The following is a 57,671-nucleotide window of genomic DNA, read 5'->3' on the forward strand; positions in this document are numbered from 1 at the left end:
TGCCTGAGACACGGATGCAAAGACGATATATACTGCTCACGGCGTTTCTTCTCCCTGTGCTTGCGATGCTGTTGATCTTCGCTCAGAGGGGCATATATCCCTTCGGGGAGGAGAGCTTTTTACGGACGGATCTCTATCATCAGTACGCCCCCTTCTTCTCTGAGTTTCAGCATAAGCTCTGGAGCGGCGAGAGCCTCTTCTACAGCTGGGATGTGGGGCTCGGCGTGAATTTCTCTGCAATTTACGCCTATTATCTCGCGAGTCCCCTGAACTGGCTCATTGTTCTCTGCCCGAAGCGCCACATCATAGAATTTATCACCGCCATGGTGGTGCTGAAGACAGGGCTCTGCGGACTCACTATGACAAGCTATCTCCTGCACCACAGCAGGGAGAAGCGATATTTTGCGGCGCTCTTCGGATCAGCCTATGCGCTTTCTGCCTACATGGCGGCATACAGCTGGAACGTGATGTGGCTTGACTGTATACTTCTCTTTCCGCTGATCTGTCTCGCGATGGAGCGGCTCATGGAAGGGCAGAGCTGTATTCCGTATACGCTGCTGCTGGCGCTCTGCATCGGATCCAATTACTATATTTCCATCATGATATGTCTCTTTCTGCTGCTCTACGCCGCCGCGTGGGCAGTTCTGAAGGATATCTCCGGAATGCGGCTTGTAAGGGCGGCGGGGCGCTTTGCTCTCTGCTCCATCATCGCGGGCGGACTGGCAGCTGTGATATTGCTGCCTGAGGTCTTTGCACTGCAGAGTACCGCGTCGGGGAGCTTTCATTTTCCGAAGAGCTTTGAGAGCTACTTCTCCATACTGGATATGCTCGCGCGCCATATGGGGAATATCGACACGGAGATAGGGCTGGACCACTGGCCGAATCTCTATTGCGGCGTTGCGGTATATCAGCTGGTGCTGCTCTATATCGCAAATCGCCGGATATCACTGAAGGAGAAGGCGGTCTACGGACTGCTGCTCATGTTCTTTCTTGCGAGCTTTTCCATCAATGTGCTGAACTACATCTGGCATGGGTTTCACTACCCGAACTCGCTGCCGGCGCGCCAGAGCTTTATCTACATCTTCCTCGTGCTCTTTATTTCCTATCGTGCGGCAGAGCAGTGGCGGGGAAATACGCGGAGAGATATGGCGCTTGCATTTCTCCTGAGCAGCGGATTTATTCTGCTGTGTCAGGAGTTTGTGGATCAGAAGCATTTTTATTTCTGGAGCTATTATGCCGCACTGGGGCTCACGGCGCTCTATGCGCTCCTGTTTCGGCTCATCCGGATGCGTCACTTTGAGAGGGGGCTGATGCGCAGAGTGCTCACAGCTCTGGTCGGACTGGAGCTCTGCCTGAACTTTGCAATCAGCAGTGTGCCGACCACAAGCCGGACGGAGTATACCGCGGATAATGCTGATATCATAAGCCTGCGTGACAGCGCGCCGAGGGGAGAGTTCGTCCGCTTTGAGAAGATACGGCGGAAGAGCAAGGACGACGGCGCGTGGCTGAACTTCCCATCGGTCTCGCTCTTTTCCTCTACGGCAGATAAGGCGCTCTCGGATTTTCTGAGAGATCTCGGCTGTGAGTCCTCGGTGAATGCCTACAGCATTACGGGCTCCACGCCGCTTGTGGACGCGCTGCTGGACGTGAAATATGCGTTCTATCCGGAAGAAAGCTATAACCGGGAGCTGAAGCTGATTTCGCAGTCCGGGACGAGCTGCCTCTACGAATACCCCTCGACCTTTCCTCTCGGGTTTCTAGTAAATGCAGATTTTACGGATTGCTGGGTGCGGACGCTGGAGAATCCGGCGGATGTGCAGAACGATCTCTGTGCGCTGATGAATTGCGGCGGCGTGCTGGATGAGGTTGCCGGGACAGAGGAGGGACGCATCAGTTCCTTTACGGCGGACACAGAGGGAGAGTACTATGTGTTTGTCGGAAATGCGAGAGTGGATGCGATACAGGCGGAGCTGCCCGGTATCACACGAAGCTTTGACAATCTGAAGCGGAGATACTTTGCTGAGCTCGGAACTCTGCATCCGGGAGACAGGGTCACACTTGAAAACAAGGATGAGAATTCCTCGGAGCATCTGGATGCAAGGATCTATCGCTTTAATTACAATTCTCTCAGAGAGCTGAGGGAGAAGCTGGTGACCGCGCCGCTTACACTGACGGAATTTTCAGATGGCTATCTGAAGGGGACTGTCACGGCGGAGCGCTCCGGTCTCCTGTTCTGTTCCATTCCCTTTGATGAGGGCTGGCAGATCACGGTGGACGGCGTTTCGACGAAGGCAGAGCGCTGCATGGATGCTTTTCTCTCTGTGAGGCTTCCGGCGGGGACACATGAACTGGAGTTTCGATATGTGCCGCGCGGACTGAAGTACGGGGCGCTGCTGTCGCTGCTGATGCTGCTGTGCTTCGCGGGCCTGCTGGTTTATGAAAGAAAGCGGCGCAGCGCGGAGCCTGGAGAGGACGTGCATGAAGAGGATTCACAGGAGTCCGGACTCTTTTCGGAGGAGGCACTTTCAGTCGCGGAGCAGCAGCTTCTGGAGGGACTGAATATTCCCGTCAGATCGCGCAGCATAAGCCCTGATGGCACAGAGATGGCGCAGGGGAGTGACAGAATGGAGGAGGTGTTCATAGAGCTTACGCTCTACGAAGATGAAAGGAAGGATGAGCTATGAAGCTTTGGGGCGGCAGATTCAAAAAACAGACAGACAGACTGGTTCAGGAATTCAATGAATCCCTGTCCTTTGACAGACGCTTTGCGGAACAGGATATTCGCGGAAGCATTGCGCATGCGACCATGCTTGCGGACTGCGGAATTATCAGCAGGGAGGATGGAACGCGCATCACAGAGGGACTGCGGGAGATCGCAGAGGATCTTCGCAGCGGAAAGCTGAATTTTCAGAGCAGTGCGGACTATGAAGATATTCACTCCTTTGTCGAGGGGACACTGACGGAGCGCATCGGAGATGCCGGGAAGAGGCTTCACACAGGAAGAAGCAGAAACGATCAGGTGGCGCTCGACATGAAGCTCTATATACGGGATGAGCTCACAGAGACGGAGAGGAGACTCTCTCAGCTGCTTGCAGAGATTTTGCACATCATGGAGGAGCACACAGACACGGTGATGCCGGGCTTTACACATCTCCAGAAAGCACAGCCGACGACACTGTCACATCACTTCGGAGCTTATTTTGAGATGTTTCTGCGTGACCGGGAGCGCATGCGGGACTGCAGAAGACGCATGAATCTCTGCCCTCTGGGGGCGGGAGCCTTTGCCGGGACGACCTACCCGCTGGATCGCGCTGAGACCGCGAAGCTTCTGGATTTTGACGGAGCGACGAGAAACAGCATGGACTCGGTGAGTGACAGAGATTATCTGATTGAATATCTCTCTGCTCTCTCTGTGGTGCAGATGCATCTGTCCAGGCTCTCAGAGGAGATCATCATCTGGAATACGAATGAATACCGCTTCGTGGAACTGGACGACAGCTACTCGACGGGCTCCAGTATTATGCCCCAGAAGAAGAATCCGGATATTGCGGAGCTGATACGCGGAAAGACCGGACGGGTCTACGGGCATCTCATGGGGCTGCTCACGACTATGAAGGGACTGCCGCTCGCCTACAACAAGGACATGCAGGAGGACAAGGAGGGGGCCTTTGATGCAATTGACACCGTGCTTGACAGCCTTCAGCTGATGGCAGGGATGCTCGCTGCGATGAAGTTTAACCGTGTGCGCATGGAGAGAAGTGCAAGCGGCGGCTTCACCAATGCGACGGATGCCGCGGACTATCTGGTCGGAAAGGGCGTGCCCTTCCGGGACGCGCACGGGATTGTGGGGCAGCTGGTGCTCCGTTGCCTAGATGAGGGAAAGTCGCTCGATGAGCTGAGTCTTGAGGAACTGAAGCAGTATTCGCCGGTGTTTGAGACGGACGTGTATGAGGCGATCTCGATGAAGAGCTGTATTGAGAAGAGGAATACGAAGGGTGGCCCCGGTGTTGCGGCTATGCGGGAGGAGATAGAGGAAAGCAGAGCACTCTTGTGAGTGCTCTGCTTTCCTCTATCTTACAATTATTTATTCTCCCGCCATCTCTTCCGGATGGAACACCTCATCAAAGCGCTCTGCACTTAAAAAGCCGAGTGCGACGCAGGCCTCTCTGAGGGAGATATTCTCATGAAAGGCCTTCTTTGCAGTTTTTGCGGCGTTCTCGTAGCCGATATAGGGATTTAAGCAGGTCACGAGCATGAGGGAGCGGTGCAGGTTTTCGTGCATCTTCTCGCGATTTGGCGTGATGCCGACACAGCAGTTGTCATTGAAGGAGCGCATCGCATCGGAGAGGAGGCGCACAGACTGTAAAAAGTTATAGATGAGCACCGGCATGAAGACATTCAGCTCAAAATTGCCCTGGCTTGCCGCAAGGCCGACAGCGCAGTCATTTGCCATGACCTGCACGGCGACCATGGTCACTGCCTCGCACTGCGTCGGATTCACCTTGCCCGGCATGATGGAGCTGCCGGGCTCGTTTGCGGGAATTGTGATCTCTCCGAGGCCGCAGCGGGGGCCGCTCGCAAGCCATCGTATATCATTTGCGATCTTCATGAGGTCCGCGGCGAGCGCCTTCAGCGCGCCGTGTGCTTGCACAAGCTCAGATTTCGAGCTGAGTGCGTGGTACTTATTTTTTGCGGTGGAGAACTGCTTTCCGCTGAGCTCCGAGACTGCTCTTGCCGCTTCGAGGTCAAAGCCTTCCGGGGCATTCAGCCCCGTGCCGACGGCAGTGCCGCCGAGCGCGAGCTCTGAGAGCGGCGGGATGGTGGCGCGGATCAGTTCCGCGTCACGCTGAAGAGAGCTGCGCCATCCGCTGATCTCCTGGGAAAAGGAGATCGGCACGGCGTCCTGTAAGTGTGTGCGTCCGGACTTTACGATGCCGCGGTACTTCTGCTCCAGCCTCTCGAAGGTCTGCGTGAGAAGTGCGAGCGAGGGCAGGAGATGGTCCTCCAGCTCACAGACTGCCGCGATATGCATGGCGGTCGGGAAGGTATCGTTGGAGCTCTGCGACATATTGCAGCTGTCGTTCGGGTGCAGCAGTTTCTCTCCGGCGAGGGTATTCCCGCGGTTTGCGATGACCTCATTTACATTCATATTGGACTGTGTGCCGCTTCCGGTCTGCCAGACTGCCAGCGGGAATTCTTCGCTGAGCGTTCCCTCCCGTATCTCTTCGCATACCGTGGAGATCAGCTTCATACGCCGCTCATCCAGCCTTCCGAGCCGGAAATTTGCGAGTGCAGCGGCCTGCTTTAAGTAGGAGAAGGCCCGGATGATCTCCTCCGGGATCTTCTCTGTGCCGATGCGGAAATTTTCCAGGCTGCGCTCCGTCTGCGCGCCCCAGCAGCGCTCCGCGGGGACCCGAACCTCCCCCATGGAGTCATGCTCTATACGATAGTGCTGTTCCATTTCGGTCTCCTGTCTTATCTCACTCTGCTTTTTCGCTCTGCTTCTTTGCCGCCTTTTTCTTTTTGCTCTTTGCGACTGCCTTTGCAGCGGCTTTCTTTATTTCGGAGGTCTTCACGCGACTCACGGTCGTCTCCACCGCCGTGCCCGTCTCCGCCATGAGCTTCTTCTCCTTTGCAGCGAGCTGCTGCTGCATCAGCGCGCGCACCTTTAGCGGAAGACCGAAGAGGGTGATGAAGCCGTCCGCATCGTGGTGGTCGTAGAGCTCTCCTGTGGTGAAGGAGGCGAGGGACTCAGAGTAGAGAGAGTAGGGGGAGCTCTCGCCGGCCTTGATGATATTTCCCTTGTAGAGCTTGAATTTCACCTCGCCGGTCACGACCTCCTGTGTCACGTCCATGAAGGCCTGTATCGCTTCGCGGAGCGGTGTGAACCACTTGCCCTCGTAGACGATCTGTGCAAATTTATTTCCGAGATCCTTTTTCGTCTCCATGGTGGCGCGATCCAGCACCAGTTCCTCCAGCTGCTCGTGCGCAGCCATCAGTATGGTTCCGCCGGGAGTCTCATAGACGCCGCGGGATTTCATGCCGACCACGCGGTTTTCGACGATATCGATGATGCCAATACCGTTTGCCCCGCCGAGCGCATTCAGCTCGCGGATAATGTCGGCAACCTTCATGCGTTTTTCGTTGATGCTGACCGGAACACCCTTTTCAAAGCACATGCTGACCTCAGTCGCCTCATCCGGCGCCTTCTGCGGCGTCACGCCCAGCACAAGGAGCTCGTCATAGTTCGGCTCATTCTCCGGCAGCTCCAGCTCCAGCCCCTCGTGGGAGATGTGCCAGAGATTGCGGTCGCGGCTGTAGCTGTGGGAGGCGTCAAAGGGAAGATCAATTCCTTTCGACTGGCAGTATGCGATCTCGTCCTCACGGGACTGGAAGGGCCAGATGTCCGTCATGCGCCACGGCGCAATGATCTTCAGCTCAGGTGCGAGCGCCTTGATGCCGAGCTCAAAGCGGATCTGATCATTGCCCTTACCTGTGGCGCCGTGGCAGATGGCGACGGCCTTCTCCTTGCGGGCGATCTCGACGAGCTTTTTTGCGATCAGTGGGCGGGCCATGCTTGTGCCCAGCAGATATTTATTTTCATAGACAGCGCCGGCCTTTACACAGGGCATGATATAGTCCTCTGCAAATTCATCATTCACGTCGAGGACATAGAGCTTTGCCGCACCGGAGAGCTTCGCCCTCTCATCGAGACCCGTGAGCTCGCTTTCCTGGCCGCAGTCAATGCAGCAGCAGACGACATCATAGTCAAAATGCTCCTTGAGCCAGGGAATAATTGCGGTGGTATCGAGGCCTCCCGAATAGGCGAGTATTACTTTCTCTTTTTTCATAATAACAGTACCCCTTTCATTTAGAGTGGAAGACTCTGTAGAAACGCAGTTGAAATATTAATAAATATACATCTTTCATATGAGGCGTGCAAGCGCTTTGGCAAAAAAAACAGCGGGATAAATTTCTAAAAAATATCAGAGGATTCAGTGATGAGTTTGTGCATATTTTTACATATTTAAGAATTAATATTGATTTCCGTTTCGTTTGATAATTGAAGCAATAGTGGGGTAGGCGTGCAGACGCTGTGACAGCAAACAGCGCATCGGAATACGCAGCTGACTTCGGTGCATAATACAGCGGTGCAGCTGAAGCTGAGTGAAATAAGCTGTATTTACAGCGGAATATCTGCCCGGTCTGTGGTAAAATGATACTGATTTTAAGAGAGGAGCTGCAATGGAACGTTTACTGGGAAAGAAGGTCTCCGCCTCGATTCGTGCGGAGGCAGAGAAACTGCTCGCCGAGCTTTCCGGCTATGTGCCGACACTTGCGATCGTGCGGGTCGGTGAGCGCGGAGACCAGATTGCCTATGAGAGGGGCGCAGAGCATCGCATGGAACGCTTTGGTCTCAAGACCAGAAAATTTATCTTCCCCGAAGATGTTTCGGAGGAGGTTTTTTTTCAGGCGTTCCGGGAAATTAATAAAAATCCGGAGATCGACGGCATACTCCTCCTGAAGCCGCTTCCGGAGCAGCTCAGTACAAAGCGAGCGGAGGAGGAGATAGACCCGGAGAAGGACCTTGACGGCATCTCTCCGGTGAATATCGCGCGGGTGTTTGCGGGCGAGGCGGCGGGATTTGCCCCCTGCACCGCGGAGGCAGCGATTGAGACGCTGAAGACCTATGATATTCCGATCAAGGGGCGGCGGGCTGTCGTCGTGGGCAGAAGTCTGGTGGTCGGACGCACTCTTGCGATGCTTTTTCTGAAGGAAAATGCGACGGTTACCATCTGTCACACGCAGACGGCGCAGCTCCCGGAGGAGTGCCGGAAGGCACAGATACTCGCGGTCGCCGCCGGAAGGGCGGGGCTCATCGGCGCAGACTGCGTGTCAGAGGGCTGCACTGTGATTGATATTGGCATCAACGCGCGCGCGGACGGCTCACTCTGCGGGGACGTGGACATGGCTGCAATTGAAGACAGGGCAGCGGGCGTGACACCGGTTCCGGGCGGGATCGGGGCAGTCACGACGGCGGTGCTCGCGAAGCACCTGCTCGTTGCGGCGCTTCGCAGGCGGCAGCTCCTGCAAAAAACGGAAATACGGTTGTAAAGCACAGCTGATTTCGATAGAATAAAGAGGCAGGCCCGGCAGCGTTCCGAAAGGAAGGCTGCTTTGAAAGCTATCATAAAGAAACTACCATGGAAGGCGCTGTTGCTGCTTCTGTTCTTCTCTGCGCTGGGCTTAAGCTACAGCCTTAGCTGCGGGGAGAGCACAAAGAGCGCAGCACTGATCGAGGAGGGAGCAGGGCTCCGGACGGAGGCCCCTGTTTCTGTTTCAGAGGCGAAAGCGCTGAAAGACACGGGAGATGCAGGCGGCGCCGCTTCTTCAGGAGCGTCCACGATTTCGGAAAAGCAACAAGAAGTTTTCACGGAGATGACGTCGCGCGGGGGCAGCGCCTGTACAGAAGGCACACAGCGCGCAGGGAGTACGGGTTCCGGAGGACAGAGCGCCGGAAGCGAGGCTGCGGAAGCGGAGAAAAGCGGAGCCGAAAGTGTTCTGTCCGCTGAGGCGGGGAGCGCTTCGGAACAAGAGACGCTCTGCGTCTATGTCTGCGGCGCGGTGGCTCATCCGGATGTCTATCACCTTCGGCAGGGAGCGCGTGCGGCGGATGCCCTGCAGCGGGCCGGAGGCTTTACGGAGGAAGCGGCGAGAGAGGCGATCAATCTCGCGAGGCCGCTTGCGGACGGTGAGATGCTGAAATTCCCCACGGAGGAGGAGCTGCTCTCCGGCGCGTGGACGGCGGCGGAGGCAGAGAGCTTCGGACAAACTATGCAGGCAGAGGAAAGGCGGGAGGAGGGCATCACCCGCGTCAATTTAAACAGCGCGGACCGGGCGCAGCTCTGTACGCTTCCGGGCATAGGACAGCAGAAGGCGGAGCGCATCATTGCCTATCGCGAGCAGCACGGGCCATTTCGAAGTACAGAGGAGATCAAGAATATTCCGGGCATCAAGGACAAGGCTTACGAGAAGCTTCGAGACCGGATCTCGGTGCAGTAAACGAAGCAGGGGGAGAGACAGGTTATGACAAAGGTGCTGGTGGTTGATGACGAAAAGCTCATTGTGAAGGGGATACGCTTCAGTCTGGAGCAGGACGGCATGGAGGTGGACTGTGCCTACGACGGCGAGGAGGCGCTTCAGAAGGCAAAGCAGAACAGCTACGATATGGTGCTGCTCGATGTGATGCTTCCGAAGTTGGATGGCATGGAGGTGTGTCAGGCAATACGGGAGTTCTCCGAGGTGCCGATCATCATGCTGACCGCAAAGGGCAGCGATATGGACAAGATACTCGGACTGGAGTACGGTGCGGACGATTACATCACAAAGCCCTTTAATATTCTGGAGGTAAAGGCGAGAATCAAGGCCATACTCCGGAGAGATCAGAAGAATCAGGCAAAGAATAAGGAGGAGCATATCATCACGGAGGGGGCGCTGCGGCTCGATACGGACAGTCGCCGCGTGAGCCTTGGGGAGAAGGAGATCAACCTCACCGCGAAGGAGTTTGATATACTGGAGCTGCTCGTAAACAATCCGAACAAGGTGTTCAGCCGCGAGAAGCTCCTCTCCATGGTCTGGGGGAGCAGAGCACAGGAGGCGGGTGATGTGCGCACGGTGGATGTCCATGTGCGGCGACTCAGGGAGAAGCTTGAGCCCTCGCCGAGTGATCCGCACTATGTACACACGAAGTGGGGGGTCGGTTATTACTTCCGGGCGACGGAATGAAGCTGTCACTGATCTGTGTCGGGAGCCTGAAGGAGCGCCACTGGAGGGAGGCTGTGCAGGAGTATGCGAAGCGCCTCTCCGCCTACTGCCAGCTGACGATCATCGAGGTGAAGGACGAGAAGACCCCGGAGGGGGCCTCCGCCGCACAGGAGGAGCAGATACGGGCGAAGGAGGGCCGCCGTATTCTGGAAAAGATACGCGACAGAAGCTGCGTGGTGATACTGGATATTCAGGGACAGCGCATGAGCTCAGAGCTTTTTTCAGCGGAGCATGAGCGCTGGGAGACCGAGGGCAGGGGAGAACTCTGTCTGGTGATCGGCGGCTCGCTGGGTCTCTCCGAGGAGCTGCGCGCGAGAGCAAATCACAGGGTCAGCTTTTCAGATATGACCTTTCCGCACCAGCTGATGCGGGTGATACTTCTGGAGCAGCTGTATCGGAGCTATCGCATCCGGAGGCACGAGCCCTACCACAAGTAGGAAGGATACGCGCGCATGCAAAATATGACTTTGCGTGGTGAAATGCCGGAAGCTGTGATATACTGAAGCTGTTATTTTATCATCTCGCTACCGGCGCGGAGGAGATACATTCGCTGCATGGAAAGGAGCACAGAATGGAGAACAAAGAGAAGATTGCGGTGGAGGCTCCCGACAGGCTCGGTGAGGTGTGCATCGCGGATGATGTTGTCGCTGTAATTGCAGGTCTCGCTGCCACGGAGGTAGAGGGTGTTGATTCCATGGCGGATAATATCACCAATGACCTGGTTTGGAAGCTGGGCATGAAGAATCTGTCCCGCGGTGTCAAGGTAGATGTCACGGAGGAGCATGTCTCGGTGGATCTCTCGCTGAATATCAAGTACAGCTACAGCATTCCTGAGGTGAGCCGAAAGGTGCAGGAGAGAGTGACAGCCGCCATAGAGAATATGACCGGGCTGAAGGTTCTTGAGGTCAATGTAAAAATCGCCGGGGTGAATATTGAATAGTAAGAGGAAGCCTGACGGGCGCAGCTCCTATGGGGCTGTGCCCGCTTTGTTTGGAATGTATGTGGCGCTGGCGCTCATCATGAGCTATGTGGAGACACTGATTCCGATCTCGCTCGGCGTGCCCGGCGTGAAGCTGGGACTTGCGAATCTGGTCTCGATGATATGTCTCTATTCTCTTGGAGCCGAGGTGGCGCTGGCGGTAACTGTCTCGCGCATCGTACTGATCGGCTTCAGCTTCGGCAGCATGTCTGCGATACTCTATTCACTTGCGGGGGGGCTCTTAAGTCTTGTGTGCATGATGCTTGCAAAGAACTCAGGACTCTTTGACAGGACGGCGGTGAGCATCATCGGCGGAGTCAGCCACAACATAGGGCAGCTCTGTGTGGCGGCGCTGGTCGTGGAGACAGGAGCTGTATTCTGGTATCTTCCGGTGCTGCTGCTTGCCGGGACACTCACGGGAACGCTGATCGGTCTCCTCTCGGGAGAGGTGCTGAGGCGACTTCCGAAGCGTCTGCTATGACAAAAAAAGCTTTACAAGCCGGTGTAGCCGGTGTAGAACAGTTAGGAGCATATAATTAATTTTTATCGGGACGCATACTCCCGCAGAAAGGAAAGCACTATGGCGAAGACCAAGGTAGATATCATTTCAGGCTTCCTGGGAGCAGGAAAGACGAGCTTTATCAAGAAGCTGCTGGAGGAGGCGATCAGCGAGGAGAAGGTCGTGCTGATCGAGAATGAATTTGGAGAGATCGGGATAGACGGCGGTTTTTTAAAGGATGCAGGGATCGAGATACGTGAGATGAATTCCGGCTGCATCTGCTGCTCGCTGGTCGGAGATTTTGCAAGCTCCTTAAAGGAGATACTCACGAAGTATGCACCGGACCGCGTCATCATTGAGCCGAGCGGCGTCGGCAAGCTCTCCGATGTCATGCAGGCAGTTGTGGATGTGGAGTCGGAGCTTTCGGTGGAGAGCAATTCTGCCGTGACTGTGGTGGATGTCAAGAAATGCCGTCTCTATATGAAGAATTTCGGAGAATTCTTTAACAATCAGGTTCAGTTTGCGAGCACGATTGTGCTGTCCAGAACGGATGTCGCGGAGCAGAAGGTCATAGATCAGGCAGTGGAGCGGATCCGCAGTGTGAATCCGGGCGCGACGATTATCACAACTCCAGTGAGCCTGCTCTCCGGAGAGAAGCTGCTTGAGATACTGGAGCAGCCGGTAGATCTCAAGGCAGAGCTTCTGAAGCAGATCGCAGAGGAGGGGCATGAGCATCACGACGATCATGAGGAGGGGCATGAGCATCACCACGATCATGAGGAGGGGCATGAACACCACCACCACGATCATGAGGAAGGGCATGAGCACCACCACCACGATCATGAGGAAGGGCATGAACACCACCATCACGACGATCATGAGGAGGGGCATGAGCATCATCATCACGATCATGAGGAGGAACACGCACATCATGAGCATCATCATGACGGGGCGTGCTCCTGTGGCTGCCACCACCATCATGGGCATGATGCGGACGAGATCTTTGACAGCTGGGGGCTTGAGCAGCTGCCGCCTATGAGCCGGGAGAAGCTCAGTGCGGTTCTGGATCAGCTCGCAGACAGCGAGGACTACGGCGTGGTGGTCCGCTGCAAGGGGATGGTATCCAGTGAGGATCCGAAGACCTGGTATTACTTTGATCTGGTTCCGGGCGAGACCGAGATCCGTGAGGGCGCGCCGGACTACACGGGCAAGGTATGCGTCATAGGGACAGGACTCAGGACAGATGCACTCGAAAAGGAGTTTAGAATCTAAGTATGGCTGAAAATTTTGACGAGAACGACAAGCGAACACCGGTATTCCTGATCAATGGTTTTCTGGAGGCGGGCAAGACGCAGTTTTTAAAGTTTACGCTGGAGCAGCCCTATTTTCAGACGGAGGGGAAGACTCTTCTCATTGTCTGTGAGGAGGGGGAGCTGGAGTACGACGATGCCTTTCTTCAGAAGTATAAGACTGCGGGCATCTTTATGGAGAGCATAGATGAGGTCACAGTTGAGACTCTGCAGAAGCTGGAGGAGGAGTTTCACCCGGAGCGCGTGCTGATCGAGTGGAACGGAACCTGGATGCAGGATCAGCTGAAGCTCCCGGATTGCTGGTTTCTGAACCAGCAGATCTCTGTCTTTGACACCTCTACGCTGGATCTGTATCTGAAGAATATGCGCGCATTCATGGGGCCAATGCTCAAAAATACGGAACTTATCATCTGCAATCGTGCAGATGATATTCCGGAGGAGAAGCTGGGAAATTATCACCTCTCCCTGAAGGCCATGGCGCCCGGTGCGGAGCTGGTATTTGAGGGAAAGGACGGAGAAGTTCGCGGAGATTTCAGCATAGAGCTGCCCTATGATCTTGAGCAAAGTGAGATAGAGATATATCCCAATATGTTTGCCACCTTCTATGTAGATGCCATGGACAGGCCGGAGCGCTATGACGGAAAGACAGTCAGCTTCACGGCACAGATCATGCGCCCCAGGAATGCCCCTGAGAACATCATGGTTCCGGGCAGAAGGGTGATGACCTGCTGCGAGGCGGATATTCAGTTCTGTGGTTTTCTGTGCCGCTACAGAGGGGCGTCGGCCTTCCAGAGCGGAAGTTGGGTAAAGCTTCGCGCAAAAATAAAGAGCGAGAATACGAAGGAGTACGGCGGCGTCGGGCCTGTGCTCTATGCGGAGGAGGCCGTCCTCACCGGGCCGATCCGGGAAATTGCGAGCTTCTCATGATAAAGGCGGCAGTGTTCGATATGGACGGAACCATACTTGACACCATAGACGATATGACAGACTCGCTGAACTACAGCCTGCGGCTCTGCGGGCATCGCGGAGACTTTCAGGCTTCCCTGGTCAGGTATTTCTTTGGAAGTGCGGCCTTGGTTGCGGTGGAGCGGGCTCTGGCATCGGAGGCAGGTGCACCACAGGAGCTGCTGCCGGAAATAGGAGAAGCTGTCTCCGCAGAGCGCTGGGGCGTCAGCAGGGCGGAGGCGGAGCGTGTGCTTGAGGTTTACAGGCCGCATTACGCGGCGCACTGCAACATTCGGACTGGGCCTTATCCGGGAATAGCTAAGCTGCTTCAGAGACTCCGGAGCAGTGGGATCCAGACGGCAGTTGTCTCCAATAAACCGGATGAAGCGGTGCAGACGCTGGTCAGAGAGCAGTTTCCGGGACTCTTCGACTGTGCGCTGGGTGAGAGAGCGGGACTCCGCAGAAAGCCTGCGCCGGACATGGTGAGCGAGGCGCTGCGGCTCATGGACATGGATGCGGAGGGAGCAATTTATATCGGTGACACAGAGGTGGATGTCAGGACTGCGGAGAACAGCCGTATCCCCTGCGTGGCAGTGAGCTGGGGCTTTCGCTCTGAGGCATATCTGCGGGAAGTCGGAGCGCAGTGCATTGCGGGAAGTGCAGAGGAGCTCGGAGAGCTGCTCTTAGGGTCTTAATTCATGGATATCATCAGTAAAAGAGCAGGTGCACTGGAATCAGCGCACCTGCTCTTTTGTAAATCTGCTTTTACTTGTTTTACTTTCCGGCGGATCTTCAGCCGCCGTTGTAGTCCGGCACGGGTGTGGGACGATCCGGATCAAAGATATCCGCCGCATTGAAGAGGTCACTTGTGTGATTCTTCACAGTCATATCCTGCCACATGCGGTAGCCGTCCAGATTGCGGCGTCCCATGCGCATGAAGTCATTTCCCTTCTGGACGAAATAGGGAGAGGAGTCAACATTGCAGAAATAGCGGAAGCCGCTCGCCCAGAGAAGGTTGAAGCGCTCATTGTCGTTGGTGTAGGGATGCCAATCCGCGATATCCGCACCGAAGGGATAGATCAGGATATCCGTTCCGCCGATGAGCGGAGCGACGCGCTCCTGCCACTTGCGGTTATCCTCCCGCAGATCCTCCATGCTGATGGAGCCGTAGTTTCTGTGTCCCCAGCTGTGAGAGGCAATCTCCCAGCCGTCGTCCCGGAGGCACTGTGCGACCTCGCGCACCTTTTGGCGATCTGCCTCGATGTTTGGGTTGGTCTCCTCGTAGGAGTTGTCCGTGCGGTAACCGAAGACGCCGTTGTAGCCGGTCACGGCCACGATGCCCTTCGCTCCGCGGTAGGAGAAGTCCGGATGCTCCTCTACAAAGTCATCAAGCAGCGGAACGACATCGTATGACCCGACTGAGATGGAGCCGTCGTCCATGATCATCTCGTTCTTCGGTTTTCCGTCCTCCCCGACTATCAGGCACTTTGCAAAGCCGTCGCCGTCCATGTACTCATAGTAGTTGACATCGTCCTGCGAGAGCACAAAGGCATGCTTGCCCTCAGGAAGCATGATATCTCCGGCAACCATCTTCTTGCCGCCCTTCTCCGTGTCGTCCACCTCATAGCAGATGTCGTGGATGGAGACCAGTACATAGCCGCGCTCGTACATGGACTGCATCATCTTTAGGAACTCACTCTTTGTGGTCATGACATCGTTGTAGCCGTCCTGACGGTTGTCCCCGTCGAAGGCCTTCTTATTGTCCATGATGAGAGTGTGAAAGAAGACATGCGTGATCTCGGAGATGTTCTGCCGCACCAGCGTGGATTTTGTCGCCTCGTAGCCCTGAATGGCAGCCTGACCCTGTTCACTCGCGGCAAGCGCGCTGTCCTCGGTGATGAGCGCGATCGCGGCGTCATAGTCATACTGGGCAGCGAGCCGCTCTGCGCGCGCAAGTGTTGTTTCCGCAGCGGGGATGGTCTCTGCGGAGCTGTCGGCATGATCTGCGTCCGGAGCTTCCGAAGCTGCGCTCTGGTCAGCCTCGGAGACAGTAGCCTCGGTTTCAGCTGGCACAGTGGATTTGGCGATGCGATCCCGCACCTTGCCGAACATAAAAGCAGCTCCGATCAGGAGCAGCAGCACGATGCAGATGATGAGCGGAAGCGGGGAGCGCGGTCTGCGCCTTCTTCTGGAGCGCTGGCCCGAGCCTCTGTAGTACCCGCCGTAGTTCTGATAGGACATAAGCTTTCCTCCTGTAAGTCTTGACATACCTTATAATAATAGTCCAAGCTTCCGGGCAAATCAAGCAATATAAGTGATCAGCTTCTTTACTTTAAAATTTTACTGTGCTACAATTGATAAGAAATAAACTACTATTACTGGCGGCTAGGCCATGAGCGGAGGATGTTATGAACAATAAGCTCCATTCTGAAGCGGTAGATCATCTCTTTCGTGCGATTCTGACTCTCAAGACGGAGGAGGAGTGCTATCGCTTTTTTGAGGACGTGTGCACGATCAATGAGCTGCTGTCTTTTTCTCAGCGCTACGAGGTCGCAAAGATGCTGCGTGAGAAGAAGACCTATCTGGAGATCGCAGAGAAGACAGGAGCCTCCACGGCGACGATCAGCCGTGTGAACCGCTCTCTGAACTTCGGAAATGACGGCTATGACCTGACCTTTGCCCGGCTCGGGGATATGGAACAGTCGAAGGCGTGAGCACAGAAGATTTTAAATCACAACAGTTATTCTGATGTCCGCAGTGCAGTGAGGCTGCGGACCTTACTTTTGTATCGGGAGGCAGCATGGCGCTTTATGACAATATGAATGACAGACAGAGGGAGGCGATGCTCTGTACGGAGGGGCCTCTGCTCATTCTCGCCGGAGCGGGTTCGGGGAAAACCAGAGTGCTGACACACAGAATTGCTTATCTGATTGCCGGGAAGCAGGTGGAGCCATGGCATATTATGGCGATCACGTTCACGAACAAGGCCGCCGGAGAGATGCGCGCGCGCATCGATGCTCTGGTAGAGCAGGGCGCGGAGCAGGTCTGGGTCGCAACCTTTCACGCGAGCTGTGTGCGTATTCTGCGCAGATATATTGATCGCATCGGATTTGAAAACAGCTTTACAATCTACGATGCGGACGATCAGAAGACCCTGATGAAGCAGGTGTTCCGGGAGCTGAATATAGATACCCGGAGCTTTAAGGAGCGAACGGTGCTCTCTGCGATCTCCGCCGCTAAGAATGAGCTCAGGACACCGGAGGAGCTTTTAAAGGAGGCCGGTGGCTATGTGGAGCAGAAGATCGCGGAGTGCTATCTCCGCTATCAGGATGATCTTCGCAGAAACAACGCATTGGATTTTGATGATCTCATCATGAAGACGGTGCAGCTCTTTCAGTACAGCCCCGAGGTGCTCGTGCAGTATCAGGAGCGCTTTCGCTATATTATGGTCGATGAGTATCAGGACACGAATACGGCGCAGTTCAGGCTCATCTCGCTGCTTGCAGGAAAGTATAAAAATCTCTGTGTGGTGGGGGATGATGACCAGTCTATCTATAAATTTCGCGGGGCCAATATCTATAATATCCTGAACTTTGAGACGGAGTTTCCGGGGGCGAAGATGGTGAAGCTTGAGCAGAACTACCGCTCGAAGGGAAATATTCTCTGCGCAGCCAATGAGGTGATACGGAATAATCTGGGCAGAAAGCAGAAGCGTCTCTGGACAGAGCAGGGGGACGGAGAGCCGGTCTATGTGCGTCGCTTTGAGTCCGCGCAGGACGAGGCGGAGGCCGTCGTCTCGGAGATACAGAAGCGGGGGATGGACCGGCACTACAATCGCTTTGCGGTGCTCTACCGCACCAATGCCCAGTCCCGCCTGCTTGAGGAGCGTATGGTCGCTGCAGGGCTGCCCTATCAGCTGGTCGGCGGTGTGAATTTCTACCAGAGGCGTGAGATCAAGGATGTTCTGGCTTATCTGAAGACGGTCGCCAACGGAAGGGACGATCTCGCCGCGCGCCGCATTTTAAATGTCCCGAAGCGCGGGATTGGTGCGGTGACGGAGGAAAGAATTGCAGTCTTTGCCACAGCGAATGAGCTCTCTTTTTTTGAGGCGCTTCGGGCGGCGGGCCCGGCCGGGATCGCCGGGCGCGCGGGAGAGAAGCTTCGGGGCTTTGTACAGCTCATTGAGGGACTTCGGGAAAGGAGTGAGAGCCTTTCTCTGGGAGCACTTATTGAAGCAGTGCTGGAGGATTCCGGATATCTGGACTTTCTGAAATCAGAGGGGGAGATTGAGGCGGAGTCCCGCAGGGAGAATATCGACGAGCTGATCTCGAAGGCGGTCTCCTTTGAACAGGAGCAGGAGGACAGTGCTGAGATTGAGGCAGAACAGCAGGAGTCGGATCCGCGCAGGCGGGCTTCCCTTCTGAGTCGTTTCCTCGAGGAGGTTGCTCTGGTTGCGGATATCGACCGCATGGATGAGAACAGCGAGAAGGTGACACTCATGACGCTGCATGCCGCCAAGGGACTGGAATTTGATGAGGTGTACATGACGGGAATGGAGGATGGTCTTTTTCCCGGAAATCGCAGCATCGACGATCCGAAGGAGCTTGAGGAGGAGCGGCGCCTCTGCTATGTCGGCATCACCCGCGCGCGTGAGCGCCTCACACTCTGCTCTGCAAGAAGCCGCATGATCAATGGAGAGACACACCTGTCCAGAGAGTCCATGTTTGTGCGGGAGATTCCGGATGAGTACACAGAGAGGAGTGACAGCAGCCGTCCTCCCAGACCCTCCAGCTATCACTTCGGCGGTCGCGAGAGCGGCTGGGACGGCAGAGGCCTGCCCTGGGACAGCGGATACCGCGACAGCTACGGCAGTGGCTTTGCGGGAGGCGGTACAGGAGCGGGAGAGGGCACTTGCACTGTTTCAGCTGTGACGGGTTCAGAGGACCGTAATGCAGCGTGGGCGGATTCTTCCGGCAGAAGAAAGCCCCTCGCGTTTGGAAAGAGCTTTCAGGTTGTGAAGGCAGATCACCTGGATTATGAAGTTGGAGACCGGGTGCAGCACCAGCGCTTTGGTGAGGGGGTGGTGAAAAATATCCAGGACGGAAGCAGGGATTATGAGGTGACAGTGGATTTTGACCGGCACGGGACAAAAAAGATGTTTGCGGGCTTTGCCAACTTGAAAAAGCTCTGAGCTTATGCGATAATGTGATTACAGTGTCAGAAGCTTTCTCCTACAGAGAGCTTATCGTTATGTATCATCAGGCGCTGTCACAGCGCTGTGATCCTGAGGCTGTTAAAATATAAAAATCTGGCAGGAGGAGTAGTATGGAGAATCTTGGAGCACTGGTGAAGCTTGAAGAATTGGTGGATACGCTGAAGAGAAGAGATGACAAGGGCGGCAGACGCGATACGATCATCATGATTCTTGCGATCCTTGGGGTGATTGCGGCTGTGGCGGGAATTGCCTACGCTGTGTATCGCTTTATGACACCGGATTATCTGGACGATTTCGATGATGATTTCGACGATGATTTTGACGACGATGAGGAGCCTCTCAGAAAGGCTGAGGAGCCCCTCGCCGAGAAAGAGGAAGAAAAGGAATAAGCTTATCGTACAGCGGGCTTGTAAATATCGAAATAAGGGAAGCAGAGGCGCGTCGTTTTACGACGCGCCTTGCCTGTGAATGAGGAGTATGTGCGCATGAAAAAAGGGGAGATCGGACAGGGTGTGATCGGAGACACATCATTTCCGGATCGCGGTTATATAGAGCGGGAGGATGGAAAGGTGCTCATCAAGCATGCCATCCCGGGCAGAGAGGTGGAGTATCGCATATTGAAGCGGCGAGGGGAGCGCGGCGAGGGGAGGGTGCTGCGGCTGATCAAGCCCTCCCCGCTGGAGACGGCGGCTCATCCCTGCCTGCACAGCGGTATCTGTGGGGGCTGTCTCTATCAGACCCTGCCCTATCCAGAGCAGCTGAAGCTGAAGGAGCGGCAGCTTGTGGAGCTGCTCCATACTGCCGCCGGACAGACATTTCAGTGGGACGGAATGCTCGGAAGTCCGGAGCCGGAGCACTATCGGCTGAAGATGGAGTATTCATTCGGTGATGCCTACCGGGATGGTCCCCTTGCGCTCGGAATGCACAGGCGGGAGAGCCACTACGACATTGTGACGACGGACCGCTGTCAGCTGGTTCATGAGGACTTCAATCTGATACTGCGGGAGACCCTGCGCATCTTCACAGAGGCGCAGATTCCCTTTTTTCATAAGCTTCGCCACAGCGGTTATCTGCGGCATCTTCTGGTGAGGCGTGGGACGCACAGCGGGGAGATGCTGGTGGATCTTGTGACGGTGTCAGAGGGCGCGTACACTGCGCCGGAGGGGCAGGAGGGCAGAGCGATCAACTTTTCTCTGCTGCTTACCCAGTGGAAAGATGCAATATTAAAGCTTCCGCTGCAGTCAGAGCTGAAGGGAATCCTTCATACTGTGAACGATTCTCCGGCGGATGCCGTGATTAACCAGGGGACAGAGGTTCTGTATGGTCAGGAGTATTTTGAGGAGACACTCTCCGGACTGCGCTTCAAGATCACACCCTTTTCCTTCTTCCAGAACAACGCGGACGGCGCAGAGCTCTTGTACCGGAAGGTCGCGGATTATGTCGGAGACACCGGCGGGAAGACGGTCTTCGATCTCTACAGCGGCACAGGAACCATAGCCCAGCTTGTCGCGAAAACCGCATCGCACACGGTGGGAGTTGAGCTGATTGAGGAGGCTGTGATTGCGGCGCGGGAGAATGCAGAGCGAAATGGTATCACAAATTGCAGCTTCATTGCAGGTGATGTTCTGAAGGTGCTGGATGAGCTGAGAGAGAAGCCGGATGTAATCATTCTCGATCCGCCGCGAGAAGGAGTGAATCCGAAGGCGCTCTCAAAGCTGGTGCGCTACCGGGTTCCGCGCATGATCTATGTCTCCTGCAAGCCCTCGAGTCTGCTCCGGGATCTTGAAATCTTGCGGGAGGGCGGGTATCAGCCGACACGTGCGGTCGGCGTTGATATGTTCCCCCAGACCCCGAATGTTGAGGCAGTCTGTTTGATGTCAAAAGTGCAGGACTAAAATCACCCAAACCGTTAAAAAAACAAGCTATCTGGTATAATATTTATTGGATTATTGCTTACACATTTTCGTAAGTGAGGAGAACCCAAATGAGCGAAAACGTAAAAGAAGAAAAATTGATGGATTTAAATAGACGTTTTAATAGAGAAAAAATAAAGAAGTTTCAGATTTTAAATGGTGCGCAACTCAAGTATATTGCATTTCTTTCAATGCTAATAGACCATGTAAATAACGGGGTAGTTGCACCGCTTTTAGATGGCAAAGGAGCGCTTCTATATATTTCAAATATATTTTCAATTCTAGGAAGGATTGCCTTTCCAATATTTATATTTTTCGTTGTGGAAGGATTTTTCAAAACCAAGAATACGAAAAAATATCTTATAAATTTAATTTTATTTGGAATTATTGCAGAAGTTCCATTCGATATATTCACTTCAAAAGTGTTTTACAATCCAAATTGGAACAATATAATGTTCACATTAGCCCTTTGCCTAGTAACGGTTTGGATAATCGATGAGCTTAAAGGCAAGGTAAAAAATAATTTTTTTTGGTACGGAATTTCTGTTGTAATCGTGATGGCATTCGGACTTTTGGCGATGCTACTTAGCCTTGACTACGACTACCACGCAATCATCCTTGCCTATGTTTTCTATATTTTCTACGATAGACCTGTGATGAGTGCTGCAATTGGATATATTTCTATAATCAAGGAGCTATATTCATTCTTAGGATTTGCTATGACCATAACATACAATGGCAAGAGGGGTAAACAGTACAAATGGTTCAATTATCTCTTCTATCCAGTTCATCTTTTAATAATTGGGATTATTCGTTTTTACTTTAATCTCTAATTATGCCGCAGTTAAGACTTGCTGTTTATAAGAAATTATTGCTTCATAAGTATACCGAAGACAGAGCCACCAAGGAAACCAACAACATCTTCGATATTGCACAAAAGAGAAGTGTGTGGAAGTTTTGTGGCATTGACAATTTGTCAGACTTTTCGTTTGATGATCATGTGTTTTTGAAAGACTACAAATGTCCACAATATGAAGCAGAGATTTAAGAGGAGTATGAACTCGAACAAGAGGAAGAATTTCAATCTAGAATTGAAAAGACTATTAAATGAATAATCTAATAAAATAGCATACTTTCGCAAGAGAACTGAGTAGATGATTAAGAACAAGAAAAGACGCTATAACCATTGAAAAATAGTGCTATAACCGATTATGCATGAAATAGCCTAATAATTTCATGTGGAGGCAGTAGTGCTTCTCTCCAGAGGCGATATCGACTTCACAGGAGTTTGAGCTGCTGATCCAGAACGTAAAACACAGGAAAGACACCCCGGAGAAACGCGATCTACCCTCTTTGCCGAGTGAGCGGTGAGGAGGGTGTTTTTTGTTGTGGCGCGTAATTTTTTTTAGCAGCATATGTTGACGACTATTAACATGATAATTATACTATACGTTGATTGCTATCAACTTATTGATCGAGAGGTGTAATACATGAATGAATTAGAGGTCGCTTTGATTTGCAAAGCATTGGGTGATGAAAACAGATTAAAAATTGTAAGTCTGCTAACATTAGGAGAACAGTGTGCATGTCAGTTGCTTGGGAAATTTGATATCAATCATTCAACATTATCTCATCACATGAAAGTTCTTTCCAAATGCAAACTCATTCATACTCGCAGAGAAGGCAAATGGTCTTATTACTCTCTGAATTGTGAAACATTAACAGCCTACAGAGCGTATATCGGCAGACTTGTGTGCAGCTGTGATACCAAAAAAGAAGGAGGATGTATTTGTAAATGATTTGGGATTTTTTTCAAAATCAAATTCTGGGAATGAAGTGGCTGTATGAGCTGACAGGGGAGTTGCTTTTGAAGTTCGGAGTAAATATCAGTAGCCGAATGGGTGGAAGTATTCACTTTTTTTTATATGATGTAAGCAAGATTACAGTCTTGCTTTGTCTGTTGATTTTTGTTGTTTCCTATGTGCAGAGCTATTTTCCGCCGGAACGAAGCAGGAAGATTATGGCCAGATTTCATGGAATTGGTGCAAATTGTATTGCCGCATTGCTTGGAACTGTGACACCATTTTGTTCCTGTTCTTCGATTCCTCTATTTATCGGCTTTACCAGTGCGGGACTCCCTCTTGGAGTGACATTTTCGTTTTTGATTTCGTCGCCCATGGTAGATCTGGGTAGTCTGGTACTTCTGATGAGTATTTTCGGTGCAAAGGTGGCCTTCGTTTATGTAATGGCGGGACTTGTAATTGCGGTGATTGGTGGAACGCTCATTGAAAAGCTTCACATGGAGAGCCATGTGGAGGAATTTATTCGCAATGCAGGCGCAGTGGATATTGATTCGCCTGCTCTCATATGGAAGGACAGAATGCAGTATGCCAAGGAACAGGTAGCAGGAACTTTCAGGAAGGTATTCCCGTACATTCTGACTGGTGTAGGGATTGGAGCCATAATTCATAACTGGATTCCAGAGAGTATGGTTATGTCCCTTCTTGGAAATAACAATCCGTTTGGCGTAGTGATTGCTACGACGGTAGCTGTTCCCATGTATGCGGATATCTTTGGAACAATTCCGATTGCCGAGGCATTACTTAACAAAGGCGCGAATCTCGGAACGGTACTTTCTTTTATGATGGCGGTTACAACACTTTCCTTACCATCACTGATTATGCTGAAAAAAGCTATAAAGCCGGCATTGCTGGCTGTGTTCACTGGTATTTGTACTGTTGGAATCATCCTGCTTGGATATCTGTTTAATATTTTTCAATATATGTTGATTTAGGAGGCTGTGAAGATGGGATTATTCGGATTAGAGAAAAAGAAAAAAAAAATAAAGTCTTGCTGTTCTGGAGCCAACTGTACCCCGGAAGAAATGGTAAAGGCTGAAGAAGGCAAAAGGAATGGCGGGATTAAAGTTTTAGGTGGCGGCTGTGCAAAATGTCACGAATTGGAGGCTAATGCAGTGGCTGCACTGAAAGAACTAGGAATGGATGATACGGTAGAGCTCATTACTGATTTTGCGGTCATTGCAAGCTACGGCGTTATGAGTACACCGGCGCTTGTTCTGGATGGGAGAGTTGTAAGTTATGGGAAGATCCTTAAAACAGAGGAAATCAAAGCAAAGGTGATGGGAAGTTCTATGTATCACACTTTTAAAACAGAATGACAGGGACACTTTTTATTCCGTTTCCTTTCGCTCTGACATATGCAAGGGAGAAGAAAAACAGTATAATAATAACTAAATACGTGTACAAAATAGCAGCTCATGCAGGAAATTGGCTCATGCGAAAGTCGTGCTGCTCACACTGCGCGCAGGCGGGAACTGCTTTCTGGGAGAGCTGATCAGTTGAGCAGCGGACTAAGTTTTGGTTTCTTTTTAGACGCAGATAACGTATAATGAGCTTTATTAACCTAAAACCGTTGCGCTCACAGCGCAGGAAGGAAAGAATGAATAAGTATGGTTATAGCCGCGTTTTAGGTCTGCTGCTCTTATCTGCTGCATTATTTCTGTCGGCCTGTGGAGCGCGGAAGAAGGAGCCCATCACCCTGTCTGTGTGGCATGTATACGGCGGGCAGACAGATTCTCCTCTGAACCAGCTCATTGATGAATTCAATGAGACCGTTGGGGCAGAGAAGGGAATTATCCTGCAGGTGATGCAGGTGTCCAACACCAATACCATACATGAGTCCGTGCTTGCAGCGGCCAATCATGAGCCGGGAGCAGCGAAGCTTCCGGATCTCTTTATATCCTACCCGAAGACTGTACTTGCTATGCCGGACAGCGCAGTGCTTGTGGATTACCGCGATTATTTTTCAGAGAAGGAGCTCTCTGCTTTTCTGCCTGAATTTCTGGAGGAAGGAATGATAGACGGAAGGCTGCTTGTGCTGCCTGCTGCGAAATCAACAGAGATACTTTTTCTTGACAAGACACTCTTTGATCGCTTTTCCGCAGATACGGGGGCAGACCTTGAACAGCTGAGAACCTGGGAGGGACTCTTTGCCATGTCAGAGGATTACTATCGCTGGCTTGATGCGAAGACCCCGGATATTCCTCATGACGGCAGATGCTTTTTTGTGCACGATTATCACTTCAATTACCTTCAGCTTGGGACGGAGTCGCTCGGAGAGGATTTCTTTTCCGGCAATCAGCTCGCTTTTGGGGAGGCTTTTCACAGAGTTTGGATGCCCTACGCCAGAGCGGCGATTCAGGGGGGAGTCTGGCTGGGGGATGGCTATGCCACCGATCCCCTCCGCACGGGAGAGGCAGTTGCGAGTGTGGCTTCTTCAGCGAGTGTGCTCTACTATGAGGATATTGTGACCTATCCGGACAATGTATCTGAACCCGTTCAGGTCGTCTCCTATGCACTGCCTATTATGAAGGGCGGAGAGAAGCTCGCAATACAACGCGGAGCGGGATTCTGTCTCACAAAATCGAATCCGGAGCGGGAGGCCGCTGCGGTGGAATTTCTGAAGTGGCTCACAGAACCAAAGTGCAATCTGCGGTTTGTGACGAGCACAGGCTATATGCCGGTCACGGAGCAGGCCTTTGCCATGCTGCCGGAGGTCGCAGAGACATTGGAGAGCGGCAAGTACCGCAGTCTCTATCACGCAATGAATGAGACGCGACGCGACTATCAATTTTATACCCCTCCACAGCTTTCGACTTATCTCGATCTGGAGATGTCTGTGGAGAAAAACGCAAGGAAGATACTGCAAAATGCACGGGAGAAGTATCTCGCGGCGCTCTCTCCGGAGGATGAGGGCTTCAGCGAGGAGGCGATTACAGCTCAGAATGCACTGGCGGAGCAGCTTGCCGAGGAGGCTCTCACCGCGCTGAAGCTTGCGGTGCAGCGCGCCGGGAAATAGGCGTAGAGGCTCGCAGGAACAGGGGAGGTGTCGCAAGTGAGTTTGAAATGGCTTGATTTTAAAAAGCGTAGGGAGCTTCTGCAGAAAGCGGGCAGTAAGCGGAGTACGCTGCGCCGCAGACTTCTCGTGCACTTGCTTTTTATGACCCTTGCAGCTTTCGGTGTATTGGTGCTGTTCCTGTATCGCTCCGGTATGCTTTTTAATCGTGAGACGAGTGTGCGCCAGTCTATGGAACAGCAGCTGATGGCTACCTCAGATTCTGTACAGGAGCTGGTGGATACCATGACGGCATATGGAAATAATCTGGCAAAAACACTGAGCCATGGAATTGAGTACCGACTGGAGGAGAGTGGTCAGCCTTTTCAGGCATTCAATGACAATCCGGAGCTGCTTCTGGAAGAACAGCGGGAACTGTATGCAGAGCTCAATACAACATTGAAGGTTGTGCGAAGCAGCGGAGATTTTGCGATTCTGGATGCAACAACCAATACGGAACTCCCGGAGGCTTCACACTCCCGCAGTGCTGTATATCTGCGGCTTTCCAATGTGTGCAGCAGTGTGCAGCTGGATCCGGATGTGTTTTATTTCCGCGGCATACCGGATCTGGCGCGTGAGAAGGGGCTGGAGCTTCACAATCGCTGGAACCTGGAGGTAGATACAGACTATCTTCCGGAATTTGAGGATATGCGTCACAACGTGCAGAGTAAAGGCTTCTGGACCGGAAGAAAAAAGATCAGCAGGGTCTGGGAGGAAGCTCTCTTTTACTGTGCACCGCTTCGAGGCTCCGACGGAGAGTTCTATGGAATGTGCGGTATGGAGCTGAGCGAGCTCTATATGCGCCTCGCTTATCCGGCAGTGGAGACAGGATTTGGATCGCTCATTACAGTGCTCGCACCTATGAAGGACGGTGTGCTGAATCTCTCGGATGGTCTCATCGGAGGGCAGAGCGGTGTGTGGTTCAGCAACAGGCCAAGGCTGGTAGTTCAAAAGAAAAAGGGCCTGTGTTGTTACTATGATGGCAATACGACTTATGTCGGCTGTCACCGGATTCTGACCCTGCCGGCCAAAGAGGGGGAGCAGTGGGTGATTGCGCTGCTTCTGCCAAAGGAGCATTACAGCGGCTATCTCGCGTCGGGACGGAACGCCGTGCTTTTTGCAATTCTGGGCTTTATCCTGTGTATGGTGCTTCTGTCCGTTTTTGTCTCTAAAAAATTTGTTCAGCCCATCGTAGACGGTATTGAGGCAATACGGAGAAACGATGAAAGCGGCAATGCCTATACCGGGATTTCCGAGCTGGATCAGCTGATTGAATTTCTGAACACGCAGCCGCAGGCAGAGCCGATTTCTTCCAAAGAGCTGCCTCCCAATATTGAGGAGCTGTTCCTCTGCTTCTCTGAGGGCGTGCACCAGCTGACCACAGCAGAGTACAATATCTTTCACTACTATATGGATGGCTACATGGTCTCAGAGATACCTGAGCTTGCTTTTATCAGTCTGAGCACGGTCAAGAAGCATAACCGCAGTATTTATACCAAACTGAATATTTCCTCGAACTATGAGCTCATGCTTCTGGTGGATCTCTTCCGCCGCTGCGGCAGATTGTCTGAGCTTGAGAGAGAGTGGTGAGAGCAGAGCCCATGAAGGGCTCTGTTTTTGGCTTGCAGGGGAAAACCTTCGATTATTGTGCTTCCGGTCCTTAAAAGTATACTCAGTACCATAGTTTTGACAGTTCATTTTGTATAAAATAGAGATAAAAAGAAGCTATTCTTTGTTTTATCATTGGTCATTTAAAGAACAGGAGGTATGCAATGGGATTTTTTGGAAAGCTTTTTGAGAAGAAGGAGTGTGCGATCTGCGGAGGAGAGATAGGACTTCTGGGGAACAGGAAGCTGGAGGACGGAAACTGCTGCAAAAATTGTGCCTCAAAGCTCTCCCCCTGGTTCTCGGACAGAAGAAAATCAACAGTGGAGGATATCAAGGCACAGCTCGTCTACCGCGAGGAAAATCAGCAGAAGGTTGCCTCCTTCCACACGACGCGCACCATCGGACGCAACACGAAGGTGCTGCTGGACGAGGACGCGCGCCGCTTCATGGTCACTGCAGCCAGAAATCTCGCTGAGGCCAATCCGGATGTGCTGGACTTTTCACAGGTTACGGGCTGCGATCTGGATGTGCAGGAGCATGAGATAGAAGAGAAGCGCGAGGTGAAGGACAAGGATGGTCACACCCAGCACGTCAGCTACAATCCCCCGCGTTACAGATACAGCTATGATTTCCAGATGAATATACGCGTGAACCACCCCTACTTCAATGATATGAGCTTCAAGCTGAACAACATGAGCGTTGAGATACGCGACATGAACACGATGAACCGTATGGGCAGTTATAACGGCATGGGGATGCGCAGCAGCAATATACAGGGAAATATCCTCAACAGCGTAATTCGGGGCATTGCGGGAGCCGCACTGCAGAATTCCGGTGATCCGCGAATGATGAATCACGACTTTGCGGAGTACTATAACATGGGAATGGAGATCAGAGAGGCGCTGACAGCGATCCGTCAGGAGACGCGGGACAGCATTGCTGCAGAAAATGCTCCGAAGACTGCTGTGACCTGCCCATACTGTGGGGCGACCACAACACCGAATGCTGCGGGCTGCTGTGAGTTCTGTGGAGGAGCAATCAATGCCTGATCAGGTAGTCAATTATCAATGCCCTGCGTGTACAGGTCCCCTGCATTTTGCGAGCGGCTCCGGTCAGCTGGAATGTGAGTACTGTGGCAGCAGCTTCAGCGTGGAGGAGGTAGAGTCCTTCTACGCGGAGAAGGCGAGAAGGGCGGCAGAGGCAGTCCAAAAAGCCGGGAAAAGTGAAGGCGCTACAGATACAGTAGAAGAGACGCAGACTCCTGCCGGGACAGAGAGCGGTGCAGGCGGGCCTCTCGCTGAGAAGGAGGAGCCGGAAAGCAGCAGCTGGGACAGCTCAGAGGTCGGCGCGGAGTGGGGCGTCGATGCGGAGAGCATGCGAAGCTACAGCTGCCCGAGCTGCGGCGCAGAGCTTATGTGTGAGGCGACCACCGCGGCGACACAGTGCCCCTACTGCGGAAATCCTACCATCGTTCCGGGCCAGCTAAGCGGTGGGATGAAGCCGAATTATGTCATTCCCTTCAAGCTGGACAAAAACAGTGCGATCGACGCACTGAAAAAGCATTTCGGAAGGCATCTTTTCCTGCCGGGGAGCTTTAAGAGCCAGAGTCAGCTGAAGAAGATTCAGGGGATCTATGTTCCATTCTGGCTCTTTGACGGGAGTGCGGAGGCGGAGTGCAGCTTTCATGCGAGCAATGTGAGTACATACAGAGAAGGGGATTACAGAGTCACCCGCACAGCGCACTACGATGTGGAGCGCGGCGGAACCGTCAGCTTTGCAATGGTTCCGACCGATGCCAGCAAGAAAATGCCGGATGACCTCATGGATTCGCTGGAGCCATTTGACTATAAGGGACTGAAAGCTTTCTCCATGGCCTATCTCCCCGGTTATCTTGCAGATAAGTATGATGTGAGTTTGAAGGAGAGCTCAGAGCGCGCGGACAGCCGCTGCAGGAGCAGCGCCAAGGAGCTGATGCGCCGCGACGTGACGGGCTACGGCAGCGTGAGTCTTCGAAGCGCCAGGGTCTCTATAAACCGCGGCAAGGTGCACTATGCCCTGCTTCCGGTGTGGATGCTGAAGGTGAAGTGGGCGAACCAGGAATATACCTTTGCGATGAATGGACAGACAGGTAAGATGGTGGGAAATCTTCCGGTCTCAGAGGCGCGCTTCCGCGGCTTTGTGGCGGCTTTGGGACTGGTCTTAGCCGTTCTGTTTTATCTGCTGCGGCTTGGGCCGGGCATAGCCTGGCTCATCGTGAGCATGCTGCAGGAAATATAGGAGGATGGAATGAAAAAAATACTTTCAAGTTTTTCCATGCTCTTCCTCTTCCTGCTTATGCTGTCCTTTCCTGCGTTTGCGGCGGAAGGAGACGGCGCCCTGCTCTACCGCGCTGTGCACTGCGAGAAGGACGGCACGGAGTACAGCTGTGAGGGAGAGTACCTGAGACTGGATATTTCCGGAGAGGGAGAGATATGCTTCAATGGAGAGATCAGTCCGATCCAGTGGCGAGCAGAGGGAGACGCACTTTACGTTGTTGATGCAGAAGGCTATGAGCTTGTGGCAGCCTACCTTTCAGATGGATCCGTGAGTGGCATCTACGGGGGATACAGCTACGTCTATGTGCCGGAGAGCCCGGATGTGTCCTCAGAGACAGTGCCGCCTGCGGACAGCACGGAGGAGAGCGGAGAAGAGGATGCTCTGTGTCTTGCAGTGCTGCGTGCAGAGAGCTGCATGGAGAACGGCACGGAGTACAGCTGCACGGGAGAGTATGTCGTTCTGAATGCAGGCGGGAGTGGCATGGTGGTCTATGATCACTGCGCCTATCCCATCAGCTGGGACTATGACTCTGAGACAGATGCGCTTTCCTTTGAGGACAATGCAGGAAACAGCTTTGAGGGAGAGATGACAGAGGAAGGGGTCTTTGGACGCTTTCACGGCTATGACTACAGCTTTGGGTATTACGACAGCGCACCCATTATGCGGCTCATGCCGGAGCGCTGGGGAGAGGGACTGCCTCTGCTGCTTGATGAGGCAGAGATTCTGACCGCGGAGCAGCGAAAGGAGCTCAGTGAGAAGCTTGAAAAAATAGCCGAGGACTATCACTGCAATGTCTATATCATCACAATGAAGGATATGTCAGATTACAGCGAGTCCAAATCCATAGAGACAGTCTCGGAGGAGCTTCGCGTCGGCTATGATCTGGGCTGCGGCGCTGACAGGGACTGCCTGTGCCTCGTACTGTCCATGGCACAGCGTGACTATGATCTCTGTGCCTTCGGCGAATTTGCGCACCGCTCCTTCAATGACTTTGGAAAGGAGCAGCTGGCAAAAAAGTTCAAGGAGCATTTCAAGGAGGACGACTGGTACGGAGGTCTGAAGGACTACGTGGAGGAGAGCGGGAAATACCTGAAGCTCTCAGCGGAGGGGAAGCCGGTCTCGATCGGAACCATGCCGCTCACAAAGCTGCTGGGCGCACTGATTTCTCTTCTCTTGGGCCTTCTGGTATCCATCCTTGCAGCTCTGTGGCTGCGCAAAAAAATGATCTCCGTCAGCAAAGAGAGCATGGCGGAGCAGTACCTGGATATGACAGGCAGTGAGATTACCCATCGCTCGGACCGCTACACACACACGACAGAGAACAGAGTTTACGATCCGCCTTCATCCTCCGGTAGCAGCGGCTCGAGCAGCGGCTCGAGCAGAAGCTCAAGCGGGCATTCGCATTCCAGCGGAAAGTTCTGAGCGTCCTCAGTTCTCACTGCGGAACACAATGCCCGTATCCGGATCCATGGATTCCACAATGGCGAGGGAGTGGAGGTCGATTCCCAGCTCGCGAATGCGCTTTCCGCCGTCCTGAAAGCCCTTTTCGATCACCACGCCCGCGCCCACGAGGGTGGCGCCGGCCTGACGAACGAGGTCGGAGAGCCCCAGAATTGCCTTGCCATTTGCAAGAAAGTCGTCGATGATAAGAATTTTATCCTCCGGAAGAAGAAATTTTCTGGAGACGACGATGTCGTTCGTGGTTTTATGGGTGAAGGACTCTACTCTGGCTGTGTAGACATCACCCGCGATATTTAAGGATTTTGATTTTTTGGCAAACACTACGGGACAGTGGAAGTAGCGGGCGGCGATGCAGGCGATCGCGATGCCCGAGGACTCAATGGTGAGTATCTTGGTGATCTCCCGGTCAGAGAACTGCCGCTTCAGCTCCTTTCCTATTTCCTCGAGAAGTGCAACATCAATCTGATGATTCAGAAAAGAATCTACCTTCAGAATATTTCCCTTTTCCACCTGTCCGCTTGTGCGGATCCGGTCCATCAAAAGCTTCATCTGCATAGCCTGCTCCATTCCTGCCGCTGTGGTCTGCGTGCTCAAATAAATTTTTCCTATTGTAGCATATGCGGGCGAAATTGTAAAAATTCAGAAAAGAAATACAGATCTGAAATGGAATGATATATTGTTGACAAAGTTTTGCGACGGTTATATAATTGCGCCAACTCCGACATTGATTGACATAAAAACGGAGAGATTTGGAAACTGTGGTAACAGCTGTGATATCGTTCCGGCAGAGCTGTCCGGAGGAGGGCCTGACATTGTTGATTGATAAGAGAATGCTTCTCCGGGAGGCAGAGGCCAGAGCGGCAGGACGCAGAAAGCAAGTATTGGAGGAAACGGAAATGGTTAAGAAGAGTGAAAAGAGCAGTGAGGCAGAGCTTAAGGCTGTGATGCCGAAGGGCAAGGCGACTCCGGCAAAGAAGGCGGGCACGGTGAAGAAGGCAAGTTCTGTCAGAGGGTCAGCGGGGGAGAGCGCAGAGAAGTCTGCCGGGAAGAAGACAACGACAAAGAAGACTGTGACAGCCGGAAAGCCGTCGGCGAAGAAGGCTGTGAAATACACGGTACTTATCGAGTATCAGGGAAGGCAGATCTCTGCAGAGGATGCGATGCAGGCAGCAGTGAAGGCCTATGAGGCGGAGCACAAAGACGTTGAGCTGAAGACCGTGGAACTCTACATCAAGCCGGAGGAGAACGCGGCGTACTATGTTGTAAATGGAGACGCTTCTCCGGAGTATCGCATCGCGCTCTGATATTTCAGCGCAGAGCTGTCGAAGGTACGGAATATTCAGAAGTATGGAATATTCATAAAGAATTCATGAGATAAAGCATCAGGCGGAGAGATTTGCTCTATGCCGGGTGCTTTTTTCTTGCTATAGTAGTTGATAGGAAACTATGGAGCGGCGACAGCCGGTCAGTCAGTAAAGGAGTGCTGTATGTATTACGATGATAAGATATGGCTTGCAAGCAGCGGGGAGGAGCCCTGTTACATACTTCCAAAGATGGTAAATCGTCACGGACTCATAGCCGGCGCAACGGGAACCGGAAAGACGGTCACGCTGAAGGTCCTGGCGGAGTCCCTCTCGGACGCGGGAGTCTCTGTTTTTCTATCAGATGTGAAGGGAGATCTTGCAGGGATGTGCAGGCCCGGCGCGGACAGCGCAGATATGCAGGCGCGTATCGCGCGCTTCGGTCTTCAAGACAAGGGCTTTTCCTATCGCGCCTATCCCACGGAGTTCTGGGACATACTCGGAAAAAAGGGGCTGGCGCTCCGCACGACTGTGTCCGAATTCGGTCCGCTGCTGTTCTCACGTCTTCTGGATCTGAACAAAATTCAGAGTGATCTTCTGGATGTGGTGTTTCGTATCGCGGATGAGGAGGGATTGCTGCTTCTTGACATGAAGGATCTTCACTCCATGCTGAACTATGTGGAGGATCATGCTGCCGATTACCGTCAGCGCTATGGAAACATAGGAAAGAACAGTATCGGCGCTATCATGCGGGCGCTGGTCGCGCTGGAGGGCAGAGGCGGAGAGCAGTTCTTCGGGGAACCCGCCCTGCAGATCGAGGACTGGTTCCGCACGGATGCAGAGGGCAGAGGCCTCATCAATATACTGGATTCCACCTCTCTCATCAATGATCCGACGATTTATGCGACCTTCATGCTATGGCTCATGACGGAGCTCTTTGAGAAGCTCCCCGAGGCGGGCGATCTGGAAAAGCCGAAGATCGTGTTCTTCTTTGATGAGGCGCATCTTCTCTTTGACAGCGCACCGAAGGCACTGCTGGAGAAGATTGAGCAGGTAGTGAAGCTCATACGTTCCAAGGGAGTGGGGATCTTCTTCATCACGCAGAATCCGGGCGACATTCCGGGAGGAGTGCTTGCGCAGCTCGGAAATAAGGTACAGCATGCGCTGCGCGCCTACACGCCGGCAGAACAGAAAGGGATACGCGCAGCGGCGGAGTCCTTCCGGAAGAATCCGGAATTTGATACGGCTGCGGCGCTTCAGGAGCTGAAGACCGCGGAGGCAGTCGTCTCCTTCCTGCAGGAGGACGGCGCTCCCTCCGTATGCCGTATTGCAAAGATACTGCCGCCTCAGTCACAGATAGGCGCACTGGATAAGGTCACGCAGCAGGCAACTGTGCTGACCAGCGACCTGTATGAGAAGTACGCAGAGAGTATAGACCGGGAGTCTGCCTATGAGCTGCTGCTTAGCAGATATGATCAGCAGGCCGCAGAGGAGGCAAAGCAGCGGGAGGAGGCGGAGGCTGCGAAGCAGGCCGCAAAGGATGCAGCAGCTGCGGAGAAGCTTGCTGCGCGGGAAGCAGCTGCCGCAGAGAAGCAGGCGGCAAGGGAGGCGGCTGCCGCGGAGAAGGCGGCAAGGCAGGCGGAGCTCAAGAAGAAGCGCACCATAGCTTCCATTGGCAACAGCGCTGTGGGTACCATAGGAAGAGAGGTCGGAAATCAGCTGGGCAAGAGTGTCGGCGGGAGCTTTGGCAAGAAGATCGGGGGAAATGTCGGCGCGAGTCTGGGGCGCGGTCTCCTGAAGACGCTGCTGAATCTGTGATTGCGCAGCGGGGGAGAGCTGTCGCGGGAGGACAGCATTTTCCATGTTTTTACATTTCGATTTCCGGGCTGCTGTGGTAAGATAGAGCTTATCGGATTTCGTTTCGGATTCTGATTCCGCATAGCTTCAGGCGATGACAGGAGGATGGAAGAAATGATAGAGCTTGGCATGGCAAATCGGGCGGCGGCAGCTTTGCTTGGAGCGGAGAGTACAGAGGTTCTGGTGCGCTCTGCGATGGAGGGTTCCATGGGACGGGTCTGGGTATATGTGACGGAGCATCCCTCCTTCTGTCTTGTGAGAGTGGGGCGCTTCTCCTACCTGCTGGGACTTCCGCCGCGGGGGGCAGCATCCATTGATCTCTACAACACACTCTGCACAGAGTGTGCGGACAGCAATATAACCGTGGAGCATGAGCGCTGGGGTCTGTGGCTGGAGAAACAGTTTCGCGGACGCTTCCGCACTCTGACCCGCTATGCACTGAATGTGCCGGAGCAGGGCTTTGATTCCGGAATCCTGCAGAAATATATCTCGGAGCTTCCGGAGGGCTTTGCACTGCGTCGCTTTGATGAGGCGCTTTACCGTCAGGCGCTCTCTGCAGAGTGGAGCGCGGATTTTGTGGCAAGCTTTGCAAATGAGCAGCAGTACCGGCAGTTTGGAATGGGCTTTGCAGTCATGCAGGGAGAGCGCATGGTCAGCGCCTGCTCAGCCTATGCTTTTTCCATGGGGATGATGGAGGTTGAAGTGGCGACGGAGCGCTCCTTCCGAAGACGGGGGCTTGCGTCGGCCGCTGCTGCGCGCTTTCTTCTTGATTGTATGGAGCACGGACTCAGACCGAACTGGGATGCAGCGAATCTCGCATCTGTAGGGCTTGCGGAGAAGCTGGGCTACAAGCTCCTCAGGGAGTATCAGATTTACCAGATTTCAGTGGACTGAGAAAGCACTTTACTTATAAGGGTGCTGCGGGTATAATTTAGTTAGGGTATTATGTGAACGGTTTTGTTTTTTAATTGCATATGGGCAGCACCTGGAATGTTCGACAATCTTACCAATTTTGAACCTGCAAATATATGACAGGGAGACCTTATTCCCGCTCGGATGTCAGGCCGCCGCGAGCGGAAGGCAGATGTTCGGGTGCGGTCACCCACCTGGCTATGCCAGGCGTCAATAAGTAAGACCGGCATTTTGGGGCTGCTTATTAAAATCAGGCAGCGTTTTTCGCTGCCTTTTTACATGAGTGAAATCCGTTCTGTCGGGTTCTGAAATATTTAGAGTAGAGAGGTCTCAGATGTTCAGTGAGAAGAATCGTCCGTATATCTCGTGGGGAGTGACAGCATTTTCTGTGATTGTGGCCGCCCTGCTGGTCTCCTTTCTGATCAATCGCTTTGGAGAGGTGAGCCGTTTTTTTGCTACTATCACGAAAATACTGATGCCGGTGATTTATGGCTTTGTCATGTCTTTTCTGATGGCGCCGACCTATAATGCAATCACCGGAACGCTCAGCGGCATGATTTCAGGAGAAACTGCGGCGGACAGAAAGCGCTGGAGCAGGCTCGGCGCGGAGGAGCAGGAGCGCAGAAGAAAATTTGGAGGTATGATCGCAAGATCTGTCGCGACGCTGCTCTGTGTGATCATTATCCTGGCGATACTCACGGCCTTAATCGCCATGCTCATTCCGCAGCTGATTCAGGGAGTGCGGGAGCTGATTCGGAACCTTCCTGAGAATGCGACCTCTGTGAGTGCGGTGATTCATTCCTCCTTCTTTGGGGGAGATGAGGAGATGGAGAGCATGGTGCTCAGCATCTACGATCAGATCTACAGCACGCTGGACAATTGGATCACCAGCGATTTCATGCCAAATCTGAATAAATATATCTCTCAGATGACAGATGGCGTGGTGAAGATACTGGCAGTCTTAAAGAACTTCTTTATCGGACTCATTGTCATGGCCTATGGTCTGAATATGAAGGATCTGCTCTCTGCGCAGACCAAGAAAATGATCTATGCTTTTTTTCCTATCAGAGTTGCGAATGATATCATCACGGAGGCCCGCTTTGTCAAGTCGGTGTTCTCAAATTTCATCGTCGGAAAGATCATAGATTCTGTCATTATCGGCATTATCTGCTACATCTGTATGAGCTTCATGAAGATGCCGTACACTCTGCTGATCAGCGTATTTGTAGGGGTGACGAATGTGATTCCCTTCTTTGGGCCCTTTATCGGTGCGATCCCGAGTGCGCTGATTCTGCTCATGACCTCGCCCTTTTATGTACTGCAGTTCTGTATTTTCATTCTGATCCTGCAGCAGTTTGACGGGAATATTCTGGGCCCCAGGATACTCGGTTCGACGACCGGCGTGTCCAGCTTCTGGGTGCTCTTTTCCATTCTCTTTTTCGGAGGAATCTGGGGAATCGTCGGTATGGTCGTGGGAATTCCGACCTTTGCAGTGATCACGCGGCTTACAGAACGGCTCATACGGCACCGCCTCGCGCGGAGAAAGCTGCCGGTTGAGACGGAGCACTATGCAGAGCTCGATTCCATAGAGAAGGAAAGCTTTGAGTTCCACTACAGAGAGAAGCTCTGAGTAAATGACGGAACAGCGGCAGAGAAATGCGCCTGTACCAGGGCGTGCGGCAGGACGGGCAGCGGTTTGCAATCGAGCGCAAAGTGGTATATAATCGTTCCGTTATCGGGAAATACGGCGAAAGCCATAAAATAATAAGAAGAGGCGGTAGTTTTATGACCTTACTTGAAAACTGGAGAGTCAAAGCGTACGGAGACGGCACGAATGAGCAGCAGAAGGAAGTGCTCTGGAAGGAATATTTCATCGTGGAGAAGGGGATTTACGAGAAGCTTCTCACAGATGTTTCTAGGGTGGAGCAGGGCTCGGTGAAGGCGCTCGCGGAGAAATACAGCACGGACGTGCAGACCATGACTGGCTTCCTGGACGGAATCAACGACAGTCTGAAGGAGGCAAATCCCATTGAGACCATGGAAGAGGATACCGAGGTAAGGCTTGCAATTGATCCGGAGAAACTCTATTACAATATGGTGGAGGCGAAGGCGAGCTGGCTCTACGGTCTCCCGCAGTGGGATGCAATACTCACAGAGGAGAGACGGAAGGAGCTCTATAAGGAGCAGAAGGCAAGCGGAACCATAAGAAAGCCGCATAAGATCGGCAGAAATGATCCCTGTCCCTGCGGCTCGGGAAAGAAATACAAGCACTGCTGCGGAAAGAATGCCTGAGTACCCCCTGGGGGCGACAGACGGGCCAGGGCAGGCTTTGCGGTGACTGAATCCGGGGGAAGGAGCGAGCGATGGAGGCTTATACGAGCTTTGCACGGGTCTATGACCTGTTCATGGATAATGTTCCTTATGACGAGTGGTGTCAGCAGCTTTTGAAGATCTTTCATGAGCACGGGATCGAGAGCGGCATTGTAGCGGACCTCGGCTGTGGAACCGGAAGCCTCACAGAGCTGCTCGCGGCAAAGGGCTTTGACATGATAGGCATAGACAATTCCGAGGATATGCTGGAGATTGCCCTTGAGAAGAAGGTGGAGAAGGGACAGAATATTCTGTATCTCTGTCAGGATATGCGTTCCTTTGAGCTCTATGGAACCTGCCGTGCCATTGTGAGCCGCTGCGATGCAGTGAATTATCTCACTGGAACAGATGAGCTGCTCTCGCTGTTCCGTCTGGTGAATAATTATCTGGATCCGGAGGGGATCTTTGTCTTCGACTGCAATACCGTGCACAAGTATGAGACCGTGCTTGCGGACAATACAATCGCGGAGAACCGGGAGCTCGGCAGCTTTATATGGGAGAATTCCTATGACCCGGATACAAGAATCAATGAGTACGATCTGACCCTCTATATCCGTGAGGAGAAGGAAGCAGATCCGAGGTTCCGCCGCTTTACAGAGACCCATTTTCAGCGGGCCTATACTATAGAGGAGCTGAAGACGGCAGCCACTGCTGCGGGTCTTCTATGGCTGGATTGTGTTGATGCAGACACCATGGTTATGCCGGACAGCGGCACAGAGCGTCTCCTGATCACGCTGGGAGAGCATGGTAAGACGCCGGAGCTCTGATCGTTCAGGTGACGAAAGAACCTTTTTTGATATCATACAGCGGATGGCTGGCAGCTGATGAAAAGCAGCTGCCAGCTGCCGCCTTACAGGATAAATACATGAATGATTATATGGTAAGAGCATTTGCTGCGGAGGGGATGATACGCGCATTTGCGGTTACGAGCCGGGAGCTCGTGGAGGAAGCCAGAAGCATCCACAACACCAGCCCCGTTGTAACTGCTGCACTGGGACGTCTGCTGACAGCGGGCGTGATCATGGGCAGTATGATGAAGGACGAGAGGGATCTTATCACGCTAAAGATCGACGGCGATGGACCAATGGGCGGCCTGCTGGTCAGCGCGGACTGCCGCGGCAATGTGAAGGGGTACCCGTATGAGCCGGCGGTCGTGATTCCTGCAAACGCAAAGGGAAAACTGGATGTCGCAGGGGCAGTCGGACGCGGAACGCTCACCGTGATCTCAGATCTCGGACTGAAGGAGCCCTACGTGGGGCAGGTGGAGCTCATTTCGGGAGAAATTGCGGAGGATCTGACCTATTATTATGCGAACAGCGAGCAGATACCCTCAAGTGTGGGGCTCGGTGTACTGATGAATCGGGAGAACACGGTGAACTGTGCCGGAGGCTTTCTGATTCAGCTCATGCCCGGCTGCCCGGAGGAGCTCACAGAGAGGCTTGAGGACAGATTGCGCGGTGTAGATTCCGTCACGCACTTTTTGCGGGAGGGAAAGACACCTGAGGATATGCTCTCTGTTATTCTGGAAGATATGGAGCTTCAGATTACAGAAAAGCTGCCCTGTCGCTATTCATGCAGCTGCAGTCGTGAGAGAGTGGAGAAAGCTCTGCTTACCGTAGGAGAGAAGGAACTTCAGAGTATGATAGATGAGGGGAAGGCGGTGGAGCTGAGCTGTCACTTCTGTAAGAAGAAGTACAGTTTCTCTATCGAGGAGCTTCATACCATGCTTCTTGAGAGCAGGCACTGAGGTCACGGACTCGCCTGAAAATGAAAGCTCTGGTTCTGAACGGGACAGCATTTATTGTGCTGTCCCGTTGCTGTGCTCATAGGACTGCGGATGCTTCATAAGCCAGCGCATATATCCCAGGGTATATCGCTCCCCGTGCTCGCTCAGCATGATGAGCAGAGTCTCAAGCAGCGCTCTGGTATCCGGGTGCAGGCGGGAGCTCTCGCTTCTGTCCCTGTAGTATTGCAGCGGTGTGCTGTCGCTGTAGTTCGGGCCGTTGTAGACCTTTGAGGCTGCAATGCGGTCGCAGACCATCTCCAGCACATAGCGGAGCGGCATCTTCACGCCCTCCCATTCCCGGGTCTTTGGATTGATGTCCATCCAGTACTCGTAGTGATGGAGATTTCTTCCCTTGTGATGCAGCCATGCGGCGGAGTAACCTAAGGTATTCCTTTCCACAGCATTTGGGCTGCGATCCCCCTGGTAGTAGTGCACGCCGGTAAGAAACTCGATTGGGCTGTACTTAGAGAGATCGTGCAGCAGGCCCTGTCTCAGAAGTCCAAGCTTGAAGCAGAGATCCATGACGGTCAGCTTGTGAATGGAAATGGTGATGAAGTGGTGAAAAACGTTGTGAAATTTCATGAGATACTCCAGACTGTCAAAATTGTTTGACACATTATTTTTTTCGTGTTATTGTGAATTTGGCTACAGAGGTCTGCAAGTCAATTCATTATTTTCGGAGGAATTTGTGTTATGAGCAAGGGTACAGTCAAGTGGTTTAATAATCAAAAGGGTTATGGATTTATTTCAGACGAGAAGGGCGGCGATGTATTCGTTCACTACTCCGGACTGAATATGGAAGGCTATAAAACCCTTGATGAAGGCGCTGCGGTGGAATATGATATCATAGACGGCGCAAAGGGACCGCAGGCAGTCAATGTAAGCGTAGTCAAATAAACAGTGTCCACTGAGCCACGGAGAGATCCGTGGCTTTTTTAATTGTACAGGAAATCCCTGTGGATTTCCTGTTTGGGCTACTTCTGAGCTTTCCCGTCATTGCTGCAAAATCCAAGCTCAGAGAGTGCTGCACCTGTGTAATTCAGCCAGAAACCGGGCGCAGTGTTTTCAAGCAAATCCTGACTCAGCCGAAGATAGGGTCTGCCGCGCGGATTCTCCCGGAAGAGAGTCGCCTCTGCCGGAGCTTCACACAGCAGCGGCATAAAAAGTCCCTCTGCCGGCACACAGGCATGTTCCGCCTTCGCCCGGACCTTTGCCGAGCGATCGACAAACTCCGCCAGACTTTTGTGAATGGCTTTATTCTCCAGAGGGAGATAGTAGTAGTCTCTGTAGTTTGTAAAATAGTGTCGGAGTGTTCCGTGAAAAAGCGGAATACGGAGACTTAGAGCATTGTCCTTGAGAGAGAGCTCTGCCTGAAAGCCGGCTGCTTCAAGCAGCTGGCGCACAGAAACCGGGATCCGGCTGTCTGTGTGAAAATGAAGCAGCAGGGCAGTCTCATCTACGGAGACAGAGAGCTCCTGAGGCGCACTCTGAAAGAAATCCCGGTAGGAGAGGAGGGAGAGAAGCTGCGGAAGGTTCATGATATCCTCCTCGTTGTGCAGAAGAAGCTGCTGCAGCAGGGCAGTCTCCGGTGTGACTAGCCAGTGCTCGTAGACAGAGATCAGCTCAGCTCCGCTGAAGCGGTCTGTGCGGGAGATGGACAGGAATTCCTCCATGCGCTTCTGGTTCATGCGCTCCGTGCCGAGAAGCTTGCGGAAGGGGCGAACTGCGCGGTAGAGATCCAGACTCTGTATTTCGTCGAGGGGACAGCCCATGCCGTACTGCGACGCACAGCGGGAGAGAAAGGGCAGATCAAAGCTGTCTCCGTTATAGTGGATGAGGATGCGAAAGTCTTTTGCAAAATCAAAGAAGCTGCGCAGGCATTCTTCCTCCGCAGACAGACTGTCTGCAAACCACTGACGCAGCATCCAGCCGCTCTTCTCCGCATAAGAAAGAGCGCCGATCATGTAGATCTGCGCATTTGCCGGGGACAGTCCCGTAGTCTCTATGTCAAGAAACAGAAAATCCTCCAGAACGCCGAGCTTTCTTATGGGGTAGTCAAATATCACTGCTTCCGGTATCTGAAAGAGCTGCATCTTCATCCCTCCAGTCCTCCTCAGTATACCTCTTCGTTGTCAGATTGGAAAGGCTGTGATAAACTTCAGGGAAGTGTATTACAGCTGTTCAGGCTGATCTGGAGGACGCAATGATTTCATATATCAGAGGAACACTGGCTGAGACTCAAGGATCGCTGATCGTGGTCGAGGCGGGTTCTGTCGGTGTCAATATCAATGTGCCGCTGTCGCTTGTCGAGGGGCTGCCGTCTGTCGGAGAGGAGGTCACGATCTATACCTGCCTCAGAGTGACGGATGATGCGCTCACGCTGTACGGCTTTGGTTCACGGAATGATCTGGAGATGTTCCGCCAGCTTCTGAATGTAAGCGGCATCGGACCGAAGGGTGCACTGGGGCTGCTCTCTGTGCTGACGCCGGATGAACTTCGCGTTGCAGTGGTGACGGGGGATGCCAAGGCTCTCACGAGGGCGCCGGGTGTCGGAGCAAAGACGGCACAGCGCATCATACTCGACTTAAAGGACAGAGTATCTCTGGATGAGCTCTCCTATATGTCGGAGCAGAGCGGAGGGGCGGCAGCATCATCCACGTCCCAGAGCGCACAGGCACAGCGGGAGGCGATCGAGGCTCTGGTGCAGCTCGGTTACGCGCCGACAGAGGCAGCGCGGGCGGTGCGGAAGGTGGAGAACAGTTCCGCCATGGATGCGGAGGCGATCTTAAAGGCTGCGCTGAAGGGCTTTCATTTCTGAAAAATTCAGAGCTGCTGCGGGATATCGTGTGAATGTACGGAAAGAGAGAGATGGAACGAAAAATTATAAGCACCGAAGTGGTGAAGGAGGAGGCGAGGCTTGAGCAGAGCTTAAGACCCCGTCTTTTGAAGGACTACATCGGGCAGACAAAGCTGAAATCCATACTGAAGATTTATATTGAGGCGGCCAGGGGACGGGGGGAGTCCCTGGATCATGTGCTCTTTTACGGTCCGCCGGGACTTGGAAAGACTACGCTTTCCGGTATTATAGCCGCGGAGATGGGAGTCAATATGAAGGTGACCTCCGGGCCTGCGATTGAGAAGCCGGGGGAGATGGCCGCGATTTTAAACAATCTGCATGAGGGAGATGTGCTCTTTGTCGATGAGATTCACCGCCTGAACCGTCAGGTGGAGGAGGTTCTTTACCCGGCGATGGAGGATTTTGCCATTGATATTATGATAGGTAAGGAAGCCGGGGCGAGAAGCATACGCCTGGATCTTCCGCACTTTACGCTGGTGGGCGCGACGACGCGGGCGGGACTTCTGTCCGCACCACTCAGAGATCGCTTTGGTGTGGTGCAGAGACTTGAGTTTTATTCGGAGGCCGAGCTTGAGGAGATCGTACGACGCTCTGCGGCAGTGCTCGGTGTGGAGATAGATCCCGCGGGCTGTAAGGAGATTGCGAGGCGAAGCCGCGGAACACCCCGCCTTGCGAATCGCCTGCTGAAGCGGGTCAGAGACTTTGCGGAGGTGAAGTACGAGGGTATCATCACCCGGGAGGCTGCGGATTACGCGCTTGACACTCTGGATGTGGACAAGCTTGGCCTGGACAATGGGGACAGAAGCATTCTGCTCATGATGATAGAGAAGTTCGGAGGCGGGCCGGTGGGGCTGGATACCCTCGCAGCGGCGCTGGGAGAGGATGCCGGAACCCTGGAGGATGTGTATGAGCCGTATCTGCTTATGAACGGGCTCATTATGCGCACTCCGCGCGGCCGCGTGGCGACAGCGCGCGCGTACCGCCATCTTGGGATCAGTCCGGATAAACAGGAGTGAAAGTATGAAGGAAATCAGAAAAAATGACGCAGAGCTTAAGGAACAGCCTGCGGTTGATGTTGTAATTGACGGAAAGGTGATTCCTCTCTCCGGCGGAGAGACAGAGTATCTGCAGCGCGTTGCGGGATATCTGGACGGGAAGATCTCAGAGCTGAAGCGCTCGCAGCAGTACGGGCACCAGAATGCGGAGCAGCGCTCCATGACTCTCAGTCTGAATCTTGCGGATGACTGTATGCACGCGAGGGATGAGCTGCAGAGGCTGAAGTCAGAGTCGGAGGCTCATGAGTCGGAGGTCTATGTACTGAAGCGGGAGCTCGTGGAAAAGCGCATCGAGACAGAGCGCATGAAGGAGCGTCTCACTGCTTCAGAGGAAGCACGGAAGGAGATCGCAAAACAGCTGTATGAACTCTCAGGGCAGCGTAAGAAAGTCGAAGAGCAGGCGCAGGAGCTTGACAGGCTCCGGGAGAGGCTTCAGCAGGCAGAGCAGCGCGCAAAAGAGCTGAAGACACGCGCAGACGCACTGGAACAGGAGGTCAATGAGCTCCTTGAAAAATAAGAGAAGGATTCCGGAGCTTCTGGCTCCGGCCGGATCGCCGGAGAGCCTGAGAGCGGCAGTGAATGCGGGCGCGGACGCAGTCTATATCGGTGGAAAACGCTATGGCGCACGCGCCTATGCAGAGAATCCGGATGAGGACAGTCTGATCGATGCAATTCATTATGCGCACCTGCATTCCGTCCGCGTGCATCTCACAGTGAATACACTGATGAAGGAAACGGAGCTTCAGGGACTCCCGACTTATATGGCGCCTTATTATGAGGCGGGACTGGATGCCGCGATTGTACAGGATGCGGGAGCCTTTTCACTTCTGCACAGCTGTTTTCCTCTGCTTCCGCTGCATGCCAGCACGCAGACTACGGTGACGGGGCCGGAGAGCGGGCTCTTCTGGAAGCAGCTTGGAGCAGTCAGGCTCATTCCCGCGCGGGAGCTGAGTCTTGAGGAAATTAAGGAGATCAAACAGGTGACGGGGCTGGAGGTGGAGACCTTTGTGCATGGTGCTCTCTGCTTCTCCTATTCGGGGCAGTGTCTCATGAGCAGTCTGATCGGCGGCCGCAGCGGAAACCGGGGACGCTGTGCACAGACCTGCCGTCTCCCTTACGCTGCACACCAGGACGGAAAGAAACTGAACAGGGGAGAGGAGCGCTATCTGCTGAGCTGTCGTGATCTCTGCAGTCTGGATCTCATTCCGGCTCTGATTGAGGCCGGGATAGACAGCTTTAAGATTGAGGGGCGGATGAAGAGCCCGCGCTATACCGCCGGCGTCGTGTCAATATGGCGGCACTACCTGGATCTCTACCGGAAGGAGGGACGCGAGGGCTTTCATGTAGAACCAGGGGACAGGCGGCGGCTTCTGGATCTCTTTGACCGGGGCGGACAGACGGAGGGTTACTATTTTCAGCACAACGGAAGGGATATGCTTGCACTGCGGGAGAAGCCTGCCTTCCGGGAGGGCAATCAGGAGCTGAATGAGGAGCTGGATCACAGCTTTGTGAATGCACGGCTGCAGCTGCCCATACAGGGAAATGCGCGCTTTGCTGCGGGAGAGGAGATGCGGCTCTCGCTCCGCTGTACGCTGCCGGATGGCTCAGAGTGCGGAGCTGCAGTCTGCGGAGCTGTGCCTGAGCCCGCAAAAAAGATGGAAGCTACGGAAGAGGAGCTGCGCGCGAGGCTCAATAAGACCGGTGACACAGACTTTTATTTTGAGCGGCTGGACATTTCTCTTCAGCCGGGACTCTTCCTCCCGGTCGGACAGATCAATGCCTTGCGTAGAGAGGCGATTGCTGCGCTGCGGAATCGGATACTCTCGCGCAGCGAGAGAGCGGCCGTGCCGCCCGGGGAGCCGTATGTGCGTTTCCCTGTGCTGCCGGGGAACTGTGAAGCAGAAGCGGAGCGAACTGCGGAGGACAGAAGGGAAGAGAGAAGACGCACGCTTCATGTGAGCTGCGAGACGGAGGAACAGCTCGAGTCCTGCCTGCGCTCCGGAGCCTTTGATGAGCTGAGCTTTGAGGCGGATGCTGTTCCTGCGGAGCGCTGGATGCACTATGTCCGTGAGCTGCATCGGCAGAATAAGCGGGCGCTGCTTGCGCTGCCAGCAATCTTTCGGAGTGAGGCATATCACTACTTTCGGGACAGAGAGCGCTGTCTTTTGGAGACGGGTTTTGACGGCTTTCTGATCCGCTCCCTGGAGGAGCCGGGCTTTCTCCGACGCTGCTTTGATCAGGCGGGGCGGGAGCTCCCGGCACTGTACTATGACTTTCAGGTTTACGCAATGAACCGCCGTGCCGCACTGCTTTTTAAGGCGCATGGCGCTCACCGTCTCACGCTTCCCGTGGAGCTGAATGCGGCAGAGCTCAGGCTTCTGAACTGCGAGGACAGTGAGCTTGTGGTGTCCGGACGGCTGCCGATGATGGTCACTGCGCAGTGTCTTAAGAAGACACTGAAGGGCTGCGATCACAGACCGGGTATGCTCACGCTTAAGGACAGACGCGGCATGGAAATGCCTGTGAAGAATCATTGCAGCTACTGCTGTAATGTGATTCTGAATGCAGAGCCACTGAGTCTCACGGGACTTCGCGCCGAGGTGGAGCGGCTGAATCCTGTTTCCGTGCGGGTGCTGCTCACAACGGAATCTGCGGCGGAGACAGAGCGTATCCTCACCGGATGCCGGGAAGCTTTTATTTATGGAAGAGACTGTGCGGAGCCCTATCCGAGCTATACCCGCGGTCACATGAGGCGTGGGGTGGAGTAGAGCGCAGACAGGGACGGACAGCATTACCCGCATACTGTCACGCTTAATGCCACAGTGATTATACGGCAGAAACAGAAAGAACAGTTGAGTTAGAACTGCGACAGGTATATACTGGGGAAGTGTTATGAGGCATTTTTATCCCTTTGTCTCAGAGTCGAAAAAAGCAGACGGAATAGAACAAGGTCACGCAGGAGGAATTGCAATGGTCGAAGCAACGAGCTGCGGTGGCGTGGTGATTTTTCACGGAAAGATTCTTCTTCTCTATAAGAATTACCGAAACCGCTATGAAGGGTGGGTGCTGCCGAAGGGAACCGTGGAGGCGGGCGAGACGCACGAGCAGACAGCGCTCCGGGAGGTGAAGGAGGAGACCGGCGTCAGCGCAAGAATTATCGAATATGTCGGAAAGAGCGAATATACTTTCAATGCGCAGTCCGAAGTAATAGATAAAAATGTGCACTGGTATCTGATGAGTGCAGACAGCTACTACAGCAAGCCGCAGCGGGAGGAGTATTTTCAGGATTCCGGTTATTATAAGTATCATGAGGCCTGGCACCTTTTGAAGTTTGCAAATGAGCGGCTGATGCTGGAAAAGGCCTATGCGCGTTATCAGGAGCTGAAGAAAAGCAGGCTGTGAGCGGCAGCCCGCTGTGTGAAAAGGCTTTTGAAGATAAACACAAGAGGAGTAAGGATATGATAAAACTGGAACGCACCACAGTAATGAATCTCGAAAATGCGTTGCGCGGCGCCAGAAATCCCATGAATTCATGGGCACGGACGGACAGCAGCTACGATGAGGACGGAAATTATGTGCTCGGCCCGAACGACATGAGTCTCGCGATGCGTCTCAGGAAGGCGGGGACGGATCACAGAAAATACCTGCGCCAGGTCTTTGTCTCGGTGGATATCACAGCGCCTCTCTACTGGTGGAAGGAATACGACACCTACAAGGTCGCAACCGTTGCGAATTCCTGCTCCACCATGCACAAAATCCATTCCAAGCCCTTCGAGGCGGACGATTTCTCTCATGACCAGCTCACAGAGGCAGGGGAGAAGGCGCTGAATGCAATGCTCATGGCGCTGGAAGCACTTCGAAAGGAGTTCGTGGAGAGCAAGGACAAGAGCGCCTGGTACAGCATGATACAGCTTCTGCCGGAGGGCTACAATCAGCTCAGAACCTGCACGCTGAACTACGAGACGCTCATCAATATCTACTTTGCAAGACGGAATCACAAGCTGAATGAGTGGCACAGCTTCTGCGACTGGATCCTTACTCTTCCCTATGCGAGGGAGCTGATTCTGGGGCTCGAGTCCGGCATAGATGCGGAGGGCAGCCTGTGAATCTGATTGTTGCCGTGGATAAAAACTGGGCAATCGGAAAGGATAATCACCTGCTGGTGAAGATTCCGCGGGATCAGAAGCTTTTTCTGGAGGAGACACTCGGGCACACGCTCATCATGGGGCGCAGAACCTTTGAGTCTCTGCCAGGGGCGCAACCGCTCTACGGAAGAAATCACATCGTGCTGTCGGGCGATGCAGGCTTTTCGCCGAAAGGGGTCGCAGTGTGCAGATCCGTGGATGAGGTGCTTCAGATGGTCTCAGATCTTCCGGACAGTGAGCTTTTCGTCGCGGGAGGGGAGGAGATATACCGCCTCTTTCTTCCCTACTGCGAGACGGCAGATGTCACCATGGTCGATTACAGCTACGATGGCGATCGCTTCTGTCCGAATCTCGATGAGAATGAAGAGTGGAAGCTGGAGCGGGAGAGTGAGGAGGAGACATATTTCGATCTTGCCTTCTCCTTTCGGCGTTATAAAAGATGTATGGGCGGCCTGAGACGCCCGAGAACGGAGGGATAACAGTATGTACCGGATTCTTAAGAAGGAGAAGCTCGCCAAAAAAATCTGGCTCATGGATGTTCAGGCGGACCGCCTCGCGAAGAAATGTCTTCCGGGCGAGTTCCTGATCGTCAAAATTGATGCCGTTGGAGAGCGGATACCGCTGACCATCTGTGATTACAACAGAGAGACCGGCATCGTCACCATCGTCTTTCAGGAGGTTGGCGCAAGTACCTACCGCATGGCGAGAGAGCTGAATGAGGGAGATGCCTTCCAGGATGTTGTAGGCCCTCTGGGACGACCCAGCGAGCTCACGGAGAAGAGTGAGGCAGAGCTTCAGAAGATGCACATACTCTTTGTAGCGGGCGGTGTCGGAACGGCACCTGTCTATCCCCAGGTCAAGTGGCTGAAGGAGCACGGCGTGGCTGCGGATGTGGTGCAGGGCTCCAAGAATAAGGATCTTGTGATTATGGAGAGGGAGATGCGGGAGGTCTGCGGAGATCATCTCTTCATCACAACGGATGATGGCTCCTACGGTTTTCACGGCATGGTGACCGCAAAGGTTGAGGATCTTGTGAAGAACGAAGGGCGTCACTACGATCTCTGCGTGGCAATTGGCCCCATGATCATGATGAAGTTTGTCGCAAAGCTCACGAAGGAGCTCGGCATCCCGACGATTGCCAGTATGAACCCGGTGATGGTAGACGGCACGGGAATGTGTGGAGCCTGTCGTCTGATTGTCGGCGATGAGGTAAAGTTTGCCTGTGTGGACGGTCCGGAATTTGATGCTCATCTCGTGGACTTTGATCAGGTAATGAAACGCTCCAGAATGTACCAGACAGAGGAGGGGAGAGCCTTCTTAAAGGCACAGGAGGGTGACACGCACCACGGCGGATGCGGAAACTGCGGAGGTGAAGCGTAATGGATATGATGAAGAAGATTCCGGTTACGGAGCAGGAGCCGCTGGTTCGCGCAAAGAATTTCAAGGAGGTGTGCCTCGGTTACAGTGAGGAGGAGGCAGTCGCAGAGGCGGCGCGCTGCCTGAACTGTAAAAATCCACGCTGTGTCGCAGGATGTCCGGTATCGATCGATATCCCGGCTTTTATCCAGGCGGTGAAGGAGAGAGAGTTTGAGAGAGCGGCGCAGATCATTGCAGAGAGCTCCGCGCTTCCGGCAGTCTGCGGGCGCGTATGCCCTCAGGAGACCCAGTGCGAGGGCGTCTGTGTGCGCGGCATCAAGGGCGAGGCGGTTGCCATCGGGAAGCTGGAGCGCTTCGTCGCTGACTGGGCGAGAGAGCATAAGGTTGTCTTTGAGAACAGGGCGGAGAAGAAGGGACAGAAGGTTGCAGTCATTGGTTCCGGTCCCGCAGGTCTGACCTGCGCGGGAGATCTCGCAAAGCTCGGCTATGAGGTCACGATATTCGAGGCACTGCATGAGCCGGGCGGCGTGCTGGTTTACGGCATTCCGGAGTTCCGTCTGCCGAAGGACAGCGTTGTCGCACACGAGGTGGATAATGTCAGAAAGCTTGGCGTGAAGATTGAGACCGATACGATCATTGGAAAATCCGTGTCCATTGATGAGCTGATGGATGAGGAGGGCTATGATGCGGTGTTCATTGGCTCCGGCGCCGGACTGCCGATGTTCATGAATATTCCGGGAGAGACTGCGAGCGGCGTCTTTTCTGCAAATGAGTTCCTCACAAGAAATAACCTGATGAAGGCATTCCGCGAGGATTATGATACCCCGATTCACTGCGGAAAGAAGGTCGCTGTTGTCGGCGGCGGAAACGTTGCGATGGATGCCGCGAGAACGGCACTGCGCCTTGGCGCAGAGACCCACATCATTTACAGAAGAAGTGAGGCGGAGCTTCCTGCAAGAGTCGAGGAGGTGCATCACGCGAAGGAAGAGGGGATCATCTTTGATCTTCTCACCAATCCGACCGAGATTCTTACGGATGAGAACGGCTGGGTGAAAGGGATCCGCGTCATCCACATGGAGCTCGGAGAGCCGGATGCCAGCGGCAGAAGGCGTCCCGTTCCGATCAAGGGGAGCGAGGAGGAGATTGAGGTCGATACGGTCATCATGGCGCTCGGAACCTCCCCGAACCCGCTGATTTCCTCCACAACAAAGGGTCTGGATACGACACGCAAGGGCTGCATTGTCGCAGAGGAGGCAAGCGGTCAGACCACGAGAGAGGGCGTGTTTGCCGGAGGAGATGCCGTGATCGGCGCGGCGACGGTCATTCTTGCTATGGGCGCAGGCAAGACAGCCGCACAGGGGATTGATGCATATCTCAGGAAGAAAGCAGAGAACGCAGATTGATTTCGGTCTGCTCTGAATCTGAATTTTTTTGAACATCTGTCAGATAAGCGGCATAAAAGCTGCAGTCCGGAGATTGTTTTTTTATCGGCAATGCAGTATACTACAATTGTTGTTAATGTTTTATCAATTTTCTCATTGCGGCGATGCCGCAGCAAGGATGTACTCACAGAGCACAGAGGAGGATACAGCGAAATGAGCAAGTTGGATTTAAGCAGATATGGCATCACGGGAACCACCGAGATCGTACATAACCCGTCCTATGAGTTTCTCTATGAGGAGGAGACGAAGGCGGGGCTTGAGGGCTTTGATAAGGGCCAGCTCACGGAGCTCGGAGCAGTCAATGTCATGACGGGGGTATATACCGGCCGCTCTCCCAAGGATAAATTTATCGTCATGGACGAGCAATCGAAAAACACCGTGTGGTGGACCTCCGAGGAGTATAAGAACGACAATCATCCTGCCTCTGAGGAGACCTGGGAGGTTGTGAAGAAGATCGCGCAGAAGGAGCTCTCCGGGAAGAGACTCTTTGTTGTCGATGCCTACTGCGGTGCAAACAAGGACACGCGTATGGCAGTGCGCTTCATCGTGGAGGTCGCATGGCAGGCTCACTTCATCCGCAATATGTTTATCAAGCCGAGCGAGGAGGAGCTGAAGTGCTTTGAGCCGGATTTTGTGGTCTACAACGCTTCCAAGGCGAAGGTTGAAAACTACAAGGAGCTGGGTCTGAACTCTGAAACAGCAGTTGTCTTCAACATCTCCAGCCGTGAGCAGGTCATCATCAACACCTGGTACGGCGGTGAGATGAAGAAGGGCATCTTCTCCATGATGAACTACTACCTGCCGCTGAAGGGCATCGCCGCGATGCACTGTTCCGCAAACACGGATATGGACGGAAAGAACACAGCTATCTTCTTTGGACTCTCCGGAACTGGAAAGACCACGCTCTCCACGGATCCCAAGCGTCTTCTGATCGGGGATGATGAGCATGGCTGGGATGACAGCGGTGTCTTCAATTTTGAGGGCGGCTGCTATGCAAAGGTTATCAATCTTGATAAGGAATCTGAGCCGGATATCTACAATGCAATCCGCCGCGATGCCCTGCTGGAGAATGTCACTGTCGATGCAGAGGGAAAGATTGACTTCAGCGACGAGAGCGTCACGGAGAATACACGCGTGTCCTATCCGATTGACCATATTGAGAAGATCGTGAAGCCGATTTCCCACGGCCCGGAGGCGAAGAACGTGATTTTCCTCTCCGCGGACGCGTTTGGTGTGCTTCCGCCGGTATCCATCCTTACTCCGGAGCAGACGAAGTACTACTTCCTGTCCGGCTTCACGGCGAAGCTTGCGGGAACCGAGCGCGGAATCACCGAGCCGACTCCGACCTTCTCCGCCTGCTTTGGTCAGGCCTTCCTGGAGCTGCATCCCACGAAGTATGCGGATGAGCTCGTGAAGAGAATGGAGAAGAGCGGTGCGAAGGCTTATCTTGTGAACACCGGCTGGAACGGAAGTGGGAAGAGAATCTCCATCAAGGATACCCGCGGCATCATCGATGCAATTCTGAATGGGGATGTCAATAAGGTTCCGACCAAGAAGATACCGTACTTTAACTTTGAGGTTCCGACAGAGCTTCCGGGGGTTGACACCAATATTCTCGACCCGAGGGATACTTATGCGGATGCTTCCGAGTGGGAGAAGAAGGCAGAGGATCTTGCACAGAGATTTGTGAAGAACTTTAAGAAGTACGAGGGAAATGACGCCGGCAAGGCGCTGGTCTCCGCCGGCCCCAGCCTGTAATTTCCCTGCGCTGCACCGCAGCATAAGACAGTATTGGAAAGACAGGGAGAGTGCTCTTTTGGGTGCTCTCCCTGTATGACTACGGAGGTAAGCTATGCGTATCGTATTTTCTCTTCTCATGGACAATACGCCGGGCGTTCTGAGCCGGATCGCGGGGCTCTTTACGCGCCGCGGCTACAATATTGAGAGCATCACAGCGGGCGTCACAGCAGATCCGCGCTACACGAGAATGACAGTGGTCTCCTCCGGCGATCACGAGGTCCTGGAGCAGATCGAAAAGCAGATCCGTAAGCTTGAGGATGTGCGGGATATCAAGCGCCTTGACGAGAAAGAGAGCGTGTTCCGCGAGCTTATCATGATCAAGATCAGGGCAAATGCCAGTCAGAGGGAGGCAGTTCACGCAGTGGTCTCCATCTTCCGTGCAAGTATTGTGGATGTTGGCAGGGACTTCCTCACAATCATGCTGACCGGAGACCAGGCGAAGCTGGATGCACTGATCAATCTGCTGGATGAGTATGAGATACTGGAGCTCGCGCGGACAGGTCTGACAGGTCTCTCCCGCGGTACGAAGGATGTGCGCTTCCTTCCCTGACCCCTTGTAATTTCTGCTATAAAAAGCTACAATGCATTCTGTGACATTTTGTAAATTATGTAAAACGGAGGTTGCAATATGAGTCATTCTAATGATTCAGCGGCGGCCCGGAGAATTCGCGAGGTTCTCGATGAGAACAGCTTCGTAGAGCTCGGTGCCTACGTCACTGCGCGAAGCACAGACTTCAATCTTGCGGAACAGAAGACGCCGCGAGACGGAGTCGTGACCGGGTATGGAACCATCGACGACAGGCTGGTGTATATCTACAGCCAGGATCCGGCGGTGCTTGGCGGCTCAATCGGGGAGATGCACGCGAAGAAGATTCAGAGGCTCTATGAGCTCGCAGTGAAGATGGAGGCCCCTGTCATAGGTCTTATCGACTGCTCCGGTCTGCGTCTTCAGGAGGCCAGCGACTCGCTCAATGCGTTTGGCGAGCTCTATCGCTGTCAGGCGCGTGCCAATGGTGTGGTTCCGCAGATTCAGGCAATTTATGGGAGCTGCGGAGGCAGTCTCGCGGTCAGTGCCGCCATTGCAGACTTTACTTTTATTGAGCGGGAGGAGGGACGTCTCTTCCTTCTTGCCCCCAATGCCGTTGCGGATAATAATGAGGCGGTACTGAATACTGCCTCTGCGGCTTTCCAGAGCGAGGAGAGCGGAGTGGCAGATTTTGTCGGCAGTGCAGCAGAGATTGCCGAGGGAATACGCACACTGATCGGCATTCTTCCTGCGAGCTTTGAGGACGATCTCTCCTATGGCGACTGCACAGACAGTCTGAATCGACTGGTTCCGGAGATTGAGGGCGCGGGCTCTGCAGAGCTGCTCTCGGCGCTTTCTGATGGTGGTTTTGTCTGTGAGCCGGGAGAGAGCTATGGCTCCTGTATTTCCACTGCCTTCATCCGTATGAATGGATGCACAATCGGAACTGTCGCTGCGCTCTCTGAGGAGATCTGCTGGAAGGGCGTCGAGAAGGCCGCGCGCTTTGTGCGCTTCTGCGATGCATTCAGTATTCCGCTGCTCACACTTGTTGATGTGAAGAGTATGGATCACTGCATCTGCACAGAGCGTCAGATGGCGAAAAAGGCAGCCTCTCTGATTACTGCCTATGCGAATGCAACTGTGCCGAAGGTTACAGTCGTGACCGGAAAGGCCTACGGACTGATCTATAATCTCTTTGCGCCGAAGACAGTCTCTGATATTGTCTACGCGTGGCCGAAGGCCGAGATCGGCCTCATGGAGGCCGGAGATGCGGTTAAGGTTATATATGCAGAGGAGCTCGCTGCGGCAGAAGACAAGACTGCTCTCTACAGTGAGAAGACCGCAGCCTATGCAGAGCTTCAGAACGGCGCCGTCAGTGCGGCCCGCCGCGGCTACGTTGATGATATCATCGACGCTCAGCTCACCAGAAAGCGCGTGATCGCCGCCTTCGAGATGCTGTTTACAAAGAATGAGGACCTCCCTGCGAAAAAGCGCGGAACGGTCTGAGTGAGGTGTCAGAATGATACAGAAAATCAGAAAAATCTTTCTGGCAGCTCTGCTCTGCCTGAGCACAGTCCTGCTGTTTCCGTCGAGCTCCTATGCGGCGGCTTCGGCGGCTGAGCTCTCAGCAGTCCAGCAGAATGCGGAGGATAATTTAAAGGCGGTTGTAGAGCTCGATGATGTGACGCTTCAGAAATACATTGAGCAGTTCAATGCGCAGAATTATACGACGCTGGCCTCCGGTCTTCAGAGCTGGCTGGATCTGAAATCAGAGATCGGCGGCTTTGTCTCGATTGATTCAACCGAGGTAGAGGAGAGCGAGGACGGCTATCTTGTAATCATGCAGATCAGCTGCGCCGGTCAGAGAACAGCGACAGTCCACATCGAATTTCAGAAAAAGGACGGATCCATATCCCGGATCAGCTTTGATAAAAATGAGACACTTCAGGAAAAGCTTGTCAGTGCGGGGCTGAATCTCCTGATCGGCATGGGAACGGTTTTCATCGTATTGATCTTTATTGCGTTTCTTATCAGCCGCTTCAAGTACATTAACCGCTGGGTCACTGCAAAGGAAGAGGCAGAGAAGGAAGAAAAGGCCTATCAGGCAGCAGTTGCAGCAGCAAAGAAGCTGCCGGGAAGCGCAACAGATGTCTCGAAGCGCATATCTCCTGAGGCTGTGCGCGCTGCGATGATTCCTGCGGGGACAAAGGCAGAGCTGATTGCCGGTGACGCAGAGAACGGTCTGCAGGATGAGACAGCTGAAGACGCACAAATGGTAGCAGTGCTTGCCGCAGCAGTTGCAGCGGCGCAGGAGCCGGATCCGCAGCTCATTGCGGTTATCACTGCGGCGGTTATGGCGATACAGGCGGAGCAGGGTGAGGATCCGGGGCCTGACGGGCTGGTGGTTCGATCTATACGCCGTGTATCCGTAAGAGGCAGAAGGCGCTGATGCGCGGTTTCGATTCAATCAAAATACAGACTATATCACTCATAAGGAGAAAAATTATGAAGAACTATACCATCACAGTCAATGGGCAGACTTATGCAGTTCAGGTAGAAGAGGGGATCACCGCAGCAGCGCAGAGCGCTCCTGTTGTCACCATCCCGGCAGCGCCGGTTTACACTGCGCCTGTGGCTGCTCCGGCTCCGGTTGCGGCGGCCCCCGCGCCTGCGGCAGCCCCAGCCCCTGCTCCTGTACCTGCGGCAGATCCGGCACCTGCACCGGCAGCAGCAGCTCCCTCCGGCAGTGCGGGAAGCATCACGGTGGAATCTCCGATGCCCGGAAAGATCCTGAGCATTGAAGCGGCTGTCGGCGACAGCGTTGCGGCAGGTCAGACTATCATGATTCTTGAGGCCATGAAGATGGAAAATGAAATTGTGGCTCCCGAGGCAGGAACCATCGCAAGCCTGAATGTAACCGTGAATCAGGCCGTTGAGGCAGGAGAGGTGCTCGCAACACTTAACTGAGCCGGGCGTATGACTTCAGCCTGAAACGGAGGAATGAAATAAGATGGAGTATTTAACAAACACACTCAGTAATCTTATTCATCAGTCCGCATTTGCTTCAATTACCGTGGGCAATCTCATCATGATTGCGGTGGCGCTCGTATTTCTCTATCTTGCAATTGCAAAGGGATTTGAGCCGCTGCTGCTGGTGCCGATTGCCTTCGGAATGCTGCTGGTGAATATCTATCCAGATATCATGTCAGATCCCTCGAAGAATCCCGGAGGTGCAGGCGGACTGCTCGCTTATTTTTACAAGCTTGACGAGTGGGGCATACTGCCGCCGCTGATCTTTATGGGAGTCGGTGCCATGACGGACTTTGGTCCGCTGATCGCAAATCCGATGAGCTTCCTTCTCGGAGCTGCGGCGCAGTTCGGCATCTATATCGCTTACCTCATGGCTGTACTCATGGGCTTTAACGGTCAGGCCTCTGCAGCTATCTCCATCATCGGCGGTGCAGACGGCCCGACCTCGATCTATCTCGCGAGCAAGATGGGGCAGACGGAGTACCTCGGTGCAATTGCAGTCGCAGCATATTCCTACATGTCTCTGGTTCCGATCATTCAGCCGCCGATCATGAAGGCTCTGACTACGGAGAAGGAGCGTAAGATCAAGATGGCACAGCTGCGGCCGGTCTCCAAGGTCGAGAAGATACTCTTTCCCATCATTGTGAGCATCGTGGTGAGCCTCATACTCCCGAGCACGGCGCCGCTCATCGGCATGCTGATGCTTGGAAACCTCTTCCGGGAGTGCGGCGTGGTGCGTCAGCTCACAGAGACGGCGAGCAATGCTCTGATGTATATTGTCGTGATCCTTCTCGGAACCAGCGTCGGCGCGGCGACGAGCGCGGAGGCGTTTCTGAAGGCTGATACGCTGAAGATCGTTCTGCTTGGCCTTATTGCCTTTGCCTTCGGTACGGCTGCTGGTGTTCTGCTCGGAAAGCTGATGTGCAAGCTGACCGGCGGCAAGGTAAATCCTCTGATCGGAGCTGCCGGCGTGTCTGCGGTTCCCATGTCGGCGCGTGTCGCCCAGAAGGTCGGTGCGGAAGCGGATCCGACCAACTTCCTGCTGATGCACGCGATGGGACCGAATGTCGCGGGCGTGATTGGAACTGCCGTTGCAGCGGGAACCTTCATGGCAATCTTTGGCGTAAAGTAAAGGAGACTATTTGAATGGATAAGGTTCAGAGAAAGCCGGTTCAGATCTGTGAGACTGTGCTGCGTGATGCACATCAGTCCCTGTTTGCGACCAGAATGACGACAGAGGAGATGCTGCCGATCATAGACAAGATGGATAAGATCGGATATCGCTCAGTGGAGTGCTGGGGCGGTGCGACCTTTGATTCCTGCCTGCGCTTCCTCCATGAGGATCCGTGGGAGAGACTGCGTCTATTGAAGAAGGGGTTTAAGAATACTAAGCTTCAGATGCTGTTCCGCGGCCAGAATATCCTGGGCTACAACCACTACGCAGATGACGTTGTGGAATACTTTGTCCAGAAGTCCGTGGCGAATGGGATCGACATCATCCGCATTTTTGACTGTCTGAATGACATACGGAATCTGCAGACCGCGGTCAGAGCATGTAAGAAGGAGGGGGCAGAGGCGCAGATTGCACTGTCCTACACTCTGGGTGATGCTTATACCCTTGAATATTGGGCGGAGATTGCAAAGCATATTGAGGAGATGGGAGCAGATTCCATCTGCATTAAAGATATGGCGGGGCTTCTGACGCCGTACGCAGCCTATGATCTTGTGACAGCGCTGAAGAAGTCCACGAAGCTTCCGATCGACATTCACACACACTACACCTCCGGCGTTGCTTCGATGACGCTTCTTAAGGCGATTGAGGCGGGGGCAGATATCATAGATACTGCGATCTCTCCGCTGGCGCTTGGCACAAGTCAGCCTGCAACGGAGGTTATGGTGCAGACCCTGAAGGGTACGGACGGGGATACCGGTCTCGACATTGAGAAGCTCACGGAAGTTGCAAATTATTTTACACCGATCCGTGAAAAGTATATTGCAAACGGACTCCTGAGTCCGAAGCTGCTCGGTGTCAACATCAACACTCTGCGCTACCAGGTCCCGGGCGGGATGCTCTCCAACCTCTTAAAGCAGCTGACAGAGGCTCACAAGGAGAACCTGCTTCAGGATGTGCTGGAGGAGGTCGCAAGAGTGCGCAAGGACTTCGGTGAGCCGCCGCTGGTTACGCCTTCCTCTCAGATTGTCGGAACGCAGGCAGTCATGAACGTGCT

General features: G+C 53.5%; 53 protein-coding genes, 1 other RNA gene and 1 pseudogene (2 of these 55 cut by a window edge). 49 read left to right on the forward strand and 6 right to left on the reverse strand.

Annotated elements, in window-relative coordinates:
- Both J2S20_RS05975 and argH read left to right on the forward strand, forming a co-directional pair.
- Positions 1-2,684 carry the 3' portion of a YfhO family protein gene (locus J2S20_RS05975; RefSeq protein ID WP_307254196.1) on the forward strand. It extends 4 nt beyond the left edge of the window, so 2,684 of the gene's 2,688 nt are visible here — the last part of the coding sequence; the start codon falls outside the window, past its left edge; it ends in the stop codon at positions 2,682-2,684.
- Positions 2,681-4,054 (forward strand): argininosuccinate lyase, encoded by a 1,374-nt coding sequence (gene argH, locus J2S20_RS05980; RefSeq protein WP_307254198.1) that lies wholly within the window; start codon positions 2,681-2,683, stop codon positions 4,052-4,054. The genes J2S20_RS05975 and argH overlap by 4 nt, the downstream gene beginning before the upstream one ends.
- A gap of 30 nt (positions 4,055-4,084) precedes the next feature.
- On the opposite strand, the gene fumC is transcribed toward argH, so the two are convergent.
- Both fumC and J2S20_RS05990 read right to left on the reverse strand, forming a co-directional pair.
- Entirely contained in the window at positions 4,085-5,461 is a 1,377-nt protein-coding gene (gene fumC / locus J2S20_RS05985) for a class II fumarate hydratase (protein WP_106612641.1), read from the reverse strand.
- A gap of 178 nt (positions 5,462-5,639) precedes the next feature.
- Positions 5,640-6,851, reverse strand: a pseudogene (locus J2S20_RS05990) (argininosuccinate synthase); the annotation flags it as partial.
- Between the two features lie 394 nt (positions 6,852-7,245).
- Between J2S20_RS05990 and J2S20_RS05995 the strand changes: the two are divergent.
- From J2S20_RS05995 to J2S20_RS06035, 9 genes are all read left to right on the forward strand, one after another.
- A complete protein-coding gene (locus tag J2S20_RS05995; RefSeq protein WP_307254201.1) occupies positions 7,246-8,115 on the forward strand; it encodes a bifunctional 5,10-methylenetetrahydrofolate dehydrogenase/5,10-methenyltetrahydrofolate cyclohydrolase in 870 nt (289 codons plus the stop codon).
- 63 nt (positions 8,116-8,178) lie between these two features.
- Positions 8,179-9,063, forward strand: coding sequence for a ComEA family DNA-binding protein (locus J2S20_RS06000; protein ID WP_307254203.1), 885 nt, complete (start codon positions 8,179-8,181; stop codon positions 9,061-9,063).
- A gap of 24 nt (positions 9,064-9,087) precedes the next feature.
- Positions 9,088-9,786 (forward strand): response regulator transcription factor, encoded by a 699-nt coding sequence (locus J2S20_RS06005; protein WP_307254205.1) that lies wholly within the window; start codon positions 9,088-9,090, stop codon positions 9,784-9,786.
- Complete coding sequence (gene rlmH, locus J2S20_RS06010) at positions 9,783-10,262, forward strand: 23S rRNA (pseudouridine(1915)-N(3))-methyltransferase RlmH (RefSeq protein WP_106612636.1); 480 nt, start codon at positions 9,783-9,785, stop codon at positions 10,260-10,262. The genes J2S20_RS06005 and rlmH overlap by 4 nt, the downstream gene beginning before the upstream one ends.
- Positions 10,263-10,396: 134 nt before the next feature.
- Positions 10,397-10,765: an Asp23/Gls24 family envelope stress response protein gene (locus J2S20_RS06015; RefSeq protein ID WP_106612635.1), complete on the forward strand. Its 369-nt coding sequence runs from the start codon at positions 10,397-10,399 to the stop codon at positions 10,763-10,765.
- On the forward strand, positions 10,758-11,285 hold the full coding sequence (locus J2S20_RS06020) for a Gx transporter family protein (protein ID WP_307254208.1): 528 nt from the start codon (positions 10,758-10,760) through the stop codon (positions 11,283-11,285). The genes J2S20_RS06015 and J2S20_RS06020 overlap by 8 nt, the downstream gene beginning before the upstream one ends.
- Positions 11,286-11,384: 99 nt before the next feature.
- Positions 11,385-12,575, forward strand: a complete 1,191-nt coding sequence (locus J2S20_RS06025; protein WP_307254210.1) for a CobW family GTP-binding protein — start codon at positions 11,385-11,387, stop codon at positions 12,573-12,575.
- Positions 12,576-12,577: 2 nt separating this feature from the next.
- Positions 12,578-13,540 (forward strand): TIGR03943 family putative permease subunit, encoded by a 963-nt coding sequence (locus J2S20_RS06030; RefSeq protein ID WP_106612633.1) that lies wholly within the window; start codon positions 12,578-12,580, stop codon positions 13,538-13,540.
- Positions 13,537-14,253 carry an HAD family hydrolase gene (locus J2S20_RS06035; protein ID WP_307254213.1) on the forward strand — a complete coding sequence of 239 codons (717 nt, stop codon included), beginning with the start codon at positions 13,537-13,539 and terminating at the stop codon, positions 14,251-14,253. Before J2S20_RS06030 ends, J2S20_RS06035 begins: the two co-directional genes overlap by 4 nt.
- A 97-nt stretch (positions 14,254-14,350) precedes the next feature.
- Here the strand turns inward: J2S20_RS06035 and J2S20_RS06040 are convergent, their stop codons facing one another.
- Positions 14,351-15,799 (reverse strand): polysaccharide deacetylase family protein, encoded by a 1,449-nt coding sequence (locus J2S20_RS06040; RefSeq protein WP_307254216.1) that lies wholly within the window; start codon positions 15,797-15,799, stop codon positions 14,351-14,353.
- 167 nt (positions 15,800-15,966) lie between these two features.
- Between J2S20_RS06040 and J2S20_RS06045 the strand changes: the two genes are divergently transcribed.
- The 13 genes from J2S20_RS06045 to J2S20_RS06105 all read left to right on the forward strand — a co-directional run bounded on the left by J2S20_RS06045 (position 15,967) and on the right by J2S20_RS06105 (position 30,946).
- Positions 15,967-16,272 (forward strand): YerC/YecD family TrpR-related protein, encoded by a 306-nt coding sequence (locus tag J2S20_RS06045; protein ID WP_106612630.1) that lies wholly within the window; start codon positions 15,967-15,969, stop codon positions 16,270-16,272.
- A gap of 86 nt (positions 16,273-16,358) precedes the next feature.
- The gene (locus tag J2S20_RS06050) at positions 16,359-18,749 is read left to right on the forward strand and encodes an ATP-dependent helicase (protein ID WP_307254220.1); all 2,391 of its coding nucleotides are present in this window, start codon (positions 16,359-16,361) and stop codon (positions 18,747-18,749) included.
- Positions 18,750-18,883: 134 nt separating this feature from the next.
- Positions 18,884-19,162: a hypothetical protein gene (locus tag J2S20_RS06055; protein WP_307254222.1), complete on the forward strand. Its 279-nt coding sequence runs from the start codon at positions 18,884-18,886 to the stop codon at positions 19,160-19,162.
- Positions 19,163-19,237: 75 nt separating this feature from the next.
- A complete protein-coding gene (rlmD, locus tag J2S20_RS06060; RefSeq protein ID WP_307254224.1) occupies positions 19,238-20,668 on the forward strand; it encodes a 23S rRNA (uracil(1939)-C(5))-methyltransferase RlmD in 1,431 nt (476 codons plus the stop codon).
- A gap of 119 nt (positions 20,669-20,787) precedes the next feature.
- Complete coding sequence (locus tag J2S20_RS06065) at positions 20,788-21,519, forward strand: TraX family protein (protein ID WP_106611981.1); 732 nt, start codon at positions 20,788-20,790, stop codon at positions 21,517-21,519.
- 657 nt (positions 21,520-22,176) lie between these two features.
- Positions 22,177-22,485: an ArsR/SmtB family transcription factor gene (locus tag J2S20_RS06070; RefSeq protein ID WP_106611763.1), complete on the forward strand. Its 309-nt coding sequence runs from the start codon at positions 22,177-22,179 to the stop codon at positions 22,483-22,485.
- On the forward strand, positions 22,482-23,480 hold the full coding sequence (locus tag J2S20_RS06075; protein WP_106611764.1) for a permease: 999 nt from the start codon (positions 22,482-22,484) through the stop codon (positions 23,478-23,480). Before J2S20_RS06070 ends, J2S20_RS06075 begins: the two co-directional genes overlap by 4 nt.
- Positions 23,481-23,492: 12 nt before the next feature.
- Entirely contained in the window at positions 23,493-23,864 is a 372-nt protein-coding gene (locus J2S20_RS06080) for a thioredoxin family protein (RefSeq protein WP_106611765.1), read from the forward strand.
- A gap of 281 nt (positions 23,865-24,145) precedes the next feature.
- On the forward strand, positions 24,146-25,564 hold the full coding sequence (locus J2S20_RS06085) for an extracellular solute-binding protein (protein ID WP_106611766.1): 1,419 nt from the start codon (positions 24,146-24,148) through the stop codon (positions 25,562-25,564).
- A 36-nt stretch (positions 25,565-25,600) separates the two neighbouring features.
- Positions 25,601-27,190: a helix-turn-helix domain-containing protein gene (locus J2S20_RS06090; RefSeq protein WP_106611767.1), complete on the forward strand. Its 1,590-nt coding sequence runs from the start codon at positions 25,601-25,603 to the stop codon at positions 27,188-27,190.
- Between the two features lie 182 nt (positions 27,191-27,372).
- Positions 27,373-28,257, forward strand: coding sequence for a DUF4428 domain-containing protein (locus tag J2S20_RS06095; RefSeq protein ID WP_106611768.1), 885 nt, complete (start codon positions 27,373-27,375; stop codon positions 28,255-28,257).
- On the forward strand, positions 28,250-29,485 hold the full coding sequence (locus J2S20_RS06100) for a TFIIB-type zinc ribbon-containing protein (protein ID WP_106611769.1): 1,236 nt from the start codon (positions 28,250-28,252) through the stop codon (positions 29,483-29,485). Before J2S20_RS06095 ends, J2S20_RS06100 begins: the two co-directional genes overlap by 8 nt.
- Before the next feature lie 9 nt (positions 29,486-29,494).
- Complete coding sequence (locus J2S20_RS06105; RefSeq protein WP_106611770.1) at positions 29,495-30,946, forward strand: TPM domain-containing protein; 1,452 nt, start codon at positions 29,495-29,497, stop codon at positions 30,944-30,946.
- A 6-nt stretch (positions 30,947-30,952) separates the two neighbouring features.
- Here J2S20_RS06105 and J2S20_RS06110 read toward each other — a convergent pair whose 3' ends face one another.
- Positions 30,953-31,534, reverse strand: a complete 582-nt coding sequence (locus tag J2S20_RS06110) for a xanthine phosphoribosyltransferase (protein ID WP_307254235.1) — start codon at positions 31,532-31,534, stop codon at positions 30,953-30,955.
- 266 nt (positions 31,535-31,800) lie between these two features.
- On the opposite strand from J2S20_RS06110, the gene J2S20_RS06115 reads away from it, so the two are divergent.
- The 8 genes from J2S20_RS06115 (at position 31,801) to hslO (ending at position 39,172) form a co-directional block, all read left to right on the forward strand.
- Positions 31,801-32,289, forward strand: a complete 489-nt coding sequence (locus tag J2S20_RS06115) for a DUF6465 family protein (RefSeq protein ID WP_146137128.1) — start codon at positions 31,801-31,803, stop codon at positions 32,287-32,289.
- Between the two features lie 183 nt (positions 32,290-32,472).
- The gene (locus tag J2S20_RS06120; RefSeq protein ID WP_106611772.1) at positions 32,473-34,104 is read left to right on the forward strand and encodes a helicase HerA-like domain-containing protein; all 1,632 of its coding nucleotides are present in this window, start codon (positions 32,473-32,475) and stop codon (positions 34,102-34,104) included.
- Positions 34,105-34,248: 144 nt separating this feature from the next.
- Positions 34,249-35,037, forward strand: coding sequence for a GNAT family N-acetyltransferase (locus J2S20_RS06125; protein WP_211355549.1), 789 nt, complete (start codon positions 34,249-34,251; stop codon positions 35,035-35,037).
- A gap of 85 nt (positions 35,038-35,122) precedes the next feature.
- Positions 35,123-35,296: non-coding RNA, 6S RNA (ssrS, locus tag J2S20_RS06130), on the forward strand.
- 93 nt (positions 35,297-35,389) lie between these two features.
- Positions 35,390-36,685, forward strand: coding sequence for an AI-2E family transporter (locus J2S20_RS06135; protein ID WP_106611774.1), 1,296 nt, complete (start codon positions 35,390-35,392; stop codon positions 36,683-36,685).
- Positions 36,686-36,840: 155 nt separating this feature from the next.
- Positions 36,841-37,347 carry an SEC-C metal-binding domain-containing protein gene (locus tag J2S20_RS06140; RefSeq protein WP_106611775.1) on the forward strand — a complete coding sequence of 169 codons (507 nt, stop codon included), beginning with the start codon at positions 36,841-36,843 and terminating at the stop codon, positions 37,345-37,347.
- A 71-nt stretch (positions 37,348-37,418) separates the two neighbouring features.
- Entirely contained in the window at positions 37,419-38,192 is a 774-nt protein-coding gene (locus J2S20_RS06145) for a class I SAM-dependent DNA methyltransferase (RefSeq protein ID WP_106611776.1), read from the forward strand.
- 98 nt (positions 38,193-38,290) lie between these two features.
- A complete protein-coding gene (gene hslO / locus J2S20_RS06150; RefSeq protein WP_307254243.1) occupies positions 38,291-39,172 on the forward strand; it encodes an Hsp33 family molecular chaperone HslO in 882 nt (293 codons plus the stop codon).
- A gap of 51 nt (positions 39,173-39,223) precedes the next feature.
- Here hslO and J2S20_RS06155 read toward each other — a convergent pair whose 3' ends face one another.
- Positions 39,224-39,793 carry a DUF5662 family protein gene (locus J2S20_RS06155; protein WP_106611777.1) on the reverse strand — a complete coding sequence of 190 codons (570 nt, stop codon included), beginning with the start codon at positions 39,791-39,793 and terminating at the stop codon, positions 39,224-39,226.
- A gap of 111 nt (positions 39,794-39,904) precedes the next feature.
- Between J2S20_RS06155 and J2S20_RS06160 the strand changes: the two genes are divergently transcribed.
- A complete protein-coding gene (locus J2S20_RS06160) occupies positions 39,905-40,108 on the forward strand; it encodes a cold-shock protein (RefSeq protein WP_106611778.1) in 204 nt (67 codons plus the stop codon).
- A gap of 77 nt (positions 40,109-40,185) precedes the next feature.
- Here J2S20_RS06160 and J2S20_RS06165 read toward each other — a convergent pair whose 3' ends face one another.
- A complete protein-coding gene (locus J2S20_RS06165; protein WP_106611779.1) occupies positions 40,186-41,310 on the reverse strand; it encodes a ribonuclease H-like domain-containing protein in 1,125 nt (374 codons plus the stop codon).
- 104 nt (positions 41,311-41,414) lie between these two features.
- On the opposite strand from J2S20_RS06165, the gene ruvA reads away from it, so the two are divergent.
- The 16 genes from ruvA to J2S20_RS06245 all read left to right on the forward strand — a co-directional run.
- On the forward strand, positions 41,415-42,029 hold the full coding sequence (ruvA, locus tag J2S20_RS06170) for a Holliday junction branch migration protein RuvA (protein ID WP_106611780.1): 615 nt from the start codon (positions 41,415-41,417) through the stop codon (positions 42,027-42,029).
- A gap of 50 nt (positions 42,030-42,079) precedes the next feature.
- The gene (ruvB, locus tag J2S20_RS06175; RefSeq protein ID WP_106611984.1) at positions 42,080-43,084 is read left to right on the forward strand and encodes a Holliday junction branch migration DNA helicase RuvB; all 1,005 of its coding nucleotides are present in this window, start codon (positions 42,080-42,082) and stop codon (positions 43,082-43,084) included.
- 4 nt (positions 43,085-43,088) lie between these two features.
- The gene (locus J2S20_RS06180) at positions 43,089-43,640 is read left to right on the forward strand and encodes a cell division protein ZapA (protein ID WP_106611781.1); all 552 of its coding nucleotides are present in this window, start codon (positions 43,089-43,091) and stop codon (positions 43,638-43,640) included.
- Positions 43,621-45,891, forward strand: a complete 2,271-nt coding sequence (locus tag J2S20_RS06185) for a U32 family peptidase (RefSeq protein ID WP_307254248.1) — start codon at positions 43,621-43,623, stop codon at positions 45,889-45,891. The genes J2S20_RS06180 and J2S20_RS06185 overlap by 20 nt, the downstream gene beginning before the upstream one ends.
- Before the next feature lie 202 nt (positions 45,892-46,093).
- Positions 46,094-46,525 carry an NUDIX hydrolase gene (locus J2S20_RS06190; protein ID WP_106611782.1) on the forward strand — a complete coding sequence of 144 codons (432 nt, stop codon included), beginning with the start codon at positions 46,094-46,096 and terminating at the stop codon, positions 46,523-46,525.
- A 56-nt stretch (positions 46,526-46,581) separates the two neighbouring features.
- On the forward strand, positions 46,582-47,229 hold the full coding sequence (locus J2S20_RS06195) for a hypothetical protein (protein WP_307254250.1): 648 nt from the start codon (positions 46,582-46,584) through the stop codon (positions 47,227-47,229).
- The gene (locus J2S20_RS06200; protein WP_106611783.1) at positions 47,226-47,747 is read left to right on the forward strand and encodes a dihydrofolate reductase; all 522 of its coding nucleotides are present in this window, start codon (positions 47,226-47,228) and stop codon (positions 47,745-47,747) included. The genes J2S20_RS06195 and J2S20_RS06200 overlap by 4 nt, the downstream gene beginning before the upstream one ends.
- Positions 47,748-47,751: 4 nt before the next feature.
- On the forward strand, positions 47,752-48,648 hold the full coding sequence (locus J2S20_RS06205) for a sulfide/dihydroorotate dehydrogenase-like FAD/NAD-binding protein (protein ID WP_307254252.1): 897 nt from the start codon (positions 47,752-47,754) through the stop codon (positions 48,646-48,648).
- Positions 48,648-50,048, forward strand: coding sequence for an NADPH-dependent glutamate synthase (gene gltA / locus J2S20_RS06210; RefSeq protein ID WP_307254253.1), 1,401 nt, complete (start codon positions 48,648-48,650; stop codon positions 50,046-50,048). Before J2S20_RS06205 ends, gltA begins: the two co-directional genes overlap by 1 nt.
- Positions 50,049-50,240: 192 nt before the next feature.
- On the forward strand, positions 50,241-51,845 hold the full coding sequence (pckA, locus tag J2S20_RS06215; protein WP_307254255.1) for a phosphoenolpyruvate carboxykinase (ATP): 1,605 nt from the start codon (positions 50,241-50,243) through the stop codon (positions 51,843-51,845).
- Positions 51,846-51,939: 94 nt separating this feature from the next.
- Positions 51,940-52,437, forward strand: coding sequence for an acetolactate synthase small subunit (gene ilvN, locus J2S20_RS06220; protein WP_307254257.1), 498 nt, complete (start codon positions 51,940-51,942; stop codon positions 52,435-52,437).
- A gap of 78 nt (positions 52,438-52,515) precedes the next feature.
- Entirely contained in the window at positions 52,516-53,919 is a 1,404-nt protein-coding gene (locus J2S20_RS06225) for an acyl-CoA carboxylase subunit beta (protein WP_106611788.1), read from the forward strand.
- A 13-nt stretch (positions 53,920-53,932) separates the two neighbouring features.
- Positions 53,933-54,862: an OadG family transporter subunit gene (locus J2S20_RS06230; RefSeq protein ID WP_307254259.1), complete on the forward strand. Its 930-nt coding sequence runs from the start codon at positions 53,933-53,935 to the stop codon at positions 54,860-54,862.
- A gap of 56 nt (positions 54,863-54,918) precedes the next feature.
- Positions 54,919-55,380 (forward strand): acyl-CoA carboxylase biotin carboxyl carrier protein subunit, encoded by a 462-nt coding sequence (locus J2S20_RS06235; RefSeq protein WP_307254261.1) that lies wholly within the window; start codon positions 54,919-54,921, stop codon positions 55,378-55,380.
- Between the two features lie 43 nt (positions 55,381-55,423).
- Complete coding sequence (locus J2S20_RS06240; protein WP_106611791.1) at positions 55,424-56,575, forward strand: sodium ion-translocating decarboxylase subunit beta; 1,152 nt, start codon at positions 55,424-55,426, stop codon at positions 56,573-56,575.
- 14 nt (positions 56,576-56,589) lie between these two features.
- A protein-coding gene (locus J2S20_RS06245; RefSeq protein ID WP_106611792.1) for an oxaloacetate decarboxylase subunit alpha crosses the window boundary here: on the forward strand, positions 56,590-57,671 show its 5' portion. The gene runs 331 nt beyond the window's last position; 1,082 of the gene's 1,413 nt are visible here — the first part of the coding sequence; its start codon is at positions 56,590-56,592; its stop codon lies off the right edge, out of view.

It is taken from the genome of Moryella indoligenes (genome assembly GCF_030812885.1).
GTDB lineage: Bacteria > Bacillota > Clostridia > Lachnospirales > Lachnospiraceae > Moryella > Moryella indoligenes.

Excerpts from the sequence above, each read along its gene's own strand:
- argH (WP_307254198.1), top strand. The coding sequence starts at position 2,681 with ATGAAGCTTTGGGGCGGCAGATTCAAAAAACAGACAGACAGACTGGTT.
- fumC (WP_106612641.1), bottom strand. The coding sequence starts at position 5,461 with ATGGAACAGCACTATCGTATAGAGCATGACTCCATGGGGGAGGTTCGG.
- J2S20_RS05995 (WP_307254201.1), top strand. The coding sequence starts at position 7,246 with ATGGAACGTTTACTGGGAAAGAAGGTCTCCGCCTCGATTCGTGCGGAG.
- J2S20_RS06005 (WP_307254205.1), top strand. The coding sequence starts at position 9,088 with ATGACAAAGGTGCTGGTGGTTGATGACGAAAAGCTCATTGTGAAGGGG.
- rlmH (WP_106612636.1), top strand. The coding sequence starts at position 9,783 with ATGAAGCTGTCACTGATCTGTGTCGGGAGCCTGAAGGAGCGCCACTGG.
- J2S20_RS06015 (WP_106612635.1), top strand. The coding sequence starts at position 10,397 with ATGGAGAACAAAGAGAAGATTGCGGTGGAGGCTCCCGACAGGCTCGGT.
- J2S20_RS06025 (WP_307254210.1), top strand. The coding sequence starts at position 11,385 with ATGGCGAAGACCAAGGTAGATATCATTTCAGGCTTCCTGGGAGCAGGA.
- J2S20_RS06030 (WP_106612633.1), top strand. The coding sequence starts at position 12,578 with ATGGCTGAAAATTTTGACGAGAACGACAAGCGAACACCGGTATTCCTG.
- J2S20_RS06035 (WP_307254213.1), top strand. The coding sequence starts at position 13,537 with ATGATAAAGGCGGCAGTGTTCGATATGGACGGAACCATACTTGACACC.
- J2S20_RS06040 (WP_307254216.1), bottom strand. The coding sequence starts at position 15,799 with ATGTCCTATCAGAACTACGGCGGGTACTACAGAGGCTCGGGCCAGCGC.
- J2S20_RS06045 (WP_106612630.1), top strand. The coding sequence starts at position 15,967 with ATGAACAATAAGCTCCATTCTGAAGCGGTAGATCATCTCTTTCGTGCG.
- J2S20_RS06050 (WP_307254220.1), top strand. The coding sequence starts at position 16,359 with ATGGCGCTTTATGACAATATGAATGACAGACAGAGGGAGGCGATGCTC.
- J2S20_RS06055 (WP_307254222.1), top strand. The coding sequence starts at position 18,884 with ATGGAGAATCTTGGAGCACTGGTGAAGCTTGAAGAATTGGTGGATACG.
- J2S20_RS06065 (WP_106611981.1), top strand. The coding sequence starts at position 20,788 with ATGGATTTAAATAGACGTTTTAATAGAGAAAAAATAAAGAAGTTTCAG.
- J2S20_RS06070 (WP_106611763.1), top strand. The coding sequence starts at position 22,177 with ATGAATGAATTAGAGGTCGCTTTGATTTGCAAAGCATTGGGTGATGAA.
- J2S20_RS06075 (WP_106611764.1), top strand. The coding sequence starts at position 22,482 with ATGATTTGGGATTTTTTTCAAAATCAAATTCTGGGAATGAAGTGGCTG.
- J2S20_RS06080 (WP_106611765.1), top strand. The coding sequence starts at position 23,493 with ATGGGATTATTCGGATTAGAGAAAAAGAAAAAAAAAATAAAGTCTTGC.
- J2S20_RS06085 (WP_106611766.1), top strand. The coding sequence starts at position 24,146 with ATGAATAAGTATGGTTATAGCCGCGTTTTAGGTCTGCTGCTCTTATCT.
- J2S20_RS06095 (WP_106611768.1), top strand. The coding sequence starts at position 27,373 with ATGGGATTTTTTGGAAAGCTTTTTGAGAAGAAGGAGTGTGCGATCTGC.
- J2S20_RS06100 (WP_106611769.1), top strand. The coding sequence starts at position 28,250 with ATGCCTGATCAGGTAGTCAATTATCAATGCCCTGCGTGTACAGGTCCC.
- J2S20_RS06105 (WP_106611770.1), top strand. The coding sequence starts at position 29,495 with ATGAAAAAAATACTTTCAAGTTTTTCCATGCTCTTCCTCTTCCTGCTT.
- J2S20_RS06110 (WP_307254235.1), bottom strand. The coding sequence starts at position 31,534 with ATGAAGCTTTTGATGGACCGGATCCGCACAAGCGGACAGGTGGAAAAG.
- J2S20_RS06120 (WP_106611772.1), top strand. The coding sequence starts at position 32,473 with ATGTATTACGATGATAAGATATGGCTTGCAAGCAGCGGGGAGGAGCCC.
- J2S20_RS06125 (WP_211355549.1), top strand. The coding sequence starts at position 34,249 with ATGGAAGAAATGATAGAGCTTGGCATGGCAAATCGGGCGGCGGCAGCT.
- J2S20_RS06135 (WP_106611774.1), top strand. The coding sequence starts at position 35,390 with ATGTTCAGTGAGAAGAATCGTCCGTATATCTCGTGGGGAGTGACAGCA.
- J2S20_RS06140 (WP_106611775.1), top strand. The coding sequence starts at position 36,841 with ATGACCTTACTTGAAAACTGGAGAGTCAAAGCGTACGGAGACGGCACG.
- J2S20_RS06145 (WP_106611776.1), top strand. The coding sequence starts at position 37,419 with ATGGAGGCTTATACGAGCTTTGCACGGGTCTATGACCTGTTCATGGAT.
- hslO (WP_307254243.1), top strand. The coding sequence starts at position 38,291 with ATGAATGATTATATGGTAAGAGCATTTGCTGCGGAGGGGATGATACGC.
- J2S20_RS06155 (WP_106611777.1), bottom strand. The coding sequence starts at position 39,793 with ATGAAATTTCACAACGTTTTTCACCACTTCATCACCATTTCCATTCAC.
- J2S20_RS06160 (WP_106611778.1), top strand. The coding sequence starts at position 39,905 with ATGAGCAAGGGTACAGTCAAGTGGTTTAATAATCAAAAGGGTTATGGA.
- J2S20_RS06165 (WP_106611779.1), bottom strand. The coding sequence starts at position 41,310 with ATGAAGATGCAGCTCTTTCAGATACCGGAAGCAGTGATATTTGACTAC.
- ruvA (WP_106611780.1), top strand. The coding sequence starts at position 41,415 with ATGATTTCATATATCAGAGGAACACTGGCTGAGACTCAAGGATCGCTG.
- ruvB (WP_106611984.1), top strand. The coding sequence starts at position 42,080 with ATGGAACGAAAAATTATAAGCACCGAAGTGGTGAAGGAGGAGGCGAGG.
- J2S20_RS06180 (WP_106611781.1), top strand. The coding sequence starts at position 43,089 with ATGAAGGAAATCAGAAAAAATGACGCAGAGCTTAAGGAACAGCCTGCG.
- J2S20_RS06185 (WP_307254248.1), top strand. The coding sequence starts at position 43,621 with ATGAGCTCCTTGAAAAATAAGAGAAGGATTCCGGAGCTTCTGGCTCCG.
- J2S20_RS06190 (WP_106611782.1), top strand. The coding sequence starts at position 46,094 with ATGGTCGAAGCAACGAGCTGCGGTGGCGTGGTGATTTTTCACGGAAAG.
- J2S20_RS06195 (WP_307254250.1), top strand. The coding sequence starts at position 46,582 with ATGATAAAACTGGAACGCACCACAGTAATGAATCTCGAAAATGCGTTG.
- J2S20_RS06205 (WP_307254252.1), top strand. The coding sequence starts at position 47,752 with ATGTACCGGATTCTTAAGAAGGAGAAGCTCGCCAAAAAAATCTGGCTC.
- gltA (WP_307254253.1), top strand. The coding sequence starts at position 48,648 with ATGGATATGATGAAGAAGATTCCGGTTACGGAGCAGGAGCCGCTGGTT.
- pckA (WP_307254255.1), top strand. The coding sequence starts at position 50,241 with ATGAGCAAGTTGGATTTAAGCAGATATGGCATCACGGGAACCACCGAG.
- ilvN (WP_307254257.1), top strand. The coding sequence starts at position 51,940 with ATGCGTATCGTATTTTCTCTTCTCATGGACAATACGCCGGGCGTTCTG.
- J2S20_RS06225 (WP_106611788.1), top strand. The coding sequence starts at position 52,516 with ATGAGTCATTCTAATGATTCAGCGGCGGCCCGGAGAATTCGCGAGGTT.
- J2S20_RS06230 (WP_307254259.1), top strand. The coding sequence starts at position 53,933 with ATGATACAGAAAATCAGAAAAATCTTTCTGGCAGCTCTGCTCTGCCTG.
- J2S20_RS06235 (WP_307254261.1), top strand. The coding sequence starts at position 54,919 with ATGAAGAACTATACCATCACAGTCAATGGGCAGACTTATGCAGTTCAG.
- J2S20_RS06240 (WP_106611791.1), top strand. The coding sequence starts at position 55,424 with ATGGAGTATTTAACAAACACACTCAGTAATCTTATTCATCAGTCCGCA.